Annotated in this window: 44 protein-coding genes (2 of these 44 only partly in view); 24 read left to right on the plus strand and 20 right to left on the minus strand. The window is 62.1% G+C overall.

What is annotated here, in order from left to right:
* From phoB to B9N88_RS15485, 3 genes are all read left to right on the plus strand, one after another.
* Positions 1 to 228, plus strand: the 3' portion of a protein-coding gene (phoB, locus tag B9N88_RS15475) for a phosphate regulon transcriptional regulator PhoB (protein ID WP_003176964.1). 462 nt of this gene lie to the left of the window's left edge; the window shows 228 of its 690 coding nt (coding positions 463-690); its start codon lies beyond the left edge, outside the window; its stop codon occupies positions 226 to 228.
* A gap of 82 nt (positions 229 to 310) precedes the next feature.
* Positions 311 to 1,597: a phosphate regulon sensor histidine kinase PhoR gene (phoR, locus tag B9N88_RS15480; protein WP_256221416.1), complete on the plus strand. Its 1,287-nt coding sequence runs from the start codon at positions 311 to 313 to the stop codon at positions 1,595 to 1,597.
* Positions 1,598 to 1,867: 270 nt separating this feature from the next.
* Positions 1,868 to 3,208, plus strand: coding sequence for a hemolysin family protein (locus B9N88_RS15485; protein WP_027608251.1), 1,341 nt, complete (start codon positions 1,868 to 1,870; stop codon positions 3,206 to 3,208).
* Between the two features lie 3 nt (positions 3,209 to 3,211).
* Here B9N88_RS15485 and B9N88_RS15490 read toward each other — a convergent pair whose 3' ends face one another.
* From B9N88_RS15490 to B9N88_RS15525, 8 genes are all read right to left on the minus strand, one after another.
* Positions 3,212 to 3,883 carry a peptidoglycan DD-metalloendopeptidase family protein gene (locus B9N88_RS15490; RefSeq protein ID WP_027608250.1) on the minus strand — a complete coding sequence of 224 codons (672 nt, stop codon included), beginning with the start codon at positions 3,881 to 3,883 and terminating at the stop codon, positions 3,212 to 3,214.
* An 82-nt stretch (positions 3,884 to 3,965) separates the two neighbouring features.
* Positions 3,966 to 4,877 carry a response regulator gene (locus B9N88_RS15495; protein ID WP_027608249.1) on the minus strand — a complete coding sequence of 304 codons (912 nt, stop codon included), beginning with the start codon at positions 4,875 to 4,877 and terminating at the stop codon, positions 3,966 to 3,968.
* A 168-nt stretch (positions 4,878 to 5,045) separates the two neighbouring features.
* A complete protein-coding gene (phoU, locus tag B9N88_RS15500) occupies positions 5,046 to 5,807 on the minus strand; it encodes a phosphate signaling complex protein PhoU (protein ID WP_027608248.1) in 762 nt (253 codons plus the stop codon).
* 70 nt (positions 5,808 to 5,877) lie between these two features.
* Positions 5,878 to 6,711, minus strand: coding sequence for a phosphate ABC transporter ATP-binding protein PstB (gene pstB / locus B9N88_RS15505; protein ID WP_027608247.1), 834 nt, complete (start codon positions 6,709 to 6,711; stop codon positions 5,878 to 5,880).
* A gap of 133 nt (positions 6,712 to 6,844) precedes the next feature.
* Positions 6,845 to 8,515, minus strand: coding sequence for a phosphate ABC transporter permease PstA (gene pstA / locus B9N88_RS15510; protein WP_027608246.1), 1,671 nt, complete (start codon positions 8,513 to 8,515; stop codon positions 6,845 to 6,847).
* 15 nt (positions 8,516 to 8,530) lie between these two features.
* Positions 8,531 to 10,564, minus strand: coding sequence for an ABC transporter permease subunit (locus tag B9N88_RS15515; protein ID WP_177327738.1), 2,034 nt, complete (start codon positions 10,562 to 10,564; stop codon positions 8,531 to 8,533).
* A 384-nt stretch (positions 10,565 to 10,948) separates the two neighbouring features.
* On the minus strand, positions 10,949 to 11,935 hold the full coding sequence (locus B9N88_RS15520) for a phosphate ABC transporter substrate-binding protein PstS (RefSeq protein ID WP_016978637.1): 987 nt from the start codon (positions 11,933 to 11,935) through the stop codon (positions 10,949 to 10,951).
* A gap of 267 nt (positions 11,936 to 12,202) precedes the next feature.
* The gene (locus B9N88_RS15525) at positions 12,203 to 13,492 is read right to left on the minus strand and encodes an MFS transporter (RefSeq protein WP_027608244.1); all 1,290 of its coding nucleotides are present in this window, start codon (positions 13,490 to 13,492) and stop codon (positions 12,203 to 12,205) included.
* 408 nt (positions 13,493 to 13,900) lie between these two features.
* Between B9N88_RS15525 and B9N88_RS15535 the strand changes: the two genes are divergently transcribed.
* Positions 13,901 to 14,305, plus strand: coding sequence for an acyl-CoA thioesterase (locus tag B9N88_RS15535; RefSeq protein ID WP_003176975.1), 405 nt, complete (start codon positions 13,901 to 13,903; stop codon positions 14,303 to 14,305).
* A 57-nt stretch (positions 14,306 to 14,362) separates the two neighbouring features.
* A complete protein-coding gene (locus B9N88_RS15540) occupies positions 14,363 to 15,262 on the plus strand; it encodes a D-hexose-6-phosphate mutarotase (RefSeq protein WP_027608242.1) in 900 nt (299 codons plus the stop codon).
* Between the two features lie 120 nt (positions 15,263 to 15,382).
* Here B9N88_RS15540 and B9N88_RS15545 read toward each other — a convergent pair whose 3' ends face one another.
* From B9N88_RS15545 to B9N88_RS15565, 5 genes are all read right to left on the minus strand, one after another.
* Positions 15,383 to 15,919, minus strand: a complete 537-nt coding sequence (locus B9N88_RS15545; protein WP_027608241.1) for a DUF3299 domain-containing protein — start codon at positions 15,917 to 15,919, stop codon at positions 15,383 to 15,385.
* 77 nt (positions 15,920 to 15,996) lie between these two features.
* Positions 15,997 to 16,242, minus strand: a complete 246-nt coding sequence (locus tag B9N88_RS15550) for a GlsB/YeaQ/YmgE family stress response membrane protein (protein WP_016978642.1) — start codon at positions 16,240 to 16,242, stop codon at positions 15,997 to 15,999.
* A 104-nt stretch (positions 16,243 to 16,346) separates the two neighbouring features.
* Positions 16,347 to 17,432: a 5-(carboxyamino)imidazole ribonucleotide synthase gene (locus tag B9N88_RS15555; protein ID WP_027608240.1), complete on the minus strand. Its 1,086-nt coding sequence runs from the start codon at positions 17,430 to 17,432 to the stop codon at positions 16,347 to 16,349.
* A gap of 11 nt (positions 17,433 to 17,443) precedes the next feature.
* Positions 17,444 to 17,935, minus strand: coding sequence for a 5-(carboxyamino)imidazole ribonucleotide mutase (gene purE, locus B9N88_RS15560; RefSeq protein WP_003176980.1), 492 nt, complete (start codon positions 17,933 to 17,935; stop codon positions 17,444 to 17,446).
* Positions 17,936 to 18,197: 262 nt separating this feature from the next.
* The gene (locus B9N88_RS15565) at positions 18,198 to 19,106 is read right to left on the minus strand and encodes a LysR substrate-binding domain-containing protein (RefSeq protein WP_027608239.1); all 909 of its coding nucleotides are present in this window, start codon (positions 19,104 to 19,106) and stop codon (positions 18,198 to 18,200) included.
* A 182-nt stretch (positions 19,107 to 19,288) separates the two neighbouring features.
* Between B9N88_RS15565 and aspA the strand changes: the two genes are divergently transcribed.
* The 8 genes from aspA to B9N88_RS15605 all read left to right on the plus strand — a co-directional run bounded on the left by aspA (position 19,289) and on the right by B9N88_RS15605 (position 36,317).
* A complete protein-coding gene (gene aspA / locus B9N88_RS15570) occupies positions 19,289 to 20,713 on the plus strand; it encodes an aspartate ammonia-lyase (protein ID WP_025854459.1) in 1,425 nt (474 codons plus the stop codon).
* Positions 20,714 to 21,104: 391 nt separating this feature from the next.
* Positions 21,105 to 22,550, plus strand: coding sequence for an alanine/glycine:cation symporter family protein (locus B9N88_RS15575; RefSeq protein WP_027608238.1), 1,446 nt, complete (start codon positions 21,105 to 21,107; stop codon positions 22,548 to 22,550).
* A 77-nt stretch (positions 22,551 to 22,627) separates the two neighbouring features.
* Entirely contained in the window at positions 22,628 to 23,605 is a 978-nt protein-coding gene (locus tag B9N88_RS15580; protein WP_027608237.1) for an asparaginase, read from the plus strand.
* Positions 23,606 to 23,721: 116 nt separating this feature from the next.
* Positions 23,722 to 28,284, plus strand: a complete 4,563-nt coding sequence (locus B9N88_RS15585; RefSeq protein WP_027608236.1) for a coiled-coil domain-containing protein — start codon at positions 23,722 to 23,724, stop codon at positions 28,282 to 28,284.
* A gap of 48 nt (positions 28,285 to 28,332) precedes the next feature.
* Positions 28,333 to 29,325 (plus strand): AraC family transcriptional regulator, encoded by a 993-nt coding sequence (locus B9N88_RS15590; RefSeq protein ID WP_027608235.1) that lies wholly within the window; start codon positions 28,333 to 28,335, stop codon positions 29,323 to 29,325.
* A 142-nt stretch (positions 29,326 to 29,467) separates the two neighbouring features.
* Positions 29,468 to 30,499 carry a histone deacetylase family protein gene (locus tag B9N88_RS15595; RefSeq protein ID WP_027608234.1) on the plus strand — a complete coding sequence of 344 codons (1,032 nt, stop codon included), beginning with the start codon at positions 29,468 to 29,470 and terminating at the stop codon, positions 30,497 to 30,499.
* Positions 30,499 to 31,590, plus strand: coding sequence for a polyamine ABC transporter substrate-binding protein (locus tag B9N88_RS15600; RefSeq protein WP_027608233.1), 1,092 nt, complete (start codon positions 30,499 to 30,501; stop codon positions 31,588 to 31,590). Before B9N88_RS15595 ends, B9N88_RS15600 begins: the two co-directional genes overlap by 1 nt.
* Before the next feature lie 17 nt (positions 31,591 to 31,607).
* Positions 31,608 to 36,317: a dermonecrotic toxin domain-containing protein gene (locus B9N88_RS15605; protein WP_256221400.1), complete on the plus strand. Its 4,710-nt coding sequence runs from the start codon at positions 31,608 to 31,610 to the stop codon at positions 36,315 to 36,317.
* A gap of 3 nt (positions 36,318 to 36,320) precedes the next feature.
* Here B9N88_RS15605 and B9N88_RS15610 read toward each other — a convergent pair whose 3' ends face one another.
* Positions 36,321 to 37,862 (minus strand): MocR-like pyridoxine biosynthesis transcription factor PdxR, encoded by a 1,542-nt coding sequence (locus tag B9N88_RS15610; protein WP_027608231.1) that lies wholly within the window; start codon positions 37,860 to 37,862, stop codon positions 36,321 to 36,323.
* Positions 37,863 to 37,952: 90 nt separating this feature from the next.
* On the opposite strand from B9N88_RS15610, the gene B9N88_RS15615 reads away from it, so the two are divergent.
* Genes B9N88_RS15615 through B9N88_RS15625 form a run of 3 tightly spaced genes read left to right on the plus strand, consistent with a single transcriptional unit; the run spans position 37,953 to position 39,725 of the window.
* Positions 37,953 to 38,591, plus strand: a complete 639-nt coding sequence (locus tag B9N88_RS15615; protein ID WP_027608230.1) for an FMN-binding negative transcriptional regulator — start codon at positions 37,953 to 37,955, stop codon at positions 38,589 to 38,591.
* The gene (locus B9N88_RS15620; protein WP_027608229.1) at positions 38,588 to 39,034 is read left to right on the plus strand and encodes a GNAT family N-acetyltransferase; all 447 of its coding nucleotides are present in this window, start codon (positions 38,588 to 38,590) and stop codon (positions 39,032 to 39,034) included. The genes B9N88_RS15615 and B9N88_RS15620 overlap by 4 nt, the downstream gene beginning before the upstream one ends.
* A gap of 10 nt (positions 39,035 to 39,044) precedes the next feature.
* Positions 39,045 to 39,725, plus strand: a complete 681-nt coding sequence (locus B9N88_RS15625) for a GNAT family N-acetyltransferase (RefSeq protein ID WP_027608228.1) — start codon at positions 39,045 to 39,047, stop codon at positions 39,723 to 39,725.
* Between the two features lie 3 nt (positions 39,726 to 39,728).
* Here the strand turns inward: B9N88_RS15625 and B9N88_RS15630 are convergent, their stop codons facing one another.
* Positions 39,729 to 40,628 (minus strand): homocysteine S-methyltransferase family protein, encoded by a 900-nt coding sequence (locus B9N88_RS15630; protein ID WP_027608227.1) that lies wholly within the window; start codon positions 40,626 to 40,628, stop codon positions 39,729 to 39,731.
* Between the two features lie 112 nt (positions 40,629 to 40,740).
* Here B9N88_RS15630 and B9N88_RS15635 point away from each other — a divergent pair, with 112 nt between their 5' ends.
* The 4 genes from B9N88_RS15635 to B9N88_RS15650 all read left to right on the plus strand — a co-directional run bounded on the left by B9N88_RS15635 (position 40,741) and on the right by B9N88_RS15650 (position 45,117).
* Positions 40,741 to 41,562, plus strand: coding sequence for an ABC transporter substrate-binding protein (locus tag B9N88_RS15635; protein ID WP_027608226.1), 822 nt, complete (start codon positions 40,741 to 40,743; stop codon positions 41,560 to 41,562).
* Positions 41,563 to 41,591: 29 nt separating this feature from the next.
* Positions 41,592 to 42,362 carry an amino acid ABC transporter permease gene (locus B9N88_RS15640; RefSeq protein WP_027608225.1) on the plus strand — a complete coding sequence of 257 codons (771 nt, stop codon included), beginning with the start codon at positions 41,592 to 41,594 and terminating at the stop codon, positions 42,360 to 42,362.
* A 166-nt stretch (positions 42,363 to 42,528) separates the two neighbouring features.
* Entirely contained in the window at positions 42,529 to 43,839 is a 1,311-nt protein-coding gene (locus B9N88_RS15645; RefSeq protein ID WP_027608224.1) for an autotransporter outer membrane beta-barrel domain-containing protein, read from the plus strand.
* A 108-nt stretch (positions 43,840 to 43,947) separates the two neighbouring features.
* Positions 43,948 to 45,117 (plus strand): hypothetical protein, encoded by a 1,170-nt coding sequence (locus B9N88_RS15650; protein ID WP_027608223.1) that lies wholly within the window; start codon positions 43,948 to 43,950, stop codon positions 45,115 to 45,117.
* A 66-nt stretch (positions 45,118 to 45,183) separates the two neighbouring features.
* Here B9N88_RS15650 and oadA read toward each other — a convergent pair whose 3' ends face one another.
* Positions 45,184 to 46,992 carry a sodium-extruding oxaloacetate decarboxylase subunit alpha gene (gene oadA, locus B9N88_RS15655; RefSeq protein WP_027608222.1) on the minus strand — a complete coding sequence of 603 codons (1,809 nt, stop codon included), beginning with the start codon at positions 46,990 to 46,992 and terminating at the stop codon, positions 45,184 to 45,186.
* Positions 46,993 to 47,003: 11 nt separating this feature from the next.
* Positions 47,004 to 48,419 carry an acetyl-CoA carboxylase biotin carboxylase subunit gene (locus tag B9N88_RS15660; RefSeq protein WP_027608221.1) on the minus strand — a complete coding sequence of 472 codons (1,416 nt, stop codon included), beginning with the start codon at positions 48,417 to 48,419 and terminating at the stop codon, positions 47,004 to 47,006.
* Positions 48,420 to 48,614: 195 nt separating this feature from the next.
* Between B9N88_RS15660 and B9N88_RS15665 the strand changes: the two genes are divergently transcribed.
* Positions 48,615 to 49,589, plus strand: coding sequence for a LysR family transcriptional regulator (locus B9N88_RS15665; RefSeq protein ID WP_027608220.1), 975 nt, complete (start codon positions 48,615 to 48,617; stop codon positions 49,587 to 49,589).
* Here the strand turns inward: B9N88_RS15665 and B9N88_RS32920 are convergent.
* From B9N88_RS32920 to B9N88_RS15680, 3 genes are all read right to left on the minus strand, one after another.
* Complete coding sequence (locus B9N88_RS32920; RefSeq protein ID WP_074848013.1) at positions 49,519 to 49,716, minus strand: PA3496 family putative envelope integrity protein; 198 nt, start codon at positions 49,714 to 49,716, stop codon at positions 49,519 to 49,521. The genes B9N88_RS15665 and B9N88_RS32920 overlap by 71 nt on opposite strands.
* Positions 49,717 to 49,940: 224 nt before the next feature.
* Positions 49,941 to 50,807 carry a transcriptional regulator HexR gene (hexR, locus tag B9N88_RS15675; RefSeq protein ID WP_010168370.1) on the minus strand — a complete coding sequence of 289 codons (867 nt, stop codon included), beginning with the start codon at positions 50,805 to 50,807 and terminating at the stop codon, positions 49,941 to 49,943.
* A gap of 161 nt (positions 50,808 to 50,968) precedes the next feature.
* Positions 50,969 to 53,842, minus strand: coding sequence for an EAL domain-containing protein (locus tag B9N88_RS15680; protein ID WP_027608219.1), 2,874 nt, complete (start codon positions 53,840 to 53,842; stop codon positions 50,969 to 50,971).
* 279 nt (positions 53,843 to 54,121) lie between these two features.
* Between B9N88_RS15680 and uvrD the strand changes: the two genes are divergently transcribed.
* The 3 genes from uvrD to B9N88_RS15695 all read left to right on the plus strand — a co-directional run.
* Entirely contained in the window at positions 54,122 to 56,305 is a 2,184-nt protein-coding gene (gene uvrD, locus B9N88_RS15685; RefSeq protein ID WP_027608218.1) for a DNA helicase II, read from the plus strand.
* A gap of 189 nt (positions 56,306 to 56,494) precedes the next feature.
* Entirely contained in the window at positions 56,495 to 57,364 is an 870-nt protein-coding gene (locus tag B9N88_RS15690; protein ID WP_027608217.1) for a Tim44 domain-containing protein, read from the plus strand.
* Between the two features lie 133 nt (positions 57,365 to 57,497).
* A protein-coding gene (locus B9N88_RS15695; RefSeq protein WP_017739032.1) for an SMI1/KNR4 family protein crosses the window boundary here: on the plus strand, positions 57,498 to 57,671 show its beginning. The gene runs 234 nt beyond the window's last position; 174 of the gene's 408 nt are visible here — the first part of the coding sequence; its start codon is at positions 57,498 to 57,500; its stop codon lies beyond the right edge, outside the window.

Genomic DNA, 57,671 nt, shown 5'->3' on the forward strand with positions numbered 1-57,671 from the left:
GAGATGGGCCCGACTGAATACCGCCTGCTGCAGTTCTTCATGACCCACCAGGAGCGTGCCTATACCCGTGGCCAGTTGCTGGACCAGGTGTGGGGCGGCAACGTGTATGTCGAGGAACGCACCGTCGATGTGCATATCCGTCGCCTGCGCAAAGCCTTGGGCGATGCCTACGAGAATCTGGTACAAACCGTGCGCGGCACCGGCTACCGGTTCTCCACCAAGGGCTGAGCCAGTCACTTTCCTTCCTTAACAGCTGACAAGGACGCATGTTTAAGTGAACCAGAACTGGCATGGCACCCTGATCCGCCACATGCTCCTGTTGATCACCGGCTGCCTGTTGGTGGGCCTGGTCAGCGGCTATTACGGCTGGAGCCTGGCCATCGGTATCGGCCTGTACCTGGGCTGGACCCTCAAGCAATTGCTGCGCCTGCATGAATGGCTGCGCCAGCACAAACCCGACGAAGCACCGCCCGATGGCTACGGCCTGTGGGGTGAGGTGTTCGACAGCATCTACCACCTGCAACGCCGCGACCAACGGGTACGCGGGCGCCTGCAAGCCGTGATCGACCGGGTGCAGGAGTCCACCGCTGCGCTCAAGGACGCGGTGATCATGCTCGACAGCGACGGCAACCTGGAGTGGTGGAACCGCGCCGCCGAGACCCTGCTGGGCCTCAAGACGCCCCAGGACAGCGGCCAGCCGGTAACCAACCTGGTGCGCCACCCGCGCTTCAAGGAATACTTCGAGCAGGACAACTACGAAGAAGCCCTGGAAATCCCCTCGCCCACCAACGACCGCGTGCGCATCCAGCTGTACCTGACCCGCTACGGCAACAACGAACACCTGATGCTGGTGCGCGACGTAACCCGCATCCATCAGCTGGAGCAGATGCGCAAAGACTTCGTTGCCAACGTCTCCCACGAACTGCGCACGCCCTTGACGGTGATCTGCGGCTACCTGGAGACGCTGCTGGACAACGTCGATGAGATCAACCCGCGCTGGAGCCGTGCCCTGCAACAGATGCAGCAGCAGGGTTCACGCATGCAGACCCTGCTCAACGACTTGCTGTTGCTGGCCAAGCTCGAGGCCACGGATTATCCGTCGGACAACCAACCGGTGGCCGTCCAGAGCCTGTTGCAGACCATCAAGAATGACGCCAAGGCCCTGTCGGGCGAGCGTGGGCAGCAGATCAGCCTGGATGCCGACCCGCAGGTGTTGCTCAAAGGCAGCGAGGGCGAATTGCGCAGCGCGTTCTCCAACCTGGTGTTCAACGCGGTGAAGTACACCCAGGACAAGGGCACTATCCGCATTCGCTGGTGGGCCGACGAGCAAGGCGCACACCTGAGCGTGCAGGACTCCGGCATCGGCATCGACGCCAAGCATCTGCCGCGCCTGACCGAGCGTTTCTACCGCGTCGATTCCAGCCGCAACTCCAACACCGGCGGCACCGGGCTGGGCCTGGCCATCGTCAAGCATGTGCTGCTGCGCCACCGCGCACGCCTGGAAATCAGCAGTGTGCTGGGGCATGGCAGTACATTCACCTGCCACTTTCCGCCAGGGCAGATGACCCGTTCGCGGCTCGTCGGAAATGACGAATAACTCAAACACAGCACAAAACCAAATGTGGGAGGGGGCTTGCTCCCGATGGCGGTGCATCAGTATCAGATATGCTGACTGACACACTGCTATCGGGAGCAAGCCCCCTCCCACAAGTGGAATTGTGCTGTTTCGAATAAGGCATTCCACACCCCACCCGGCGGCACCCACTAGGCAAGCGCCCCGTCAGCCGCTACATTGGCCGACTTGCGCCTGCCTTTCAGGCCCTTCTGTCACCCCTCATTGAACACACGGAACCTGCAAAACCCAATCATGGACCCTTCCCCTGGTATCACCCTCGCCACACTCTTCGCCGATTTCGGCATGATTCTTTTTGCTCTGATCCTGGTACTGCTCAACGGTTTTTTCGTTGCGGCGGAATTTGCCATGGTCAAGCTGCGCTCGACCCGGGTCGAGGCCATCGCCCACACCAACGGCTGGCGCGGGCAGATCCTGCGTACCGTGCACAGCCAGCTCGACGCCTACCTGTCGGCCTGCCAGCTGGGTATCACCCTGGCCTCCCTGGGCCTGGGCTGGGTCGGTGAGCCGGCGTTCGCGCACATCCTCGAACCGCTGCTGGGCGCCGCAGGCGTCGAATCGCCGGAAGTGATCAAGGGCGTGTCGTTCTTTGCCGCGTTCTTCGTGATTTCCTACCTGCACATCGTGGTCGGTGAACTGGCGCCCAAGTCCTGGGCCATTCGCAAGCCCGAACTGCTGTCACTGTGGACGGCGGTGCCGCTGTACCTGTTCTACTGGGCCATGTACCCGGCGATCTACCTGCTCAACGCCAGCGCCAACGCGATCCTGCGCATCGCCGGCCAAGGCGAACCCGGCCCGCACCACGAACACCATTACAGCCGCGAAGAGCTCAAGCTGATCCTGCACTCCAGCCGTGGCCAGGACCCGAGCGACCAAGGCATGCGTGTACTGGCCTCGGCCGTGGAAATGGGCGAGCTGGAAGTGGTGGACTGGGCCAACTCCCGTGAAGACCTGGTGACCCTGGACTTCAACGCCCCGCTCAAGGAAATCCTCGCGCTGTTCCGTCGCCATAAATTCAGCCGCTATCCGGTGTATGACGCGGTGCGCAACGAGTTTGTCGGGCTTTTGCACATCAAGGACCTGCTGCTGGAACTGGCGGCCCTGGACCACATCCCCGAATCGTTCAACCTGGCCGAGCTGACCCGCCCGCTGGAACGTGTGTCGCGGCACATGCCGTTGTCGCAGTTGCTGGAGCAGTTCCGCAAAGGCGGCGCGCACTTTGCCCTGGTGGAAGAAGCCGACGGCAAGATCATCGGCTACCTGACCATGGAAGACGTGCTGGAAGTGCTGGTGGGCGATATCCAGGACGAACACCGCAAGGCCGAGCGCGGCATCCTCGCCTACCAGCCTGGCAAACTGCTGGTACGGGGCGATACGCCGCTGTTCAAGGTGGAACGCCTGCTGGGCGTCGACCTGGACCACATCGAGGCCGAAACCCTCGCAGGGCTGATCTACGACACCCTCAAACGGGTGCCGGAAGAGGAAGAAGTGCTGGAGGTTGAAGGCTTGCGGATCATCATCAAGAAGATGAAAGGGCCGAAGATCGTGCTGGCCAAGGTCCTGCTGCTGGATTGACCCTCAATTGCCCAATGCAAAATTGGGCAATGTCCCGACCGGCTGGTTGAATTCGTAAGGAATCGACACCAGCCCGGCCGCGGTACTCTGTTGCACCACAAAGTGCAGGTGCGGCCCGCTGCTGTTGCCGGTATTGCCCGACAACCCCAGCGCGCTGCCCACCGCCACACGCTGCCCCGGCCTGACACTCACCGAGCCTTGCTTGAGGTGCAGGTACACACCCTGGGTGCCGTCATCGTGCTGCACGCGCACGAAATTGCCTGACGCATCGTTGCCGCGTCCGATCTGGCTATTCTCGATTTTCATCACCACACCGCTGCGTGCCGCGATGATCGGCGTGCCTTCGGGCATGGCGATGTCCATGGCGTAGCGGCTTTTGGCGTCGGTGTGGCTGAAGCTGCCGTTGGGGCCTTGGGTCAAGCGGAACGGGCCGCCACGCCAGGGCAAGGGGTAACGGTAGGCTTGTTGCGGGTAAACGGGTTTTGGCCTGTAGAGTATCGGCGGCTGTACGCGCTCGACCCTACGTTCCTGGATCACGAACGCCTGGGCGCCGGGGGTTTGCCGATCGCTGAAAAACACCATGCCGTTGGCATCGGTGGATTTGTACAGGGTCATGGCCTGGGTCGAATTGGCGACCAAGGCCAATATGCAGGACAGCAAAAGGCGAAGGAGCATGGCGCGAACCTGCCGGAGTGAATGAACAGCAAGCTAGCAAGGGATCATGACAATCCCGGGGCACGCCCCTTCGGACTGAAGGTCAGGCCCCCGGCACAAAATGCTTCTGCGCCGTACCGCGCGCAATCAGGCGAGAGATGTAGTCAAGCTTCTGCGCATCCTGGTCGATAAAGCGGAAGGTCAGTTGCAGCCAGTCACTGTCCGGCTTGGGTTCGAAGGCGACGATGGCGTGCAGGTAGCCGTTCAGACGCGCCACCTCGGCGTTGTCGCCCTGTTCCAGGTCGAGCACGGCACTTTCCAGTACCTGAGGCAGGACTTCACCGCGACGCACCACCAGCAGCGCTTCCTTGATGCTCAGTGCCTTGATCACGCATTGCTGGGTGCCGCTGGACAGGCGCAACTGGCCCTGGCCACGGCCGCCAGTGGGTGCAGCGCCTGGCGCTTGGACCGGCGGGGCGTTGTTAAGCAGGCCTTTGCTTGGCGCAGAGGCAGCCGCCGCAACGGGGGCTGCACGTACGGCTTCGGGCTTGCCACCGGTCAGGGCACTCAGGGAATCATTGCCGAAGGCCGAGTTCATCTTGGTCGGCGCGCTGGCGACCAGGGCGTCGAGGCGACCGACCTTGTGCAGGGCTTGCTTGACCTTGTTCAGCAGTTGCTCGTTGGTGAACGGCTTGCTGACGTAACCGGAAACCCCGGCCTGGATCGCCTGGACCACGTTCTCTTTGTCGCCACGGCTGGTCACCATCACAAACGGCATGGCCTTGAGGTGCGGTTGCTCGCGGCACCAGGTCAACAACTCCAGGCCGGACATCTCCGGCATTTCCCAGTCGCACAGCACCAGGTCGAAGCTCTCGCGCATCAGGATGGTCTGGGCCTTCTTGCCGTTTACCGCATCTTCAAGCTTGATCCCGGGGAAGTAGTTGCGCAGGCACTTCTTCACCAGGTCGCGGATAAACGAGGCGTCATCCACCACCAATACACTGACTTTACTCATCGACCCTTCATCCTATAAAAACTTCGGCACGCAAAACGCCTGACTAATGGCATTTTGCCAAAACTCTGTAGTCACGTTCGGACTTTCTTTTACCCGATTCGCAAAAAATTCAGGCGCCACAAACGAAAACGCCCGACCAGAGGCCGGGCGTTAATTTCTCGGGCAACCTTACTTATCGTCAGGTTCGCCCGGAACATTAGGGATTTGATCGGCTGAACCCTCAACTTCGGCCTTCATGCGCTTGAGGCCCATGTGCCGTACGTCGGTACCGCGCACCAGGTAGATCACCAGTTCCGAGATATTGCGCGCGTGATCACCGATCCGCTCCAGGGAGCGCAACACCCAGATGATGCTCAAGACCCGCGAGATAGAGCGCGGGTCTTCCATCATGTAGGTGGCCAGCTCACGCAGGGCGGTCTTGTATTCACGGTCGATGACCTTGTCGTACTGCGCTACCGACAATGCCAGCTCGGCGTCAAAGCGCGCGAAGGCATCCAGGGCATCCCGGACCATGTTGCGCACCTGGTCGCCGATATGACGCACTTCCACATAACCGCGCGGCGCTTCACCCTCTTCGCACAACTGGATGGCGCGGCGGGCAATCTTGGTGGCTTCATCGCCGATCCGCTCGAGGTCGATCACCGACTTGGAAATGCTGATGATCAGGCGCAGGTCGGATGCCGCCGGCTGGCGACGGGCGAGAATGCGCAGGCATTCTTCGTCGATGTTGCGTTCCATCTGGTTGATCTGGTCGTCGATCTCGCGCACTTGCTGGGCCAGGCCCGAGTCGGCCTCGATCAGCGCAGTGACGGCGTCGTTGACTTGCTTCTCCACCAGCCCGCCCATCGCCAGGAGGTGGCTGCGCACTTCCTCGAGCTCGGCGTTGAACTGCGCGGAGATATGGTGGGTAAGGCCTTCTTTGCTAATCATGTTGGCGTCCTTGGAGCGTCCGGTAAGGTGCGGAGAACCGCAGCGTCAGTGCAATCAGAACCACAGCTTCCTAGCCGTAGCGACCGGTGATGTAGTCTTCGGTCTGCTTCTTCGCCGGATTGGTGAACAGGGTGTCGGTATCGCCGAACTCCACCAGCTTGCCCATGTACATGAACGCGGTGTAGTCGGAAACCCGCGCCGCCTGTTGCATGTTGTGGGTCACGATAACGATGGTGAACTTGGACTTGAGCTCGTAGATCAGTTCTTCGACTTTCAGCGTCGAGATCGGGTCGAGTGCCGAGCACGGTTCGTCGAGCAGCAGCACTTCCGGCTCCACGGCGATGGTGCGCGCGATCACCAGACGCTGCTGCTGGCCGCCGGACAGGCCGAGTGCCGACTCATGCAGGCGGTCCTTGACCTCGTCCCACAGCGCCGCGCCTTTAAGGGCCCACTCAACCGCTTCGTCGAGGATGCGCTTCTTGTTGATGCCCTGGATGCGCAGGCCGTAGACCACGTTTTCGTAGATGGTCTTGGGGAACGGGTTAGGCTTCTGGAACACCATGCCCACACGGCGACGCAGTTCGGCCACGTCTTCGCCCTTGCGGTAGATGTTGGTGCCGTAGAGGTTGATGGCGCCGTCCACACGGCAACCGTCCACCAGGTCGTTCATGCGGTTGAAGGTACGCAGCAGCGTGGACTTGCCGCAGCCCGACGGGCCGATGAAGGCGGTCACGCGCTGCTTGGGGATGTTCATGCTGACGTCGAACAGCGCCTGCTTGTCACCGTAATACAGGCTCAGGCCCGGTACTTCGATGGCCACGGTTTCCTGGGCCAGGCTCAGGCTCTGTTTGTCGCGACCCAGGGCAGACATGTTGATGCCGTGGGAATGGGTGTCGTGTTGCATGGGATGCTCCCTGTGCTGTTGTGTGGGAGGGGGCTTGCCCCCGATAGCGGTGCATCAGGAACATGTGTGCTGGCTGGCACACCGCAATCGGGAGCAAGCCCCCTCCCACAAATAAGTCCGCGTTCAATTCAGATCAGCTGTCCAGCGCCTTGTACTTCTCACGCAGGTGGTTACGAATCCACACTGCCGACAGGTTGAGCGTGGCGATCACCAGCACCAGCAACAAGGCGGTGGCGTATACCAGCGGCCGTGCGGCCTCGACGTTAGGGCTCTGGAAACCGACGTCATAAATATGGAACCCCAGGTGCATGATCTTCTGGTCCAGGTGCAGGTACGGGTAGTTGCCGTCCAGCGGCAGCGACGGGGCGAGTTTCACCACGCCGACCAGCATCAGCGGCGCCACTTCACCGGCGGCGCGGGCCACGGCGAGGATCATGCCGGTCATCATCGCCGGGCTGGCCATCGGCAGCACGATCTTCCACAGCGTTTCCGCCTTGGTCGCGCCCAGCGCCAGGGAGCCTTCACGCACCGTACGCGGAATCCGCGCCAGGCCTTCTTCGGTGGCCACGATCACCACCGGTACCGCCAGCAGCGCCAGGGTCAGCGAGGCCCAGAGCAGGCCCGGTGTACCGAAGGTCGGTGCCGGCAGCGCTTCGGCGAAGAACAGACGGTCGACCGAGCCACCCAATACATACACGAAGAAACCCAGGCCGAACACGCCGTAGACGATGGCCGGTACACCCGCCAGGTTGTTCACGGCGATGCGGATGATACGGGTCAGGGTGTTCTGCTTGGCGTATTCACGCAGGTACACCGCTGCCAGCACGCCGAACGGGGTCACGATCATCGCCATGATCAGGGTCATCATCACGGTGCCGAAGATCGCCGGGAAGATCCCGCCTTCGGTGTTGGCTTCCCGAGGGTCATCACTGAGGAATTCCCACACCTTGCTGACATAGAAACCGATCTTGGTCACGGTCCCCATGGCGTTCGGCTGGTAGGCGTGCACCACCTTGCCGATGCCGATTTCAATTTCCTTGCCGTTGCCATCGCGAGCGGTCAAGGCGTCGCGGTTGAACTGGGCGTGCAGGTCGGCCAGGCGCGCTTCGATGTCCTGGTAACGCGCGTTCAGCTCGGCGCGGTCGGCCTCCATGTCGGCCTGGGCGGCCGCGTCGAGCTTGCCTTCCAGTTCCAGTTTGCGGCCATGCAGGCGGATGCGCTCGAGGCCGGCGTTGATCGCGCCGATGTCGGACTTCTCCAGGGTCTTGAGCTGGGCCGCCAGCTTGTTCACGCGGTCCACGCGGGCTTGCAGCTCCGGCCACGCGGCCTCGCCTTCAGCGATGACCTTGCCATCCTGCTTGACGTTGACCAGGGTGCCGTAGAAGTTGCCCCACTCACGACGTTCGATGGTCATCAGGTTCTTCGGCGTGCTCTGGTCCTTCAACCATTCGCCGACGATCCAGGTGAAGTCGTTGCCGTTCAGGTCGCGGTTGCCGACCTTGATCAGCTCGCGGGTCATGAATTCAGGGCCCGCATCGGGCACCGGCAGGCCCGCGCTTTTCAGGCGCTCGCGCGGCACTTCTTCTTTCTGCACCACTTCGCCGATGACGATATGGTTTTCCTGGCCCGGCACGTTGTAGTTGGCCTGGATCAGGTCGGCCGGCCAGAAGTGGCCCAGGCCCCGCACGGCAATCACGGCCAGCAAACCAATGGTCATGATGACCGCGATGGACACCGCGCCACCGCTGATCCAGACGCCCGGAGCGCCGCTCTTGAACCATCCATTCAGGGAGTTCTGTTTCACAGACTTCTACCTTTCTTAAAGCGACGAGTATTTCTTGCGCAGACGCTGACGAATCAGCTCGGCGAGGGTGTTCATGATGAAGGTGAACAGCAGCAGCACCAGCGCCGAGAGGAACAGCACGCGGTAGTGACTGCCGCCGACTTCCGACTCGGGCATTTCCACCGCGACGTTGGCCGCCAGGGTGCGCAGGCCTTCGAACAGGTTCATCTCCATCACCGGCGTGTTCCCGGTGGCCATCAGCACGATCATGGTCTCGCCCACGGCGCGGCCCATGCCGATCATCAGCGCCGAGAAGATGCCCGGGCTGGCGGTCAGGATCACCACGCGGGTCATGGTCTGCCACGGTGTGGCGCCCAGGGCCAGGGAACCCAGGGTCAGGCCGCGCGGTACGCTGAACACGGCGTCTTCGGCGATGGAATAGATGTTCGGGATCACCGCAAAGCCCATGGCCAGGCCGACCACCAGGGCGTTGCGCTGGTCGTAGGTAATGCCCAGGTCGTGGGAGATCCACATGCGCATGTCGCCGCCGAAGAACCAGGTTTCCAGGTACGGGCTCGTGTACAGCGAGAGCCAGCCCACGAACAGGATCACCGGGATCAGGATCGCGCTTTCCCAACCATCGGGAACCCGCAGGCGAATGGATTCAGGCAGGCGGCTGAAGACAAACCCGGCCACCAGGATGCCAATCGGCAACAGCATCAGCAGGCTGAAGATCCCCGGCAGATGCCCTTCGACATACGGCGCCAGGAACAGGCCGGCGAAGAAGCCGAGGATCACCGTCGGCATGGCTTCCATCAGTTCGATCACCGGCTTGACCTTGCGGCGCAGGCTCGGGGCCATGAAGTAAGCGGTGTAGATCGCCGCGGCAACAGCCAGTGGCGCCGCCAGCAGCATGGCGTAGAACGCCGCCTTCAGGGTACCGAAGGTCAATGGCGCCAGGCTCATCTTGGGTTCGAAGTCGGTGTTGGCGGCGGTCGATTGCCAGACGTACTTAGGTTCGTCGTAGTTTTCGTACCAGACCTTGCTCCACAACGCGCTCCAGGACACTTCCGGGTGCGGGTTGTCCAGCAGCAGCGGCTGCAGCTTGCCGCCGGCTTCGACGATCACCCGGTTGGCGCGCGGCGACATACCAAACACGCCCTGGCCGTCGACCACCGGATCCACCAGCAGGGTGCGGTGGGCGGTGCTGTGGAACACGCCGAATTTGCCGGAGGCGTCGAGGGCGGTGAAGCCTTTGCGCCGCTCTTCGGCGGTGATTTCCACGATGGGCGCGGTGCCCATCTGAAAGGTACGAATCTGCTTGAAGCGCTGCTCGCCATCCGGGTCGCGGGCCATGAACCACTGGGCCAGGCCGCCTTTGGAGTTACCGACGATCAGCGAGATGCCGCCCACCAACTGGGTGCTGGCGGTGACTTCGGCAGCGCCATCTTCCAGTAATTTGTAGCGACCGTTGAGGCTCCTGTCGCGCAGGCTGAACACATCCGCCAGGGCACGTCCGTTGATCACGTACAGCCATTGCTGGCGCGGATCGATGAAGATCGCCTTCACCGGCTCGGTCATTTGCGGCAGCTCGACACGCTTCTGCTCGCTGGTGACTTCACCGGTCATCATGTTTTCTTCGCGGCTCAGGGTCAGCACGTTCAAGTGCGAACCGGCCGAGCCTGCCACCACCAGCGACGTATCGGTGGCGTTGAGGGCAACATGCTCCAACGGGCGGCCGGCATCGTCGAGCACGATCGGCGTTTCACCGTAGGGGTATTCAATCGCAGGCGTGATGGTTTTCTTGCCGTCCGGGTACGACACCTTATAGGTGTGACGGAACACCAGGGACTGGCCATTGGACAAACCGAGGATCACCAGCGGGCTGCCCGGCTGGTCTTCACCGATGGAAGCCACGCTCACGCCGGGCGCAAGCGGCAGGTCGACACGCTTGAGTTCGGCACCGCTCGTGACGTCAAAGAACAGCGCCTGGCCCTTGTCGGAAACCCGCATGGCGACCTGGTTCTGCTCTTCCAGGGAGATCAACAACGGCTTGCCGGCGTCCTGCATCCAGGCGGGCGTCAGTGCGTCTTCCTTGGTCAGCGAGGCGCCTTGGAACAGTGGCGCGACCACGTAGGCGAGGAAAAAGAAGATCAGGGTGATCGCACCCAGAACGGCGAGGCCGCCCACCAGCACGTACCAACGGGTCAGGCGATCCTTGAGCGCGCGAATACGGCGCTTGCGTTGCAGCTCAGGCGTATTGAAATCAATGCGCTTGGGGGGAGAAGTTGTCGTCATGGTGGAATTGGCCAGATCATTCATGCGCACACCCTAGCGATCCTGTATGACAGAAAGATGACAGTGCAGTGACGCAACAAATCCGCCGCGAAGCAGGGCTGGCAGCGGACTAGAAAATTTGGATGCGGGGCCGGTATCCCGGCCCCGCAGAGGCAATCAGTTGCCTTCTTTCAGACCCAGGTCAGCCAGGGCCTTGGCGGCAACCTTGGCTGGCAGTGGGATGTAGCCGTCCTTGACGACCACTTCCTGGCCCTGTTTGGACAGAACCAGTTTCACGAACTCGGCTTCCAGCGGGGCCAGAGGCTTGTTCGGGGCTTTGTTGACGTAAACGTAGAGGAAACGCGACAGCGGGTATTTGCCGTTCAGGGCGTTTTCTTCGCTGTCTTCGATGAAGTCAGTGCTGCCTTTCTTGGCCAGGGCCACGGTCTTCACACTGGCGGTCTTGTAGCCGATGCCCGAATAACCGATGCCGTTCAGCGAGGAGCTGATCGACTGCACGACGGAAGCCGAGCCGGGTTGTTCGTTCACGTTAGGCTTGTAGTCGCCTTTGCACAGGGCTTCTTCCTTGAAGTAGCCGTAGGTGCCGGATACCGAGTTACGGCCGAACAGTTGCACTGGCTTGTTGGCCAGGTCGCCGGTCACACCCAGGTCACCCCAGGTTTTCACATCGGCTTTGCCACCGCACAGGCGAGTCGAGGAGAAGATCGCGTCGACTTGTTCCATGGTCAGGTGCTGGATCGGGTTGTCCTTGTGCACGAACACGGCCAGGGCGTCCACGGCAACCGGGATAGCGGTTGGCTTGTAGCCGTACTTCTGCTCGAAGGCCGCCAGTTCGGTGTCCTTCATCTTGCGGCTCATCGGGCCCAGGTTGGAGGTGCCTTCAGTCAGCGCAGGTGGCGCGGTGGCGGAGCCGGCAGCTTGAATCTGGATGTTGACGTTCGGGTATTCCTTTTTGTAACCCTCGGCCCACAGGGTCATCAGGTTGGCCAGGGTATCGGAACCGACGCTGGACAAGTTGCCCGACACACCAGTGGTCTTGACGTAAGCCGGGATTGCCGGATCAACACCTGCAGCCACCGCGTTGGCGGTCGCAACGCCAGCAGCGACAAAAGTCATTGCCGCCATCAAACGTTTCAGTTTCATGCCTTGCTCCTAGCAGATAGGGATAGTTGGATCGGGGCCAAGTATCGAGAGGCCGTGTGAACACTCTATGTCTGAAATATGACAATTGGATGAAAGGCCAGCATTGGAGATCACACAACAAAAGGAGAGAAGGTCGGGACGTACGAGGAGGTTAGGGCGACTAAGCGACTTCTTGGAAACAAGCGGTAATTGTTATAAAACGCAAGGCATGTGGCGAGGGAGCAAGCTCCCTCGCCACATGGTTACCGGTAAAAGCGCTAAACGGGGTTACCGCCCGCGCTTCCACAGATACCCACCCACCACCATCCCCATCACGCACAGGACAGCCACGTAGTAGGCCGGCCCCATCGGGCTTTCCTTCATCAGCAGCGACACCGCCAGGGGCGTCAGCCCGCCGAATACGGCGTAGGCCACGTTGTAGGAAAACGACAGGCCACTGAAGCGCACCACGGGCGGGAAGGCTTTCACCATCACGTAAGGCACCACGCCAATGGTGCCGACGAACAGGCCGGTCAAGGCGTACAGCGGGAACAGCCAGTCCGGGTGGGTCATGAGGCTGTGGTACAGCGTCCAGGAGGTCGCCAGCAGCAAGGCGCAACCGCTTACCAGTACACGCCCGGCACCAAAACGGTCAGCCAGGGCGCCGGAGGCAATGCAGCCAAGGCTCAACGTCACGATGGCCAGGCTATTGGCCTGCAGCGCAACAGTCGGGCTGAAGTGGTAGATGGTCTGCAGCACGGTCGGGGTCATCAGGATGACCACCACGACGCCAGCTGACAGCAGCCAGGTCAGCAGCATCGACAACACGATGGCACCGCGGTGGTCACGTAATACGGCACGCAATGGCAGCTCGGCGGCCAGGGTCTTGCGTTGCTGCATCTCGGCGAAGATCGGCGTTTCATGCAACCAGCGGCGCAGGTACACCGACAGCAGGCCGAACACGCCACCGAGCAGGAACGGAATGCGCCAAGCGTAATCCGAGACCTGCTCAGGGCTGTAAATAGTGTTGATCGCGGTAGCGACCAGCGAGCCCAGCAGGATCCCGGCGGTCAGGCCGCTGGTCAGGGTGCCGCAGGCGTAGCCGATATGGCGCGGCGGTACGTGTTCGGAGACGAACACCCAGGCGCCGGGGACTTCACCGCCAATCGCTGCGCCCTGGATGATGCGCATCAACAGCAACAGGACCGGTGCCCACAGGCCGATCTGCGCGTAGGTTGGCAGCAGGCCCATGATCAGGGTCGGCACGGCCATCATGAAGATGCTCAGGGTGAACATTTTCTTGCGGCCCAGCAGGTCACCGAAGTGCGCCATGATGATGCCGCCCAGCGGGCGTGCCAGGTAACCGGCGGCGAAGATGCCGAAGGTCTGCATCATGCGCAGCCATTCGGGCATATCGACAGGGAAGAACAGTTTTCCGACCACGGTGGCGAAAAATACGAAAATGATGAAGTCATAAAACTCCAGCGCCCCGCCCAAGGCAGACAGCGACAGGGTTTTGTAGTCGTTGCGGGTCAGCGGGCGCGACGGTTGCGCACTGCTTGCAGGCACGGAGGACATGGCAAGGCTTCTCTTATAGTAGTCAGCTTGATAAGGACGACACGCCCGGGACCGGCGGCGGTCTGGCAAGATAGCAAATCGCTTGTAAAAGCACAGCGCCAGGAGAACAGTTGCGCGCAAAAGCCGCGATACAGCGGCTATTTACCGACCAAATGAGCGCCGGGAGGTCGTCGTGGCGCCAGGGTCTCGATATACTCGGCCCTTGCAAGCGCAAGAACCCCAGGCTTGAGGGGCTGCTGCGCCAAAACGTCGTTGGGTGCCATCCAGCCGATTTGGCAGAGTTTCCCTTTAGTACGCCTTACGAGAAACGTATCGAACGGAGTATGTTTGTGCTGAAACGTTTTTCTAACAGTCGGCTATCCACCTTGCTCCACCTATAAAAGCGTCACGGGTCAGAGGCCCCCCGGCATGATCGAACTCGAACAAGAAGATCCTATCCCGCAAGGCGATCTCGCCCTGCAAATCACCGCGCTCCCGCGTGAAACCAACGGTTTTGGCGATATCTTCGGCGGCTGGCTGGTCGCGCAGATGGACCTCGCCGGTACCGCCATGGCCAGCAAGGTCGCAGGCGGGCGTGTGGCCACCGTGGCCATTGACCGCATGGCGTTCCTGGTGCCGGTGGCAGTGGGCGCGCAACTGTCCTTCTATACCCAGGCCCTGGAAATCGGCCGCAGCTCGATCCAGATGATGGTCGAAGTGTGGAGCGACGACCCGCTGTCCAGCGAATGGCGCAAGGTCACCGAGGCGGTGTTTGTATTTGTCGCTATCGATGGCAGCGGCCGCACACGCTCGGTGCCATCGCGCGCGCGTTAAACCTCGCGGGGTTTTGACGGTCAATTGCCCCATTGCCTGCCATTGAGAGTGCCTGTTATGCCTACGCCCCACGTTGAGACCGTAAAAATCGACGAGCTGGACTGCTGGCGCATCCGCCATAACGGCGCCGAGCTGATGATTGCCCAGCAGGGCGCGCATATCTTCAGTTACGGCCGCGAAGGCGAGCAGCCGCTGATCTGGCCGAACCCTGAGGCGGTGTTCAAGAAGGGCAAGGGCATTCGTACCGGCGTCCCGGTGTGCTGGCCCTGGTTTGGGGTGTTCGACCGCAACCCGTCCAGCGTAAAGGCGATGCGCCAAAGTGATCAGCCTGCGGGCGCTCACGGTTTCGTGCGTACCGCGACCTGGGCATTGGCCGGGACCACCCTTGAAGGTGAAGCGCTGCGGGTGGACCTGAAGCTACCGGTTCCTGCAGGCGGCTTCCCCGGCTGGCCCCATCAGGTCGACCTGAGCCTGAGCCTGCTGCTGGACGATCAACTGCACATCCGCCTGACCAGCCACAACCGTGGCGACGGCACTGTCACGCTCAGCCAGGCGCTGCACACCTACTTCGCCGTGAGCGACGTACGCAACGTGCAGGTCGAAGGCCTGGACGGCTCGGCGTACATCGATACCGCCGATGGCTGGAGCGAGAAAACCCAGTCCGGCCTGCTGCACTTCACTGCCGAGACCGACCGCATCTACCTCGATACGCCCCCGTCGCTGAGCATCCTCGATCAGGACTGGCAGCGTCGCATCCAGCTCACCAGCCAAGGCTCGAAATCCACCGTGATCTGGAACCCCTGGACCGAACGCGCCAAGGCCTTCGACGACATGGCCGATGATGGCTGGCAGGGCATGCTGTGCATCGAGACGGCGAATGTGCTGGATGATGTGGTGACGCTGGCGCCGGGTGAAAGCCACACGCTGGGTGTGAGCATCACCGGTGTTACCCGGTAGATGGAGTTCCAAATGTGGGAGGGGGCTTGCCCCCGATAGCGGTGAATCAGTCACCAAAGACAGTGACTGGCACCCTGCTATCGGGGGCAAGCCCCCTCCCACATTGGGTTCAGCGGAAGCTTATAGATCGGATTCCTTTACGACCCGCACCTTGCCCGCATCCAGCGCATAGGCGGCGTCGGCCAAATCGTTGTTCACCGTCTCCACCTTCAACGTGCCGGTCACCCACAGCGGCGTGTAGATATCATCCAGCTTCAAACCCTTGGGATAACGCACCAGCACCAACTGGTTAGGCGGCGGTGGCGGCACGTGGATGCAGGCGCCCGGGTATGGCACCAGGAAGAACAGCGTGCTGCGGCCTTTGGCGTCGGTTTCCAACGGCACCGGGTAGCCGCCGATCCGGATGTTCCTGCCGTTCATGGCGGCCACGGTCTTGGTCGAGTACATCACCGCCGGCAAGCCTTTGCTCTGCTTCAGGCCACCTTTGTCGGTGAACGTGCCTTGGGCTTCGGGGGAGTTGTGATCGATCTCGGGCATGGCTTCGAGGGCCTTCTGGTCCGACAGCGGCATCAGGTCGAGCCAGTCGGTTTCCGGCAATTCACCGGCATGGGCCAGGCCAGAGCCCAGCAGAAGAAGAGTCAACAGGAGACGGCGCATGGAGAGGCTCGGCAAGTACAAGTGGCGAGCATTCTAGCCCTCTGCGCCTGCGCAGCGCAGAGGACTTTGTCGGCTGATTACTTCTTTTTGATCAGGCCGTAGATCACCAGCAGGATGATTGCGCCGACCAGTGCGCCGATAAAGCCTGCGCCTTGACCCGCCTGGTAGATGCCCAGCGCCTGGCCACCGTAGGTCGCGGCCAGGGAACCGGCGATACCCAGCAGGATGGTCATGATCCAGCCCATGCTGTCGTCGCCGGGCTTGAGGAAACGCGCCAACAGGCCGACGATCAAGCCGATAAAGATGGTTCCGATGATACCCATGGCATTTCCCTCTGAATGAAGTGAGCTATGCCAAAGCCTAGACAGGCTTTGGCATCCTGCAATCAGAGGACGGCGATAACCAATGGTTCCCGCCGACCCCCGGGTTATTGCTCGGCGATCAGCGCTTCGACCTTGAGGATCTGCGCTTGCAGCGTTGCGCGGTCCTTGCAGCGCAGGTTGGCGTGGCCGACCTTGCGCCCGGCCTTGAAGGCCTTGCCGTAGTGATGCAGATGGCAGTCTTCGATGGCGATCACGCGCTCCACCGGCGGTACCACGCCGATAAAGTTGAGCATCGCGCTCTCACCGACCTTGGCCGTGGAGCCCAATGGCAAGCCCGCGACAGCGCGCAGGTGGTTTTCGAACTGGCTGCACTCGGCGCCTTCGGTGGTCCAGTGCCCGGAGTTATGCACACGCGGGGCGATTTCGTTGGCCTTGAGGCCGCCGTCGACTTCAAAGAACTCGAACGCCATCACACCGACGTAATCCAGCTGCTTGAGCACGCGGCTGGAATAGTCTTCGGCCAGGGCCTGCAACGGGTGATCGGTGCTGGCCACGGACAGCTTGAGGATGCCGCTGTCATGGGTGTTGTGCACCAACGGATAGAAGCGGGTCTCACCATCCCGGGCACGCACGGCGATCAACGAGACTTCGCCGGTGAACGGCACGAAGCCTTCAAGCAAGCAGGCCACGCTGCCCAGTTCGGCGAAAGTGCCGACCACATCGGCGGCGGTGCGCAGGACTTTCTGGCCCTTGCCGTCGTAGCCCAGGGTGCGGGTTTTCAGCACGGCCGGCAGGCCGATGCTGGCGACGGCAGCGTCCAGGTCCGCCTGGGACTGGATATCGGCGAAGGCTGGGGTCGGAATGCCCAGGTCCTTGAACATGCTTTTCTCGAACCAGCGGTCACGGGCAATGCGCAAGGCTTCGGCGCTCGGGTACACCGGTACGAACTGCGACAGGAAGGCCACGGTTTCGGCCGGTACGCTTTCAAACTCGAACGTCACCAAATCGACTTCGTCGGCCAGTTGGCGCAGGTGGTCCGGGTCGCTGTAGTCAGCGCGCAGGTGTTCACCCAAGGCTGCCGCACAGGCGTCCGGCGCCGGGTCCAGGAAAGCGAAGTTCATCCCCAGCGGGGTACCCGCCAGGGCCAGCATGCGGCCCAGTTGGCCGCCACCGATTACACCGATTTTCATCGTCAACACCCTCAGGCGATACGTGGGTCTGGATTGTCCAGCACGCTGTCTGTCTGCTCGGCACGGAATTTCTTCAGCACCGCGTGGAACTGCGGGTGCTTGGCGCCCAGGATACTGGCGGACAGCAGGGCTGCGTTGATGGCACCGGCCTTGCCGATCGCCAGGGTGGCCACCGGGATACCGGCCGGCATCTGCACGATGGACAACAGCGAATCCACGCCCGAGAGCATTGCCGACTGCACCGGTACGCCAAGCACCGGCAGGTGGGTCTTGGCCGCACACATGCCCGGCAGGTGTGCGGCACCGCCGGCACCGGCGATGATCACCTCGATGCCACGGGATTCTGCTTCATCGGCATACTGGAACAGCAAATCCGGGGTGCGGTGGGCAGAGACCACTTTCACTTCATACGGAATGCCGAGTTTTTCCAGCATATCGGCGGTGTGGCTAAGGGTGGACCAATCGGACTTGGAGCCCATGATCACGCCAACCAATGCACTCATCGTCGTGCCTCTTCTCTCTGGGCGCCCGCAGGCGCGTCAAAAAACAACAAGCCACGCGGGAAATCCGGCGTGGCTTGTTGTACGAAATGTGGCCGGTTGGACCGGCCGAAGGCCGCGCAGTATACCGTAATAATCCAGATAAACAGCCCCTGGGATGACCATCTGTCTAGCGGGGCAAAGTGGCGGTTTTATTGACTTTCAAGTCAGCCAAATCACCACAAGCCCCCTCCCCCATTTGCCCTGCATTCGGCCCGAGATTGGCTCAGGCATTCTGCGCCGCGCCACCTTCCAACTTGCGCCACAACAACCGCACATTCGCCTTGCGCACCAGCGCGCAGCGATACAGACGAATTTCCAGCGGCACATGCCATTGCGGCCCGCCGCAGACCACCAACTCACCGCGGGCCAGTTCGGCCCGCACGCTCAGTTGCGGCACCCAGGCGATGCCCAGGCCTTCCAGGGCCATGCTTTTGAGGCTGTCGGCCATGGCGGTTTCGTACACCGTGGTAAAGCGCAGCGCGCGCTGGCGCAGCAACAGGTGCACGGAACGGCCGAGGAACGCCCCGGCGCTGTAGGCCAGCAGCGGCACACTGCCCTCTCCTTCGAGGTCGAACAGCGGCTTGCCGTCGGCGTCGGCCGCGCATACCGGGAGCATTTCGGTGTTGCCCAGGTGCAGTGAGGGGAAGATTTCGGCGTCCATTTGCATCGCCGCATCCGGGTCGTAGAACGCCAGCATCAGGTCGCAGCCGCCTTCGCGCAGGGCATGCACCGCATCGCCGACGTTGGTGGCCACCAGCCGCGTGGCGATGTTCAGGCCGTCGTTGCGCAGTTGCGCGATCCAGCGCGGGAAGAAACCCAACGCCAGGGAGTGGGCCGCGGCCACTTGCATGACTTCGCCCTGCCCGCCTTCCAGGTGATGCAAATGGCGCAGCACTTCGCCGAGCTGCTCGACCACGGTACGCGCGGTGACCAGGAACAGCTGCCCCGCCGCCGTCAACTCAACCGGCGTGCGCGAGCGATTGACCAGGGTCAGGCCCAATGCGGCCTCAAGGCTGCGGATACGTCGGCTGAACGCCGGCTGGGTGACAAAGCGCCGCTCCGCCGCCTGGGAAAAGCTGCGAGTCGCCGCCAGGGCGCTGAAGTCTTCCAGCCATTTGCTCTCAAGGTTCATCACTGCCTCCCACGGATACGCACCATTTTGGCACACACGCCCGCCATGATAGCCGGGTCACACTCACATTATGCCGTTTATGCATAGGCCAGTGTTTAACAGCATTGGCCCAAAATTTCCTACAGGCCTAGCATTCGCAGCGTTCCGGCCTGTTCCGGGTCCATATCGAGATGATTTCCGTCATGTCCTCCGCTGCATCATTCCGCACAGAAAAAGACCTGCTTGGCGTACTCGAAGTACCTGCCCAAGCGTATTACGGCATCCAGACCCTGCGAGCGGTGAATAACTTCCGCCTCTCGGGCGTTCCGATTTCGCATTACCCGAAATTGGTGGTCGGCCTGGCAATGGTCAAGCAAGCGGCGGCTGATGCCAACCGCGAGTTGGGCCAGCTCAGCGAAGCCAAGCACGCGGCCATCAGCGAAGCCTGTGCCCGCCTGATCCGCGGCGATTTCCACGAAGAATTCGTGGTGGACATGATTCAAGGCGGCGCCGGCACTTCAACCAACATGAATGCCAACGAAGTCATCGCCAACATCGCGTTGGAGGCCATGGGCCACAACAAGGGCGAATACCAGTACCTGCACCCCAACAACGACGTGAACATGGCGCAGTCGACCAACGACGCCTACCCGACCGCGATCCGCCTGGGCCTGCTGTTGGGCCACGACGCGCTGCTGGCCAGCCTCGACAGCCTGATCCAGGCGTTCGCCGCCAAGGGCGTCGAGTTCAGCCACGTGCTGAAAATGGGCCGCACCCAATTGCAGGACGCCGTGCCGATGACCCTCGGCCAGGAATTCCGTGCGTTCGCCACTACCCTCGGTGAAGACCTGGCCCGCCTGAAAACCCTGGCGCCAGAGCTGCTCACCGAAGTGAACCTGGGCGGTACCGCCATCGGCACCGGCATCAACGCCGACCCACGCTACCAGGCCCTGGCCGTACAACGCCTGGCCGTTATCAGCGGCCAGCCAGTGGTCCCGGCTGCCGACCTGATCGAAGCCACCTCCGACATGGGCGCCTTCGTGCTGTTCTCCGGCATGCTCAAGCGTACCGCCGTGAAACTGTCGAAGATCTGCAACGACCTGCGCCTGCTATCCAGCGGCCCACGCACCGGCATCAACGAGATCAACCTGCCGGCGCGCCAGCCAGGCAGCTCGATCATGCCCGGCAAGGTCAACCCGGTGATCCCGGAAGCCGTGAACCAGGTTGCGTTCCAAGTCATCGGCAACGACCTGGCCCTGACCATGGCGGCCGAAGGCGGCCAGCTGCAACTGAACGTGATGGAGCCGCTGATCGCCTTCAAGATCTTCGACTCGATCCGCCTGCTGCAACGCGCCATGGACATGCTGCGCGAGCACTGCATCGTCGGCATCACCGCCAACGAAGCCCGCTGCCGCGAACTGGTGGAGCACTCCATCGGCCTGGTCACCGCGCTGAACCCGTACATCGGCTATGAAAACGCCACCCGCATTGCGCGTATCGCCCTCGAAAGCGGCCGCGGCGTGCTGGAACTGGTGCGCGAAGAAGGCTTGCTCGACGACGCCATGCTCGACGACATCCTGCGCCCCGAAAACATGATTGCCCCACGCCTGGTCCCGTTGAAGGCCTAAGCGTTTGTTGCACCGCTCACCAGGTTGAGGGACTAGACACCTCTCACCTTTTGAGGGCCTGAAGGCTCGTTCTTCAGGCCCTTTTTTTTGCCTCAAGGTTGTGAAATGACGCCCATAAAAAATCCAATATCGCCCTGCAAACCCTCCTTGCCTGTAACAGCTTGGCTGAAACCTTTAATCAGCCCGAGCAGACGGATCACGTTCGCCTAGGTATAGTGCCGCCCCTCTTCGCGTCTGCGGCCGTCGGTAACGAGCCCGGATACACGCGATAGCGCATGAATAACAACACCCGCAAAAGGATTGGGGTCGAACCGTCGCGCACTGCCTGGTGCTATGCGAGGGGTAGGACCGTCCTGCGTTTGCCATTAGAAAAATCAGCGAGGAACACTCCATGCTCGAAGTCATCAACGACTTCCTCTCAGGGAAAGTACTGATCGTGCTCATTGTCGGGCTCGGCGGTTATTTCACGATCCGCTCGCGTTTCGTTCAATTGCGTCACTTTTTCCACATGTTTTCGGTGTTTCGCGACAGCCTGAAAAACAGCTCCGACCAACTCAGCTCGTTCCAGGCGCTGATGCTCAGCCTGGCCGGGCGTGTCGGTGCCGGCAACATCGCGGGTGTCGGCATTGCCGTGACCCTGGGCGGCCCGGGTGCCGTGTTCTGGATGTGGGTCACCGCGCTGGTGGGCATGTCTTCGAGCTTTATCGAGTGCTCCCTCGGCCAGTTGTACAAGCGCACTGACGCGGAAGGCACCTACCGTGGCGGCCCGGCCTATTACATCCAGCACGGCCTGCACAAGCGCTGGCTGGGGATGGTCATGGCGTTCCTGCTGCTGGTGACCTTCGGCTTTGCCTTCAACGGCCTGCAAGCCCACGCCGTGACCCACTCGCTGAACAACGCGTTTGGCCTGGACACCACCTACACCGGCCTGGCCCTGGCGGTATTGCTGGGCCTGGTGTTCATCGGCGGGATCAAGCGCATCGCCTCGATCGCCGACCTGCTGGTACCGGTCAAGACCCTGGTCTACATCGCCGTGACCCTGTATGTGATCGTGCTGCAATTCGACCACGTACCGGCCATGCTCGCGACCATCGTCAAAAGCGCCTTCGGCCTCGACCAAGCCTTCGGCGGCCTGGTGGGCAGCGCAATCATCATGGGTGTGAAACGCGGCGTGTTCGCCAACGAAGCCGGCCTGGGCAGTGCGCCCAACGTAGCGGCCGTCGCTTCGGTAGAACACCCGATCGCCCAAGGCGTGGTCCAGGCGTTCAGCGTGTTCCTCGACACCTTCGTGATCTGCACCTGCACCGCGCTGCTGATCCTGCTCTCCGGTTTCTACACCCCAGGCTTCGAAGGCGACGGCATTGCCCTGACCCAGAACTCCCTGGCCGCTGTGGTGGGTGACTGGGGCCGCATGTTTATCTCGGTGGCCCTGGCGTTGTTCGTGTTTACCTCGATCATGTACAACTACTACCTGGGCGAGAGCAACCTGCGCTTCCTGGTGGGCAACAACCGCAAGGTGCTGATGGGCTATCGCGCGCTGGTGCTGGTGCTGATTTTCTGGGGTTCGATCGAGAACCTGAGCACCGTGTTCGCCTTCGCCGACATCACCATGACCATGCTGGCGTTCGTCAACCTGTTCGCCCTGGCATTCCTGTTCAAGATTGCCATGCGCATCCTGAACGACTACGACAACCAGCGCGCGGCAGGCATCAAGACCCCGGTGTTCGACTCCAGCCAGTTCCCAGACCTGGACCTGGATCGCAAGGCCTGGCCGGCTAATCCGGTAAAACCGCAAGCGACCCCAGCGGCGGAACTGAACGCTCAAGTGCAACGCTGAGCGTAGACAGATGACACGCCGCCCGGCCTTGGGCATGCTCTGGGCCCGGCGGCGTTTTTCGTTCAGGAGAATCTTCGATGTCCCCAGCCAATAATCTCATGGTGCTCTACACCGGTGGCACCATCGGCATGCAGGCCAGCGCCAATGGCCTGGCCCCCGCGTCCGGTTTTGAAGCGCGCATGCGCGAACAGCTCGCCAACGTGTCAGTACCCGCCTGGCGCTTCCGGGAAATGTCCCCGCTGATCGACAGCGCCAACATGACCCCCGCCTACTGGCAGCGCCTGCGCACCGCCGTGGTCGAGGCCGTGGATGACGGTTGCGATGCCGTGCTGATCCTGCACGGCACCGACACCCTCGCCTACAGCGCAGCAGCGATGAGCTTCCAGCTGTTGGGCTTGCCGGCGCCGGTGGTGTTCACCGGTTCGATGTTGCCTGCCGGCGTCCCCGACAGCGATGCCTGGGAAAACGTCAGCGGAGCCCTGCTGGCGTTGGGCAAGGGCCTGGCACCCGGCGTGCACCTGTACTTCCACGGCGCGCTGATGGCCCCGACCCGCTGCGCGAAGATCCGCAGCTTTGGTCGCCATCCGTTCGCCGCGCTGCAGCGCAACGGCGGTGTGGCCAAGGCCGAAGCGCTGCCCGCCGCGCTGGATTACCGCCAACCGAAGGCCCTGGCCAATGTCGGTGTATTGCCGCTGGTACCGGGCATCGCCGCAGCACCATTGGACGCATTGCTCGGCAGCGGCATCCAGGCACTGGTGTTGGAATGCTTCGGCAGCGGCACCGGGCCCAGCGACAACCCTGAGTTTCTTGCCAGCCTCCAGCGCGCCGAAGAAAACGGCATCGTGGTCGTGGCAATCACCCAATGCCATGAAGGCGGCGTGGAACTGGATGTGTATGAAGCCGGCAGCCGCCTGCGTGGCGTGGGCGTGTTGTCAGGTGGCGGCATGACCCGTGAAGCGGTATTCGGCAAGCTCAACGCGTTGCTCGGGGCCGGGCTGTCCATCGCCGAAGTCCGGCGACTGGTAGAGCTGGACCTGTGCGGCGAACTGAGCTGACCCCACCGCCGCACTGTAGATAGTCACCCCCTTCCCTGGCTGGCCGGCCCCTAGCATGGAACACCCGAGCGAACACCTCGGGCCGTTCCCATCAACCGGCAAGACAGGGATGCCCCATGACCACGCCCATCTCAATCGCTTCACAACAGCCACTGGAATTGCTCACCCAACTGTTAACAGGCCCGTCGTTCAGGGAAGTGGCGGCGGTGTTGTTGCGCCAGGCACTGCAGGCCCGCTACCCCACACTGGCAATCGACCCCGATATCTGCCTGATCGGCACCCCTGGTTGGGAGATCATCGACGAACAGGCCTGCGCCACTACCACCGCTTACCGCACACTGAGCGACAGCCTGACCGATCAGGCCGTGCTCGGCGAACCGACCCTGTACATCGAAGGCGAACACTTCCTGACCCAACAACCGCTCACCGAGCCGCCAACCCATTTGCCGGTGCGCATCGGTGACATCGCCCATCTGCTCAATACCCTGGCCCCCGTCATGCTGGCGGCCTGGCAGGAGCAACAGCTGGCGTTCTGGAACAAAAGCAACGGCAGCGGCCCCCATTGGCATCAGCTGTCCAACTCATTGCGCGCGGTGTGGAATGTCCAGCGGGCACCGGGCTGGAACGAAAGCGACTGCGCCATGGCGCGCCAGTTGTTTCACGCGCCCACCTACGATGTGCGACGGCTCGACGACCCATACACCAGCCACGCCTACCTGCTCGACATCGATCAGGTCGACGGCGCGCAGGTGACCCACCTCAACCGGCTCGCGCTGTCGGTCCTGATCGGCAAGCAGGCCGGGCGAGACGTTATCCTCACCCACTCGCTGCTCAAGGGCTATGAGAAGTTCACGTCCCTGGCACAGCTGGGCCGAAGCCTGCCCGCTCGCCTGGACACCTCGGCGACCCGCACACAGTTGCAATGGCGCCTGTTCGAACCTGACGGCAATTTTTTCGATCACCAGGCCTGCAGCCTGATTGCCTTGCAGGTCGAGGCTATCGGCAGCCTGGACTTCTCCGACGTGCGCCACCCGGACACGGCTCCGCCACCCGGTGCCACCGAGTTGACCACCGGTCCCGGCCCCGGCCGCGAGTGGTACCAGCAGGCGCTGCCGGGCTGGCTGCAGGAGGCGTCGACGTCCGACCTGAACTTCTATGCGCGGCATCTCAAGGACCTCGCGTCCCTGAACAGCAGCACCGGCGGCAAGTTGTATCAGGACGATATCCCGCCCATCGAGCAGTACGCGCTCAATCACCTCAAGGCGGAAATCCTCAAGGACCATCCGCAAGCCGGTGCCCTGGCCTTGGATACGCTCACCCTGAAAGTCCAGCAGCCGGTGGTGTGGGGGACTTTCACGGTGCCCGGCATGACCGAGACCACCACCTTCAACCTCGCCGAACTGGCGCTGCACAACCTGATCGCCATCCCGGTCGGCAACAAGACCTTGCAGCTGCATAACGGCCAAAATCTGCCGGACTGGCTGACCGTCGAGTACTTCGAGAGCCTCATTTCCCGGGTGGACATCGGCCGGAACTACCCGGCGCTGATCAAAAGCAAGCTGCTGGAAATCCCTCGCGAGGCCTCATCGCGAAAGAACCTCTACATCCAGCACCTGCGCATCCAGCTGCCGTTGCTGGCCCTGCAGGGCAAGATTCAGCAACAGGATGGCATCGATGACCGCGGCTATCGATACGTCGCCGCCCTGATGCAAGCCGAGGCCTCGGATCACACGATAGACGGGCAGACCATCGTCATGCGGCCTCTGGCGTTCATCCCGCAACGGCGGGACGACGCCACTGCCGATGAGGTCGAAAACATGTACGTCATCGGCCCGCAAGATCCCGCCGCCGGTCCCTGCCTGCTCTATCGACCGCTGTTCACGCCGGCCCTGGTGCAATACCCGTCCCCGGCCAACCTGATGTACGCCATTGCACAGTCCCCCGACCTGCGCCGTTCGGTGCTGGCCTGGTTGCCGGACAGCGCGCGCGATGCTTACGCCAACTATGTGTTCCCGGGAGAATTGCCTTCCCCCTGGGCCGTCGCCGATTTTCTGGTGGACGCCTCGACACTGGAAACCATGAGCGGCCCCATCGGCCTGGGCAAAGACCCACTCAAGGGTGACCTGCTCGCCGGCCTGTTTGAAGCCAACGCCCAGGCCCTGGTCAAGCTGGCCGACCGCCAGTCGACCTCCAATACCGAGAACCGCTGGGCGACCCTCAAGCAAACAGGCTGGACGCTCCTCAATGCCGCGCTGCCCTTTACCAGCCCCAGCGTGGCGACAGGCCTGTGGATCTGGCAGATCGTCGATCAGTTGCAACAGTTTGTCGGGGCCACGGAGCAGGATGACACCGCGGTCCAATGGACCACTTTCACCGACGTGCTGCTGAACCTGTCGATGGCGATTACCCTGCATATCAGCACGCGCCTGCGTCCCCGCGGCGCTCGGCCCGAGCGGGAATCCAGGCCGACCGAGCCCTCGGCAGGGCAGCGGGTCGAGATCAAACAGCTGGACGCCATCGACGGTAATGAAAGCCCACCGGGTCACACTCCACTGCTGCATACCAGCGGCGCGCTCAATCGGTCGCCCGCCACCCTGGGGCGGGTGCTGGACCGTTTCAAAGTCAGCCAGCCTGGCGCAGCGAGCAGCGTCGACACCCGCCCGGGGCCGACCCGCCACCTGACCCGCGTCGCCGAGCGTTTCTACGCACAGGTCGGCGAGCGCTGGTTTGAAGTGAGCGCGGACGACGAGGGCAACGTGGTCATCATCGACCCTCGGCAGCCGGATCGAACCGGACCGCCGCTGATTCACAACGCCGCCGGCCAATGGTTCGTCGACACCCGCCTGCGCCTGCGCGGCGGCGGCCCCAAGCGCATGCTCAACAAAGCCGAAGCGGAAGCGACCCTCAAGGCCGCCGAAGTACGGGCCAAGCTCGAGGCCTTCGAAAACGCCAAGAAGACCGCACAAAGAGCGCTGCAACAGGCCCGCCAGGCCATGACCGACGTCTCCGGTAACGCTGCCGAAGTCAAACGCCAGCACTACATGGACACCCTCGACCAGCAAAGCGCGGATTACGAAGCGGCACTGCAACACCTCAAGACCCTGAGTGTGTTCACCCCGGTCCCCGACTACCAGCAAAAAGCCCTGGGTTATATAAGAGCGCAACTGGAGCTTACCGAAGCCGCGATCAGGGAGGCCCAGACCACCTTCACCCCCCAGCTCAGGGTCGTGCTTGACCAGCTCGAACACCCCGACACCCGGCACCCGACGCGGTACGTCGAAGACGCGCGACAAATGACCGAGATGAGTGAAGACATGATCACGCGCCTGGACTACACCCATGCGCGCTTCACTCAACTCAAGGCCCTGGCCAAGGAGGGCGTGCAGTTGATCCAGAGCGCCAGGAAAAAACTGCCGGCCTACACCAGCATCGACCTCAAGGCCCTGCAGATAACCCTGGCGCGCAGGTTGTGCCTGCCGGAGGACAGCGCGACCCGTGCACCCCAGGCCTGGGCCAACCTCAATGAGATTGTCGACAACGCCGATCTGTCGGTCCAGGCCCTGCGCGACACCCTCAACGAACGCAGCGAGGCGCGGCTGGACGAACGCATCGAATCCCTGAGCAGCCTGATCGAACAATTCAAGGTCCTTGACGAGCGCCTGGAGGACTTCTCCCAGGAGTTTTCCAGCCTGACCCACCTCTCCCCGCTGGAACGCCTGCGCAAACAGGTCAAGGATTTCTCCAGGCAGGCCTTGACCCATCTGTCCCAGCTGCACGCCGAGCGGGACATACTGCGCAACCGACCCACCCCTCCACCGACGCCCCCCAAGCCCTTGAAGAAATTCATCCATACCCGTTACAACGGCGTGATGATCGGCGAGCCCCGCCTGACGGCGGTCGGCCTTGAAACCGACCTGGTGGATATCAAGTCACCGCTGACCCAACAGGTCATTGCCACCTTCCATGAGAAAAGCCCCAACGTCTGGGTGCAACGGCTGAGCCCTGCACACACCGAGCAGGCGGTGCCCGAGCTTCAGTCCAGCCTCGGACAGGGCCGCACGCTGCTGGACGGTTTGCCCGCGTTCAAGCAACGGGCCATCGAGCAAACACGCCAAGCCGGGCGCACCGCCGTCGGCATCGAATACCTGTACCACCGTCACGCGTTGCTGCTGGAAGAAACCAGCCGGCACATCGAGCAGGCCCTGGCCGACAGCACCATCACAGCGGATCAAACCCAATCGGCAACCGCCCTTGGCAAGCAGCTCAACGACGCGGCACAGGACCTGTACCTGCGCGCGTCCGAGAGCATGACGCGCATGATCAAACAGCACCCCCCAACCACCAAAGGCGTCGAATGGCTGAGTGAGCGCGACGAGATCGTCATCAAGAAATCCGTGAGGCGTCGCCGGCTCAAAAGCAGCACACCGGACTACCTGGACGAATACATCATCACCGAGCGCGCGACCCATCAAGTGCTCTGGTACGCGCACTTTCATTATTCGACCGACTGGACGCCTGCCAGGGCCTACCTGAGCGCACGATTGAAGACCACCCATGAATATCGACAAGGCTCGGCGGCCGACTCGGTCAAAGGCCTGAACGAGCAGCAGCAAATCGACTATTACCGCAGCGAGATCAGCCTGGAGGCGGCCAAACGGCTATTTTTTGACCACAAGTAAGCGGCACACTCCTTGCTGCCTCTGGGCAAACCCTGGCAGGACTCCCCCATGCTGCACTCGCACCTGACTACGCTCAACGCCGTCTCCCTGGTACTCGACACCTTCAGGGACGAAGGCGTGAGCCGCGACGTGCTGCTGGCCGGCAGCGGTATCTGCGGCGTCGACCTGAACCGCGCCGACACGCGCATCACCACCAACCAGGAGATGCGCGTATGTGCCAATGCCGTGGCCCTGCGCCGCGATATCGGCCTGGAGTTGGGCCGGCGCATGCACGTGTCATCCTACGGCATGCTCGGCTACGCGCTGCTGACCAGTGCCACCTTCGGTGACGCTTTGCGCCTGGCCCTGCGCTATCCGGCGCTGTTGGGAACACTTTTCGAGCTGAGCCTGGAAGACGACGGCCAGCGCATCTGGTTCACCGCCGACGGGTATCGGGAAAACCCGGCGCTGGCCACCTTCAATGTCGAGTTCTGCCTGGTGTCGTTGAAGGTCATCTGTGACGATCTGCTGGGCCATGCCCTGCCGTTGCTCGGTGCGCGTTTCGAACACCGCGCCCCCGACTATTGCGCACGTTATGCCGAGCACTTCGATTGCCCTCTTGCCTTTGCCGCCAGTGCCAATGCCTTCGCTTTCGACCGGCACTGGCTCGACCAGCCGTTGCCGCTGGCCGACCCCATCACCCACCGCGCCATGGGCGAGCGCTGCCGCAAACAGAACACCGAATTCACCGGGCGCCAGGCCTGGCTCGGCCGGGTACGTCAATTGCTGGCCGCCCAATTGAACGCCGCCCCCGGCATCGATGGCCTGGCCGGGCAGATGAACTGTTCGCCGCGCACCTTGCGCCGGCATCTGCATGACCTGGGTTGCAGCTATCAGGAACTGCTGGACGAGTTACGCTTCGAGCGGGCCAAGCAGTTGCTGGGCGAGGACCAACTGCCGATCTATCGCATCGCCGAGCAGTTGGGCTTCAGTGAAACCGCAAGTTTCAGGCACGCCTTCGTACGCTGGAGCGGCGTGGCACCGAGTCAGTTCCGCGCTTGAGTCGCGCGCACCGACATGGGGCGAATAACGGACACAGGCTTTGGCCATATTTATCCCCTTTTGGCCGCTCCTGCCGTTCTCCAAACCTGCCCACGCCGCAACACTGCAAGGCATCCCAAGCAGCCTGCGGAGAACAACAACAATGCTGACGATCTACTCGGACGATCATCATCTGCACCACGGCCGTTGTGAATTGATGGACGGGCAATTGATGCCCTGCTTCGAAATGCCCGCCCGCGCCGACCATGTGCTGCAGCGGGTCAAGGACCGCCAGCTCGGCCCGGTGCAAGCGCCGCAGGACTTTGGCCTGGCCCCCTTGCAACGCATCCACAGCCGCGAGTACCTGGATTTTTTCAAAGGTGCCTGGGCCCGTTGGGTCGAGTTCGGCCAGGACGGCGACCTGCTGCCCTATACCTGGCCCGCCCGCACCCTGCGAGCCGTCTTGCCCACCAGCCTGCACGGCCAGTTGGGTTACTACAGCTTCGACGGCGGCGCGCCGATTACCGCCGGCACCTGGCAGGCGGCCTACAGTGCGGCGCAGGTGGCGCTGACCGCGCAACAGGCGATCCAGCAAGGCGCCCACAGTGCCTTCGCGCTGTGCCGGCCACCGGGACACCACGCCGCCGGCGACTTGATGGGCGGTTATTGCTACCTCAATAACGCCGCCATCGCCGCCCAGGCATTTCTCGACCAGGGCCACAGGAAGGTTGCGATCCTCGACGTGGATTACCACCACGGTAACGGCACCCAATCGATTTTCTATGGGCGTAGCGATGTGCTGTTCACCTCGATCCACGGGCATCCGGAAGCCGAGTTTCCGTTTTTCCTCGGCTATGCCGATGAGCTGGGCGACGGGGCCGGAGAGGGTTTCAACTTCAACTATCCGTTGCCGGCCGGTTCGGGCTGGGACACCTGGTGCGCCGCACTGGAACAGGCTTGCCAGGCGATTGAGGGCTACGGCGCCGACGTCATTGTGGTGTCCCTGGGCGTCGATACGTTCAAGGACGACCCCATCTCGCAGTTCAAGCTCGACAGCCCCGACTACCTGGCCATGGGCAGGCGTATCGCCCGCCTGGGCAAGCCGACGCTGTTCGTGATGGAAGGCGGCTACGCGGTAGAAGAAATCGGCATCAATGCCGTCAACGTGCTCGAAGGTTTTGAGGGGACTGCCTGATGAATATGCTCAAGTCGCTTGTGCTCTGCGCCGCCGTATTAAGCACCGCCGCCCACGCTGAAGAGAAAACCCTGCGGGTCTACAACTGGTTCGACTACATCACCCCCAAGGCCCTGGAAGACTTCAAGGCCCAAAACCCGTCGATCAAACTGGTCTACGACATCTTCGACACCAACGAAGCCCTGGAAGCCAAGCTGCTCACCGGCAATTCCGGCTATGACGTGGTGGTGCCATCCAATGTGTTCCTGGCCAAACAGATCGAGGCCGGTGTGTTCCAGGCCCTGGACCGCAGCCAGTTGCCGAACTGGAACCACCTCGATCCCAAGTTGATGAAGCTGATCGAGGCCAACGACCCGGGCAACAAATTCGCCGTGCCCTACATGTACGGCACCATCCTGATCGGCTTCAACCCCGACAAGGTCAAGGCCGCACTGGGCGCCAATGCACCGGTGGACAGCTGGGACCTGATCTTCAAGGAGGAGAACATCAGCAAGCTCAAGCAGTGCGGCGTGGCGCTGCTGGATTCACCCTCGGAGATCCTGCCCCTGGCCTTGCAGCACCTGGGCCTGGACCCCAACAGCAACAACCCCAAGGACTATGAAAAAGCCGAAGCCTTGCTGCTGAAGATCCGCCCGTACATCACCTACTTCCACTCCTCCAAGTACATGGCCGATATCGCCAACGGCGACATCTGCGTCGCCGTCGGCTACTCCGGCAGCTTCTCCCAGGCCGCCAACCGCGCCAAGGAGGCCAGGAACGGCGTGATCGTCGACATGCGCCTGCCCAAGGAAGGCGCGCCGATCTGGTTCGACATGCTCGCCATTCCCAAGGGCGCGAAGAACCCCCAGGACGCCTATACCTTCATCAACTACCTGCTGCAACCGCACGTCATTGCGCCGATCAGTGATTTTGTCGGCTACCCCAACCCGAACAAAGACGCTACCGGGCAGGTGGACCCGGCGATCCGCAACAACCCCAACCTGTACCCCACCGAAGCCGCGATGGCCACGCTCTATACCTTGAAACCCCTGGGACGCGACGCCGAACGCGCCAGGACCCGCGCCTGGTCCAGGATCAAGTCCGGGACCTGAGCAAACGTGACCGGGAAGTGCTTCCCGGCCACGATGACTTATCTACCGACCGCCCGGCCGCAGCGCCAATTACCTTGCAGCTCTTCATGCCGACCCAGGCCAAGGAGCTGCAGATGCCCAACGATTCACCCCCTAGCAACAATCGCCCGCCCAGCAGCTATGAGCTGCTGACGCAACTGAGCGTCGGCCCGTCGATCCGCGACGTTGCCGCCAACCTGTTGCGTTCGTCCCTCATGGAGCAATACCCGACACTCGCTATCGACCCTGACCTGGCCATGGTCATCACGCCGCGCTGGCGCATCGTTGGCGATGTCATCCAATCCGCACCCGCCACCGCGCAATCGCTGACCTCGGTGCTGGCCAACCAGGCCCTGGCGCCCGAGCCGGTGATCTATATCGACGGCGAACACTTCCTCACCCTGGAACCCGAGACCAAGCCCGCCGTGCACCTGCCGGTGCAGATCGATGCCATTGCGCGGCTGATCAATGAGCTGGCGGCGCTGATCTTTACCGCCTTCCAGGAGCAGCAACTTGATTACTGGAACGCTTCCAACGGCCTGGCGGGCCCACGCTGGCAAACGCTCTCCCATTCCCTGCGCAAAGTCTGGAACGTCACGGCGCAGGACGGCTGGGATGAACACGATTGCGCCATGGCCAGGACGTTGTTCCACTTTCCGGACCGGGCCAAGCGTCGGAACTTCGACACATTCCAGACACACGCTTACCTGATCGATATAGATGGCCTTAAAAACAACCGCTCCACTCACGTCGGCCTGTCGGATATCGCGGTGCTGATCGGGGTACATGAGCAACGCCAGCGGGTCCTGACGTATTCGCTGATCAACGGCTACGAGAAATTCGAGTCACTGCAAAAGCTCGGCGAAGCCTTGCCCGCGGCACTGACTCAAGCTGATGGGGAGGTAACCGTGCAATGGCGATTGTACGAACCCGCCGGGGATTTTTTCGACAGCCTGGCGTGCAACCTGATCGCCCTGCAATTGCAGGCCATCGGGTCAATTGGCTCCGCCGACCTTGAAGCCCCCGCCACGGCTGCCGTCACTGGCCAGGCCGTCGCGCGCATCCTGCCGGTGATTGAAGACTTGAGCGATCACTCATTGTCGAGCATCCACCAGATCCACGAGCAACTTCCCGACTGGCTTGCCAATGCCTCGGACCTGGACGTATCGACCTACAGCCGTTACGTGATCGAGCTGGCCGAACTGCATACCCACAACCACGGCCAGTCTTTCCAGGACGGTATCCCGCCGATCCGCGACTACGCCCGGCAGCAACTGCAAAACCGGATCAAGGCCCATGCAAATGGCGCGAGCCTGAACCTGGACAAGATAGAGATCAGCATCGAAAGCCCGGTGGTCTGGGGCACCTTCGTGCTGCCCGGAACCAGTGACATCACCCGGCGCAACCTGATCGACCTGGCCCTGGAAAACCTCACCGGGCTGCCCACCGGTACGCCCAGCGTGCACTACAACGGCGGCGAGGGGCCGCAATGGCTGACGTACAACTACCTCAAGGACGTGATCGAAACCCTCGACATCGGTGAGCGTTACCCGACGCTGATCAAACACACCCTGCTCGACGACCCCGTTCAATCGAGGCTTCGGCAAACCCTCTACACTTCGCACTTGCGGGTGCAACTGCCACTGCTGGCCTTGCAGTGGAAAATCCAGGGCCTGCACGGCATCGATGATCGCGGTTATCGCTATATCGCTGCCGCGGTGCAGGCACACGCCCATGAACGGCAGGTCGAGGGGCAAGAGATCGTCATCCGGCGCCTGGCGTTCATTCCCACCCTGCGCACCAGCCAGGCGCAGGACGGGGTGGCGAATATGTTTGTGATCGGCCCCCGCGACCACACCCAAGGCCCTTGCCTGTTGTACCGCCCACTGCTGGAGCCGGTGCTGATCCAGTACCCGTCACGGCAAAACCTGTTGTATGCCATCAAGCATCACCGCACCCTGCGCGACTCGGTGCTGGCCTGGCTGGCCGAAGATGTACGCTTCAACTACGAGCAGTATGTCTTCCCTGCCGCATTACCTTCGCCGTGGACCGTGGTGCGCGGGTTGGTGGAGCCGCAAGTGGTGGTGCAAATGAGCGGCCCCCTGGCCTTGAGCGACGAAGTGGTGGGCAACGACAGCCTGGCGACGCTGTTCAGGGACAACGCCAACGCGATGGTTGAATTGGCGACGCGGCAATCGGTGTCCAACGCTCAGAAACGTTGGGCAAGCTATCGAGAAGCCGGCTGGCTGATTTTCAGCGCGGCGTTGCCATTCATGGGCCGCACCGTGGGCATCGCGGCCTGGATCTGGCAAATCATGGACGACCTGCAGGCGACCGCCCAGGCGGAGCCGGAGCCTGACGGGCAGGTGTCCTGGACAGCCCAGGTGGATCTGCTGCTCAACCTGGGCATGGCCCTGGTGCTGCACGTCGCCCTGCGCCATCCGCCGGTACGAAAGACGCCCAAGGCCACGTTGCCGAAACAGGAAGCCACCCCGACCCAGGCGCCTGAAACCAGACTGCCGCCGGAGCACCGGATCCCCGTGATGCGCCGCCCCGACTTGCCCGACGCCGAACCGCCCGCTCGCCATCAAGGCCCGCTGTACAACAGCGGCGCACTCCAACGTTCTCCGACAAGCCTGGGGGCCACACTGGACCGCCTCAAAGTGGCCAGGCCCGACGGGCTGGGGGAAGCCGTCAAGGAAACAGGGCCGCACCTGCATCTCTATGCGCTTGCCGATAAATGGTACGCGCCGGTGGGCGCACGCTGGTTCGAGGTGGCGGTGGATGAGCACGACAATGTCATGATCGTCGATCCGGGCCGCCCCACTCACATCGGCCCGCTGCTGGTGAGCAACCTGGCCGGGCAATGGTTTGTCGACACTCGCCTGCGCCTGCGCGGTGCCGGTTTCAGGAATCGCCGGCAATCGGCTCGCGGCAAAGTACCTTCGCGGATCACCGACCTCCGGCAGAAACTCAACCAATTCGATGCTGACGAACGGCGCGGGCAAGCTGAAGTCGCCCAGGCCCACGCCGCGATAGACCCGGTGCCCGGGCCCTCCTCCGATCGCCAGCGCCAGGCGTTCCTCGACAAGGTCGACAGCCGCCTGGCCGACTATGACGTGCCCATTCGCCAGTTACGTTCGCTGAATGTCATCGATTCGGTACCCAACTACCAGAGTTCGATGATCGACTACCTGAACAAACAACTGCTGCTGACCCGCTCGGCCATCGCGGAACGCTTGCCGGTCTTTCGCGACAAGTTGCTGGTGTCGGTGGAAGACATGGAAGCCCTCACCTCCCTGGACATCAAACAGCGTAACGAGATCGCACAGACGATGGCGAAGCTGAACCTGGATATGATCAACCGCATGGAGTATGCGCAGTCGCGCTATCGCCAGTTGGAAAGCCTGGGCATAGAGGGTGCCAAGGTCATCCAGACCAGCGTGCAGGCCCTGCCCGACTTCAAGCTGCACGACCTCAAGGCCATGCAACTCACCCTCAGCCGCTACCTGTGTATTGGCGAAGGCAGCGGGGAGGCCTTCACCGACGCCCGTGCGCAACTCAATGACATCGTGGATAACGCCGATCTCACGGTGCAAACGTGGATCGAGACCCTGGTGGAAACCAGCATCAGCGACCTGCACGAGCGTATTGAAGTGCTCAACAGCCTGGTCGACCAGTTCGCGATTGTCGACCAACGCCTGCTGGACCTGCACGCCGAACACCCGGAACAGGTGCAGCGAGAACCCCTGGAAAACCTGCGCCAACGCATCGATGAATTCAACCAACAGGCGGTGCATGAGCTGGCGCTGTTGATCAGGCAACGAAAAGCCCTGGAGCCCAAGCCTGGCCCATCAAAAGCCCCCCCGACACCCAAGCGCAAAGTCATCAAGACACGCTTCAACGGGGTGGTGGTGGGCGAGCCCCGTGAAGCCGAAAGCGGCCTGGTGGACGTCAAGGCCCCGGTGACGGGCAAGCTCATCGCGACCTTTCACGAAAAAACCCCTGGGGTCTGGGTCGAACGCCAGAACACGCCCTCAAGCCCCCGAGAGCCCCAGGTGATCGACCTGGGCACCAGCATCGACACCGCCCAGAGCCTGCTGAATGAAGAGCCCGCCGCCACCCTGCGCACCCTGGACCACGCGAAGAAAGCCGGGCGTATTCCGGTGGAAATCGAAGAGATGTTCCACCAGTACGCCGCACGCCTGGAACACGCAATGGCCACGATCGAAGAGGCGCTCACCCGGCTCAACCTCACGGAAAGCGACCGCCCGCCCGCCGCCGCCCTCAACCGTCGCCTCAATGACGCCGCACAACGGCTATACGAAATGGGCACAAACACTCGCATCAGCATGACCAAACAACAACCACCCACGGCGGCACGGGTGGAGTGGCTGCACAGCCAAGGCCTGGTGAAAATCGCCAAAGTGGTCACGCGGCGGCGGCTCAAGGGCCCCGGCAAAAACTACCTGGACGAATACGAGGTGCGTGATCACCAGACCCATGCGGTGCTCTGGTATGCGCACTTTCACTATGAGTCTCCCCAGGCGGCGCTGGAGCACTACACCGCCGGCCACCTCAAGACCCGCGACCAGCAGAAACTGGGGGGCGCTGTGCACCGCACGGGCTTGAGCGACCGTGACCAGATCGCGATTTATCGCAGTGAAATCAGCCCGATCCTGGCCCGCTCGTTGTTTTTCCAGACCTGACCGTCAATCGTGCTGCCAGGCTCTGCGCAAAGCGGTCAGGGCCTCGGCAACGGCCGCCTCGGGTACGGCGGCAAACCCCAGCACCAGGCCGGCGCGCTGGTCTGCCGGAATGGTGGAGTGCGCCAGCCAGTAACTGCTTAAACCATTGACTTCGACGCCCACGGCACGGGCCTGCTCAAGCAGCTGTTGTTCGCGGGCCAGGCTGTCCACGCGCACGGTCATGTGCAGCCCTGCGGCGATAACGGGCAACTCGCCCACCCCCGGCAGACCGCGCGGCCACCCGGCGAGCAAGGCATTGCGCCGGCTCAATGCCGCGCGCCGCATCCGGCGGATATGCCGCTGGAAGTGCCCGGCCGCCATAAACTCGGCCATCACCGCCTGGGTACTGACTTCCGAGTGGCGCATATCCACCGCACGGCGCCGTGAGAAAGCATCAACCAGGCCTGGCGGCAACACCAGATAGCCCAGGCGCAAGGCCGGGAATGCGACTTTGCCGAAGGTACCGACGTACAGCACGCGGCCGCTGCGGTCCAAAGCCGCCAGCGGCGCCAGGGGGGCGCCGCTGTAGCGGTATTCGCCGTCATAGTCGTCCTCCACGATCCAGCCGCCGGTGCGCTCGGCCCAAACCAGCAACTCCAGGCGCCGCGCCAGGCTCATCACCACGCCCAGCGGATATTGGTGGGAGGGCGTGACATAGGCCAGGCGGCAATCACCCAAGGTATTCAGGACCTGGCAATCGATGCCGTCGCTGTCCACCGGCACGCCCTGCAGGTTGGCACCGGCCAGGGCGAACGCGTGACCGGCGGCCCGATAGCCCGGGTTTTCAACCGCCACCCCGTCACCAGGCTCTACCAGCAACTGTGCACAAAGGCTGATTGCCTGTTGTGCACCGCTGGTGATCACTATTTGCTCAGCCGTACATTGCATGCCCCGTGAGCTGCGCAGGTAAGCGGCGATCAAGCCGCGCAGGCGGCTGTCACCCGCCGGGTCGCCATAGCACAGCTGCGCCAGGTCCGGCTTGCGCCAGAACGCCCCGTTGAGCTTGGCCCAGACCTCGAAAGGGAATAGATCGAAGGCTGGCACGCCCACGCGAAATGCCTTGGGCGGACCCGCCGGCGGCTGTGGCAAATGGTTATTTTGCACCCGCCCCAAGGCCGGCCTGTGGATAACTTCGCCATCGAGGTTTTGCGGCAATTCCGTCCATTTTGTGGATAAGTCTGGGGATAAGCTTGTTGATAAGCCTGTGGATACTTTTGTGGATAGTTTTTTTGCCGTGGGCAATTGGGCGACATAGGTGCCGTCACCCACACGGCCTTCGATAAACCCCTCCGCGTACAACTGATCGTAGGCGCGCACCACGCTGTTGCGGGAAATCAACAGCGCAGCGGCCAGGTCACGGCTGGCGGGCAGGCGCGTACCGCTGGCCAGGCGCCCATCCAACACGCGCTGACGCAGGGCTTCATAAAGCTGGCGCGTCAGGCCTTGGCGTCGATCCAGCTCGATACCGGCAGGGTTGAAGGACAGCGGCGGCGAAATGGGCGACATCATATTGGACCTATGAAATTGGCCGAAGATGGCTCTTACAACGAACCATTAGCCTGCCTAGGATGCAGGCATTCGCCAAGGAAAATATTCATGTACACACCCCGCGCCTTTGCCCTCGACGACTTGCCCGAAATACAGCAACTGATCCAGCACACACGCCTGGCGCAGTTGGTCACCTTTGGCGAGCAAGGCCTGCAGGCCAGCCACTTGCCGCTGCTGCTCAACCCGGATGAAGGCCCCAACGGCACGCTGTACGGGCACCTGGCCAAGGCCAATCGGCAGTGGCAAGACCTGCAAGACGGCAGCGAAGCTCTGGTGATCTTCGCCGGCGCCGAGGCCTACATCAGCCCGGGGTTTTACCCGGCCAAGGCTGAGCACGGCAAAGTGGTGCCCACCTGGAATTACATCGCGGTGCATGCCTATGGCAAGGCCGAGGTGTTTACCGATGCCGAGCGCCTGCTCGGCGTGGTCAGCGCCCTCACTGACCGCCACGAGGACAATCGCGCCCAGCCATGGAAGGTCAGCGACGCCCCGGCTGATTACATTGACGGCATGCTCAAGGCCATTGTCGGCTTCAGCCTGCCGATCGAGCGCCTGATCGGCAAACGCAAACTCAGCCAGAACCGCAGCGCGGCGGACATCGCCGGCGTGCGCGACGGCCTGGCCGCCAGCGCCGATATACGCGACCAGACCCTCGCGCGCTTTATTCCCCAAGGAGTTTCAGAATGAGCCAGATCGAGATCCGCCAGGTCACCGCAACCGACCACGCCGCCTGGCTGCCGCTGTGGCAGGCGTACTTGACGTTCTACAACACCGAACTGCCGGACGCCGTCAGCCAAAGCACCTGGCAGCGCTTGATCGATGCCCATGAGCCGACCCACTCTGCGCTGGCCTGGCAGGACGGCAAGGCGGTGGGCATGGTCAACTTCATCTACCATCGCTCCAACTGGAGCATCGAAAACTCCTGCTACCTGCAGGATCTGCTGGTGGACCCGGCCCAGCGCGGCACCGGTGTCGGCCGTAAACTGATCGAGTTCGTCTACGCCACTGCCAAGGCCGACGGCTGCTGCAAGGTGCACTGGCTGACCCACGAGACCAACGCCACCGCGATCCAGCTCTACGAGCGCATCGCCGAACGCCCTGGCTTCATTCAATTTCGCAAAGGTCTTTAAGGAGCGCAGCATGTCCACTTCCCTCGCCGACTGGAAAGGCGCCCCGGCGCCCACCGCGCAACTGCTCGAAGGGCGCTTTATCCGCCTGGAAAAACTCGACCCGGCCCGCCACGCCGACCAACTGTGGCAAGCCCTCGAAGGCCCCGGCGCCGACCCCAAGTTGTGGGATTACCTGCCTTACGGCCCGTTTGCCGAGCGCGCCGCGTTTGATGCGTGGTTGAACAACCATGCGGCGAACAGCGACCCGTATTTCTTCAGCGTGGTCGACCGTGCGTCCGGCCAGGTGCAGGGCATCCTCAGCCTGATGTCCATCGTCCCGGCCCAGGGCCGTATCGAAATCGGGCATGTCACCTTCGGCGCGCCGATGCAGCGCTCACCCAAAAGCACCGAGGCGGTGTACCTCCTGGCCAAATACGCGTTCGAACAGGGTTACCGCCGCCTGGAGTGGAAGTGCAACAACGGCAATGCCCGCTCCAAATATGCGGCGGAGCGGTTGGGGTTCAGCTTTGAAGGGGTGTTCCGCCAGCATATGGTGGTGAAGGGGCAGAACCGCGATACGGCGTGGTATTCGATTTTGGATTCGGAATGGCCGACGGTGGGCGCGGGGTTTGAGGCGTGGTTGTCGGAGGCGAACCAGGCAGGTTCCGGGCAGTTGAAGGGCCTGGCGGAGTGTCGCCGCCAGGCGCTTTAAGGCTTACCCCAGCTTCTGGGCCAGCACCGCAATATGCTCCGGCCCGATCCCGCAGCACCCGCCCAAGTGGCTGGCACCGCGCTTTTTCCAGTCCGCGGCCCACTGCAGGTAGCCCGGTGGGTCGAGATCCTCGCGCAAGGGGTCCAGGCCGTCGTTGGCCGTGGCTTCCTTGGGCTGGGGCGGGAAGGCGTTGGCGTAGGCGCCGATCTGAATCGCCACACCCAGCCGCTCGAAGGTTTGGCGTGCGGCATCGATCGCCGCGCCGATCACTTCCGGCTGGCTGCAATTGAACAGCAACACTTGCACGCCCAACTGCGCGGCGGCTTCGGCCGCGTCCGCCACCGGTTCGCCGGAGCGCAGGCGCGGTACTTCGTCGGTGTCTTCGTCTTTCAAGGTGAAAGACAGCCAGAACGGCTTGCCATCCTTCGGCAGGCCCGCATGAATCGCCCGCGCTTCGACGATTGAGCTCTGGGTCTCCGCCAGCCACAGATCGACATGGGGTGCCAGGCCCTGCACCAGTGGCGTCAGCAACTCAGACACGCGCTGCGGCTCGAACAGATCAGGCCGATACGAACCAAACAGCGGCGGCAACGAGCCGGCCACACGCACGGCCTTGCCCGAAGCCTGCACCGCCCGTCTGGCCAATTCACCCGCCAGCGCCGCCAGGGCCTGGCCTTCGGCAGCAAAGCGCGCCTCGCCGATATGGAACGGCACCACCGCATAGCTGTTGCTGGTAATCACGTTGGCGCCACTGTCGATATAGGCCGCATGCACCGCCTCCACCGCCTGCGGTGCTTCGCTCAATGCCAGCGCGGACCACTCCGGCTGCCTGAAGGGCGCACCGCGGCGTTGCAGTTCACGGCCCATGCCGCCGTCCAGAATTACTGTGCTTACTGCGCCCATATGCTTTTTACTCATAAGCTTATGAAAATAACTCACTATGAGAGTCGTTCTTATAACTATTTAATACGTTCCGTTCGGTTCATAACAACCTCTTTTTTATTCAGGTGCCTCCTTGAAACTTAAACCGCTATTGGCCTTGGGCCTGACGATACTGGCTGCCTCCACCCAAGCCTTTGGCGGCGCGACCCTGGACCGGGTTGAGAAGAAAAAAGAACTGGTGGGCGTGCTGATGGAAAGCTACCCGCCGTTCTCGTTCCTCAACGAGCAAAACCAGCTCGACGGCTTCGATGTCGATGTGGCCAAGGCTGTCGCGCAAAAGCTCGGTGTGAAACTGCGCCTGGAAACGCCGTCGTGGGACGTGATCGCCGCCGGCCGCTGGAGCGGTCGCTATGACATCTGCATCTGCTCGATGACCCCGAGCAAGGCCCGCGCCGAGGTCTTCGACTTCCCGGTGGAGTATTACGCCTCCCCTGCCGTGATCGTGGTCAATGCCAAGGATGACAGCATCCACGGCGCCAAGGACCTGAGCGGCAAGAAAGTCGGCCTCACCAGCGCCTCCAGCTACGAGAGCTACCTGAACAAGAACCTGGTGATCGAAGGCGCCGAGGACACCCAGTTGCAGTACCCGTTCGAGAACGTGCAGATCGCCCCGTACGACACCGATAACGTCGCCTTCCAGGACCTTGGCCTGGGCGCCGGTGTACGCCTGGATGCAATCCTCACCAACCTGGTCACCGCCCAGCCGCGCCTGAACGAAGACAAACGCTTCAAGCTCGCCGGCACGCCGCTGTACGCCGAACCCAATTCGGTCGCCATCGAAAAAGGCGACGCCCAGTGGGACGCCAAGGTGCGTGAGGTATTTGCCCAGTTGAAACAGGACGGCACCCTGAGCAAACTGTCGCAAAAATGGATCGGTGCCGATATCAGCCAATGAGTGTTCCCCCAAAACCTGCGCGCGCCCTGCTGGGCTTTCGCACGCGGCTTTACCTGACCTGGGCGGCGCTGTTCGCCCTGTTTGCCAGTTTCTTCCTGAGCTTTGACCTGAAGTTCTCGATCATTCTCGACAAGCTGCCCAACCTGGTCGGCCTGCACCTGGCACCCAATGGCTTCCTGCAAGGCGCAGCGCTGACGCTGTTCCTGTGCCTGTGTGCGATTGCCGCCTCGTCGGTGCTGGGCTTTATCACCGCGCTCGGGCGCCTGTCCAAAAGTGCCGTGGCCTTTGGTATCGCCAGCTTCTACGCGTCGTTTTTCCGTGGCACGCCGTTGCTGATCCAGATCCTGCTGATCTATCTGGGCCTGCCGCAGCTGGGCCTGGTGCCGGGCGCCATCGTCGCGGGGATCATCGCGCTGTCGCTGAACTACGGCGCGTACCTGAGCGAGATCTTCCGCGCCGGCATCCTGGGCGTCCCTCATGGACAACGGGAAGCCGCATTGGCCCTGGGCATGCGCGACAGTGCGATCTTCTGGCACGTCACCCTGCCCCAGGCCATGCGCACCATCGTCCCGCCGGCGACCAACCAGTTCATCTCCATGCTCAAGGACTCGTCGCTGATCTCGGTGATGGGCGTGTGGGAAGTGATGTTCCTGGCGCAATCCTACGGGCGCTCCAGCTACCGTTATATCGAGATGCTCACCACCGCTGCGATCATTTACTGGGTGATGTCCCTCGGCCTGGAACTGATCCAGGCACGCATGGAGCGGCACTATGGCAAGGGGTATGCGAGGCGAGAGTGAGGTCATTGAAGTCACTATCGCCCTCAGGCTTACTGCGCCAATCGAGCTGAATTTTTATCGCATCGGACTAGAGACATCTCCCGCAAACACGCGGTGCTTGGCCTGACAGTTATCCCCCGGGTGCCCCGCTAAATTCCCCGCCTCATACATCAGGAGGTGGGTTTACATGCCACTCATTCAGAAACAACTCGTACTCGCCATCACGCTCGCGCTGGGGGCCACCTGTGCTCAGTACGCACAGGCCCGTGAAGACATGCAACCCGACAGCGAGTGGTTCAAACAGATTGCCAAACATCACCAGAAAACTCATTTCGACCCGGCCACTCCCACCCCCGAAGACTTCTATTTCATCGACCGAGCCAACAGTCGTAACGGCCTGAGCGTTGCCCGCGTGCTGGACTCGGCAGTGGATGCCGCGCTGGCATCGGAGGAGTTGAGTGACTGGGAAAAGTACCAGCGTGAAAACTACGGGCGGTACTTGAGCAGCCTGGAGCCAGGTCGCTTGGGTACGCTGCTGGAGCAATTGGCCGGCAGCCAGAACGCCAACCTGGGCACGGCCACTCAAAACAGCATGAAACGCTGGCACGCCAGCCTGCTGACAGCCATACGCCAATTGGATAACCACACCGGTGAGGACGGGCGTGTCTGGGTCCAAGGCCTGGCCAGCAGCGGTGCCCTCGATGCCCAACACGGCAGCGCCGGCTTGAAACAAAGCAGCCAGGGCCTGTTGCTGGGTGCAGATGGAGCAATCGATGACGCCTGGCGGGTCGGCGTGGTGGGCGGCAAGTCTGGCAGCGACCTGAGCGCCCGGCATTTCAACGGTGAAGTGGACAGCTGGCACCTGGGCGCCTATGCGGTGCGCCAGGACGGTCCATGGGCTTTACGCCTGGGCGCGCTGTACAGCAGCCATTCCGGGCAGAACACGCGCAGTGTGGACTTCGACTTCATCGATTACCGCGAACGCCTCACGGGCAAGTACAAGGCCCAGAGCCAGAACGCATTCGCCGAACTGGGCCATCGGTTCGTCACCGACGGCTTGCATGCCGAACCGTTTGCCGGAATCGGCTTCCAGCGGTATCACCGTGACCGCTTCTCCGAGAAAGGTGGCCATAGCGCGTTGAACGTGGGCACCCAGACCCAGCAAAACCTCAGCAGCACCTTCGGCCTGCGCTTGAGCCGCGACATCGCAGTGGCCGACCGGATCACCCTCAAGCCGCACCTGAGCGTCCATTGGAAACACTTGTATGGCGACACCAACAGCCGCGTACGCCAATCCTTTGCCAGGGAAACCCGCGAGGACTTCAACAGCGCGTTCAGCATCGGCGGTACCTCGCTGGACCGAGATAACCTGGCCTTGCGCACGGGGCTGGACATGCGTCTTTCGGAGCACCAGACCCTGAGCATCGCGTACACCGCCGAAGTGGGCGACAACAGCCGCAACCATGGACTAATGGGCCAATGGCAAAGCGCGTTTTAAGACAGAAACTGAAGAACCTTCACACTCACACAGGTCTTGAAGGCTGACATTAAGCACCACTTTTTGCTGGCTACACTCCGGTCTCCTATACAAAAGAGGCCGGAAATCATGATATCGACACTTTCGTTTTTCCCTCCCCTTGGTGCACTTTTCGCACAAAGCGCCAACGCCTTCGCCGAGGCTGCCACTCCGCCCGCCGCAGCACCCGAGCCACACACCGCGCCTCCAACCACTCCGCGCTCGTTCGGGCACGCCGCCCGCCAGGCCTCAAATGGCCAGCTCGACACCAATATTGTCAAAGTCATCACCACGCCTAACTCCCCGCGCCGCGACGGGATGAATATCGACGAGATCGCCGGCCTCACCCAAACCCCGTCCAACCTTGAGAAGTCACACATCATCAAAGCCGTCGACATCGTCAACAGCCCGGACGTGCACATCAATTCACCGGGTCATGGCCTGAGCAGCTCCGGGCTTACCTCTGTCTGGCTGGAGAATCGAGGAAGCATCACGGCCCAATCCGGCACAGGTGTGGCCCTGAAGGGAGAAAAGGCCGATGAGGTGATCAACCATGGCCTGATTGCAGGTGGCAATGGAGTCGCCCTGGACATGGGCGGCGGTGACGACCTGTTGGTTGTCAAAAATGGCAGCCGCTTCAAAGGCGAAGTCGATGGCGGCAGCGGTACCAACCAGGTGGTTCTCGAAGACACCAAAGGCGGCACGTTCGAAGGTGCGACCCGAATGCAACACCTGTGGGTCGGCAAGGGCGCCTGGGAACTGACCGGTGCACTGCACGACAATCGGCACGGCAAGGTGTACGGCGATGCTGCCTTGACCAACCGCAGCGTTATCAAGGGGACCCTGGATATTGATGCGGGCGGCAGCTATTCCGGCGGCACCGTCGACTCCCTTAATGTCGCGGGTACCCTGCTGCTCGATCCTGAAAATACACCACGGACCCGGATCAGGAAGGATCTGCACCTCAAACCAGGATCGACCATGGCGTTCAAAGTGGGCGCGGACCAAGCCCACTCCACGCTGAAAGTCGGCAATACGTTAACGCTGGATAACGCCACCCTGAAACTTGATGTACAGCCGGAAAGTGAAGCACTGCTCACGCGCCAGCTACGTATCGCGGATGCGGCATCCATCAAGGGAACATTCAGCGCCGTTACCAGCAACCTGACCACCCTGGAACCTGAACTGCTCTACAAACCTGAAGGTATTTTTGTCGGCTTCAAGCGCAAGCAGAGCGCCGCACCCTCCGTTGACCATTAAAAAATCGGCAAAAAAAAGGGGGGCACCTGCCCCCCCGAGGATTAAACGGTCGTGTCGAAGGCTGGATCAGCCTTCGATTTCAATCAGGATTTCGCCAGGGTTCACCCGGTCGCCCTTGGCCACGTGAACGGCGGTCACCTTGCCGGCAATCGCAGCCTGCACTTCGGTTTCCATCTTCATCGCTTCGGTGATCAGCACGGCCTGGCCGGCCTTGACCACGTCGCCTTCCTTGACCAGCACATCGACGATATTGCCCGGCATCGCCGTGCTGACATGCCCCGGCTCACTGGCCTGCTTGCGCTTGCTGCTGCCGCCGCCGACGAATTCGTTGAGCGGTTCGAACACCACTTCTTCCGGCATGCCGTCGATGGACAGGTAGAAATGGCGCTTGCCTTCGGCTTTCACACCGACACCGGTGATGTCCACGCGGTAGCTTTCGCCGTGCACGTCGATGACGAACTCGGTCGGCACGCCTTCGCCACCGGCACGGGCCACGCCGCCGGCTTCAGGGATAGGCAGCAGCACCTCAGGCGTCAGGGTGCCGGCGTCGCGTTCCTCGAGGAACTTGCGCCCGATGTCCGGGAACATGGCGTAGGTCAGCACGTCTTCTTCGGACTTGGCCAGTGCGCCGATTTCGCCGCGCAGCTTGGTCATCTCCGGCTTGAGCAGGTCGGCCGGGCGCACGTCGATCACTTCTTCGCTGCCGATGGCCTGGCGACGCAACTTCTCGTTCACCGTGCCCGGCGCCTTGCCATAGCCGCCTTGCAGGTACAGCTTCACTTCGTTGGTGATGGTCTTGTAGCGCTCACCGGCCAGCACGTTGAAGAACGCCTGGGTGCCGACGATCTGCGAAGTCGGGGTCACCAGCGGCGGGAAGCCGAGGTCTTCACGCACCCGTGGAATTTCAGCCAGCACTTCGCTCATGCGGTTCAGAGCGCCCTGCTCTTTCAACTGGTTGGCCAGGTTGGAAATCATCCCGCCCGGCACCTGGTTGACTTGCACACGGGTGTCGACGGCGGTGAATTCGCTTTCGAACTGGTGGTACTTCTTGCGCACGGCATAGAAGTACAGGCCGATCTCTTGCAGCAGCTCCAGGTCGAGACCGGTATCGAATTCGCTGCCTTTAAGGGCGGCGACCATAGACTCGGTGCCCGGGTGGCTGGTACCCCAGGCGAAGCTGGAGATCGCGGTGTCGATATGATCGGCACCGTTTTCGATCGCCTTGAGTTGGCACATCGCGGCCAAACCGGCGGTGTCGTGGGAGTGGATAAAGATCGGCAGGCTCTGCTCGGCTTTCAGCGCCTTGACCAGTTCACCGGTGGCGTACGGGGTCAGCAGGCCGGCCATGTCCTTGATCGCGATCGAGTCGCACCCCATGGATTCCAGCTGCTTGGCCTGGGCCACGAAGGCCTCGACGGTGTGCACCGGGCTGGTGGTGTAGGCGATGGTGCCCTGGGCATGTTTGCCGGCGGCTTTGACCGCTTCGATGGCCACACGCAGGTTACGCACGTCGTTCATGGCGTCGAAGATGCGGAATACGTCGATACCGTTGACGGCAGCCTTGGCCACGAAGGCCTTGACCACATCGTCGCTGTAATGGCGGTAGCCCAGCAGGTTCTGGCCGCGCAGGAGCATTTGCAGGCGCGTGTTAGGCAACGCGGCACGCAGTTTGCGCAGGCGCTCCCACGGGTCTTCCTTGAGGAAGCGTACGCAGGCGTCGAAGGTGGCGCCGCCCCAGACTTCCAGGGACCAGTAGCCGACTTTGTCGAGCTTGTCGCAGATCGGCAGCATGTCGTCGGTGCGCATGCGGGTCGCCAGCAACGATTGGTGGGCGTCGCGCAGGATGGTGTCGGTTACGAAGATTTTTTTAGTCATTGGAATGTTCCTCACAGGCCTGCGTGGGCGGCGATGGCGGCGGCGATGGCCAGGGCCAGCTCTTCGGGTTTGCGCTTGATCGAGTAGTTGGTCAGCTCAGGGTGGCTTTCCACAAAACTTGTGTTGAACTGGCCGCTGCGGAATTCCGGGTTACGCAGGATTTCCTGGTAATAGGCGGCCGTGGTCTTCACGCCTTGCAGGCGCATGTCGTCCAGGGCACGCAGGCCGCGGTCCATGGCTTCTTCCCAGGTCAACGCCCAGACCACCAGCTTCAGGCACATGGAGTCGTAGAACGGCGGGATGGTGTAGCCGGTGTAGATCGCCGTGTCGGTACGCACGCCGGGGCCGCCGGGCGCGTAGTAACGGGTGATCTTGCCGAAGCTTGGGAGGAAGTTGTTCTTCGGGTCTTCGGCGTTGATGCGGAACTGCAACGCAAAACCACGGTGCTGGATGTCTTCCTGTTTCACCGACAACGGCAGGCCCGAGGCGATGCGGATCTGCTCGCGGACAATGTCGATCCCGGTGATTTCTTCGGTGATGGTGTGCTCCACCTGCACCCGGGTGTTCATCTCCATGAAGTACACCTCGCCCTCGGCGAGCAGGAACTCCACGGTGCCGGCGTTCTCGTAGCCCACGGCCTTGGCCGCACGCACCGAAAGGTCGCCGATGTAGGCGCGCTGTTCCGGGGTGAGCTGCGGGCTCGGGGCGATTTCGATGAGCTTCTGGTTACGGCGCTGGATCGAACAATCGCGCTCGAACAGATGCACCACGTTGCCGAAGCTGTCACCGAGGATCTGCGCCTCGATATGCTTGGGATTGACAATGCATTTTTCCAGGAACACTTCCGCCGAACCGAACGCCTTGGTGGCTTCGGAGATCACGCGGGGGAAGGCTTGCTCGAGTTCTTCGCGGCTGTTGCAACGGCGGATACCGCGACCGCCACCACCAGAGGTGGCCTTGAGCATCACCGGGTAACCAATGCGGTCGCCTTCGGTGAGGGCCTCGGTGATGTCGGCGACGTTGCCTTCGGTGCCGGGCGTGACCGGCACACCGGCCTTGATCATGCTGCGGCGGGCTTCGGTCTTGTCGCCCATGCGGCGAATCACTTCAGCCGAAGGGCCGATGAATTTGATTCCACGTTCGGCGCAGATGTCTGCCAGCTCGGCGTTTTCCGACAGGAAGCCGTAGCCGGGGTGCAGCGCATCGCAACCGGTTTCCACCGCCAGGTTCACCAGCTTGCGCGGGTTCAGGTAGCCGGCCAGCGGCTCGGCACCAATGCTGTGGGCTTCGTCGGCACGCTTGACGTGCAACGCATGGCGGTCGGCGTCCGAGTAAACCGCGACCGAGCGAATGCCCATCTCGGCGCAGGCACGCACGATTCGTACGGCAATTTCACCACGGTTGGCGATCAGGATCTTTTTTATCACTTGGAAATTCCCTTGAGCCGATTGCTGCGTTCTTCGACCCGCTGGAGCCGGGTCGGCGCGTGACTAAATGTTTCAAGCCAGTCGCAGCCACACACTAAGCCCGTGGAGGGATTAACAAAAATCAATAATTATTGGGTCGCTCATAAGTAAAGACTTATAGTTGGCCGGTCGACCTGGGGCGAGAGGATTTGATTAATGCGTAAGTCACTGATGCGTATGACATTGCGTCAATTGCAGATCTTCAATGAAGTGTGCGATTTGCGCTCTTACAGCCGCGCGGCCGAGGAAATGTCTCTCACCCAACCGGCCGTGAGCCTGCAAATTCGCCAACTCGAAGAGCTGGTCGGCCAGCCGCTGTTCGATTATGTCGGCAAAAAGCTCTACATGACCGAGGCGGCCGAAGCCCTGCAACGGGCCAGCCGGGATATTTTCGGGCGCCTGGAAAACCTCGATATGCAGCTGTCGGACATGCAAGGCTCGTTGCAGGGCCAGTTGAAGCTCGCGATTGAATCCAGCGCCAAGTACTTCGTGCCGCACCTGTTTGCGGCGTTCAAACGCCAGCATCCCGAGGTGCAACTGCACTTGACGGTGGTCAACCGCGCCCAGGTGATCCGCCGCCTCTCCGACAACCGCGACGACCTGGTGATCATGTCCATGGTGCCCCAGGACATGGGCCTGGAATTCCTGCCATTCCTCAACAACCCGATCGTGGCCGTGGCGCCCCCCGATCATCCTTTGAGCCTGCAAGGGCCGCTGCGTTTGCAGGACCTGGAACCCTACACGCTGTTGCTGCGCGAACCAGGCTCCGGCACGCGACTGGCCTGCGAGGAGTATTTCAAGGAGAAACGCGTGCACTTCACCCAAACGGTGGAAGTGGCCTCCGCCGAGGCGCAACGTGAATGCGTGTGTGCCGGGCTGGGCGTGGCCTTGCTGACGCGCCATGCGGTCAATATGGAACTGGCCACCGGCGGGCTCAAGGAGCTGCCGGTGGAAGAACTGCCGCTGTACCGCAGCTGGTGCCTGGTGCAGGCCAAGGCCAAGCGCCTGTCACCGGTGGCCCATGCGTTCCTGGGCTTTATCCGCAGCGAACGGGTGCAGATCAGCGCGTTGGCTGAACGTTTCGCTGGGCAGCCGCGGGTGCCTGCCAGTGGAGTTCCGGGTAGTCACTGATGCTCTGCTGCAGCTGGCGCTGGTCGCAGCGGTCTTCGATTGCGCGACGGAACGCCATGCGGCGCTGGTCTTCCTGTTGACGACGGGTCTTGACGGAGCTGTTGCTGTCTTCGTAGGGCCGGGCCATTTGGAGTCTCCCAATGCGAGTACGGGGAGTACAGGATGGGTTGTCGCGATGACGGTTTAACGGCGCCGGGGTTACAGGACGATGAATCTTCCGGATAGGTAGACAAACCAAATGTGGGAGGGGGCTTGCTCCCGATTACGGTACATCAGCCGATTTCTCTTTGACTGACCCACTGCTATCGGGAGCAAGCCCCCTCCCACATTTTGAGCGTGTATGGCCCTGGATCAGTCGTCGAGGGCTTTGACGGACTTGGGCGACAACCGCAGGCTGCGCAAGCTGCGCTTCACGCTCTTGAGGTGGTTGACCAGGCTCGGGCCCCGCGCCATGGCAACGCCCATGGCCAGCACGTCGATCACCACCAGGTGCGCGATACGCGACGTCAGCGGGGTGTAGATCTCGGTGTCTTCGTGCACATCGATCGCCAGGTTGACCGTGGACAGCTCCGCCAACGGCGTCTGGCTCGGGCACAAGGTAATCAATGTCGCGCCGCTTTCACGCACCAGGTTGGCGGTGATCAGCAGGTCTTTGGAGCGGCCCGACTGGGAAATGCAGATCGCCACGTCGGTCGGCTTCAAGGTCACCGCCGACATCGCCTGCATGTGCGGGTCGCTGTAGGCCGCGGCGGTGAGCAGCAGGCGGAAGAACTTGTGCTGGGCATCGGCAGCCACGGCACCGGAAGCACCGAACCCGTAGAACTCGACGCGCTGGGCCTGGGACATGGCGGTCACGGCCTTTTGCAGCTCTACCGGGTCAAGCTTCTCGCGCACCTCCATGAGCGTGTGCAAGGTGGTGTCGAAGATTTTCAGGCTGTAATCGGCGACGGAATCGTCTTCGTGAATCGCAAACTGGCCGAAGCTCGCGCCGGCGGCCAGGCTCTGGGCCAGCTTGAGCTTCAAGTCCTGGAACCCGGAGCAACCGATGGCGCGGCAGAAGCGCACGATGGTCGGCTCGCTGATGCCCACGCTGTGGGCCAGGTCGGCCATGGAACTGTGCATCACGGCCGCAGGGTCAAGCAGCACGTGATCGGCAACCTTGAGTTCCGATTTGCGTAACAGGTGGCGCGACTGGGCGATATGTTGCAACAGGTTCAAAGGGCAGGACTCTTGTTATTGGCAGGGCCAGGGATGTAGCAAGCTTGTAGTTATACTACAAGAATTGCCGTTTTGCCCGCCCGATGCATCACTAAATCGCCCTGATGCCCTTTGAATCAGCGGGCAGCTGCCTTGTAGCCATATGGGCGTGCGGACTGTCTTCAGGGAAAATCTGCATTGTTGCGTAACAAATCTGCCAGCCCTTCGGCCTCCATCGGCCGACTGATCAGGTAGCCCTGCACCTCATCGCATCGTTCTGTACGCAGGAAATCCAGCTGCTGCTGATCTTCCACGCCTTCGGCCACCACCTTGAGCGCCAGACCGTGAGCCATCGCAATGATCGCTCGGGTAATGGCGGCGTCTTCCCGTCCCTGGCCGAGGCCGCGAATAAAGGTCTGGTCGATCTTTACGTAATCCACAGGGATACGCTTGAGGTAACTGAGGGATGAATAGCCGGTGCCAAAGTCGTCGATCGCCAGCTTCACGCCCAGGTCGCGCAGTTGCTGGAAGGTCGCAATGATGTGTTCAACACTGTCGAGCAACTGGCTCTCGGTCAGTTCCAGTTCGAGGTATTGCGGGTCCAGGCCGGTCTCTTCCAATACCTGGCGCACCAGGCTGACCAGCTTGCCCTGGCGCAACTGGTGCACCGAGAGATTCACCGACACGCGGATCGGTGGCAGCCCCTGGCGCTGCCACTCACAGGCCTGCCAGCACGCCTGGCGCAGCACGAATTCGCCCAGCGGTACGATCAGGCCCGTTTCTTCGGCCAGGCCGATAAAATCGCCTGGCGGCACCATGCCCCACTGCGGATGCTCCCAGCGGATCAGCGCTTCGGCAGCGTCAAGCTTGCCGGTGGCCAGGCACAGTTTCGGCTGGTAGAACACCGTGAGCTGACGCTCATCGATGGCTTTGCGCAGATGGTTTTCCAGCTGCAAACGCTCCAGGGTGCTGGCTTGCAGGCTGTCGGTGTAGAACTGGAAGTTATTGCCGCCCAGGTGCTTGGCGTGCTGCATGGCCATGTTCGATTGACTGACCAGCGCGGAAATTTCCCGCGCGTTATCCGGCAACAGGCTGATCCCCATCGACGCACTCACCACCAACTCATGCCCTTCTACCGTCACCGGTACCCGCAGCTTGGCCAGCAGCCGCGTGGCCACCCGTGCCAGGCTCGACAGGTTGCCGTAGGCGTCGAACAGCACGGCGAACTCATCGCCGGACAAACGCGCGATGGTATCGGCCTCGGGCAAGGCATTGATCAACCGACGGGCCATCTTTTGCAGCAACTGGTCGGCCACTTCATGGCCCAGGCTGTCATTGAGCAACTTGAAGCGGTCGAGGTTGATATGCAGCAACGCCAGGCTGCGCCCGCCTTGGCGTACACGCTGATGGGCCTCGCGCAGCCGTTCGCGGAACAGCGAGCGGTTGGCCAGGCCGGTCAACTCATCGTAGTGGGTGAGGTAGCGCATGCGCTCCTCGGATTCGCGCCGCGCTGACAGATCGGCGAAGAAGCCCACGATATGGCTGACCTTTCCCCGAACATCACGCACTACATTCAGTTGCAGCCACTGCGGGTACAACTCGCCGTTCTTGCGTGTTTCCACCAGCTCACCCTGCCAGGTGCCATGGCTGAGCAAGGCTTGGCGGATGACCGGGAAGTGGCGCCGGGCATCACGGCTGCTGGGCAGCTCCACGACGTTGCGGCCGAGCATATCGTCGATTTCAAACCCGGTGACACGGCTGAAAGCCTGGTTGACCGCGATCAGCGCGTAATCCGGGTCAAGGATCACGATGCCTTCGCTGGCTGCCTCGAATACGGTCGAGGCCAACCGCTGCTGCTCTTCCAGGGCCTTGCCGGCGCTGATGTCGCGGCGGGTGCCGAGCATTCGAATCACTCGCCCGCTGGGTGCACGCTCCACGGCGCGCCCGCGGTCTTCGATCCACACCCAGTGGCCATCGCCATGGCGCACGCGGTATTCCACCTGGTAATCCTCAGTGCGCCCCTTGAGGTGCTCCACCAGTGCCCGCTTGAGCAGCGGCAGGTCGTCGGGGTGCAGGCGCGGCTTGAGGTGGCCGAGCATGGCCGTGACGTACTCGGGCTCGAGGCCGAACAGCTCTTTGAGCTGGGTGTGGTGAACCTCATCGGTTTGCAGGTTCCAGTCCCACAGGCCCAGCTCACTGGCTTGCAGGGCCATGGCCAGGCGCGCCTCGCTTTTATTCAGGGCCAGGCTGGCGGCGTCCAGTTCCTGGCTGCGTTGCGCCACGCGGTCCTGCAGGCCGATTTGCGCATCCCGCAGCTCCTGCTCGACCTGACGCCGCTGCTCGACTTCGCGCACCAGATCCTGATTCAGTTGCTCGCTGCGTTGCTGCGCCTGCTGCAGATGCTCGATCAATGCCTGGTTCTGGAAGCGCCGCAACAGCCCACGCTGGATCAGGCGGTTGACCTGCCACGCTACCACGCTCAGGGAGGCCAGCAGGATCAGGCCGAGCACACCCCAGCCCTGTTGCTGCGGGGCGCCATTCCAGAACAGATAGGCAATGGCCGGCACCAGGCACGGCAAGGCAAAGGACAGGAACGCCGGAAAGCTCACGGCGTAGGCGACACTGGCTGACAGCGTCGCCGCCCCGATCAGGCCGAACACCCAGGCCTGTTGGATAAAGCTGTCCACCGGCACCAGGGCAATGGCCGCGGTGGCCAGGGTCAGGCCACTGACCGCCGAGCCGAGCATGAACATGCGCCGCCAGATCGGTTGGGCCTGGCGGCTGGGCATGGCCGAATCAAAGGCCGCCACCTGGATCACGCGCATGGCCACCAGGGCCAGCAGCCACACCAGCCAGATGCTGTCGAGCAGGTATTGCCTGGGGTTCCACAGCAGCCAGGCGCAGACCAGGCCGTTGACCAGCATTAATAAGGTGGGCAGCAACGAGCCCTGATAGAGCAGGCGTGTGCGCTCGACCGCCATCTCGGTAGCGTAATGTTTGCGGATAACCTGCGCGGGCGCCGCCGAGGGGCCGAGCAGGTCGGTGCTGAGAGTCATAGGCAGTGTTCTTATAATGGTGAGCCCGAAACGTCGACGGAGCATACACAAGCAAGCGCTTGGGCCAAACTGCTCCAGATCATAAAAGTCACCCTGTGAACAGCCGCAAACCTTGGGGCCAGACCCCTTGAGCGAGGCCCGGCGCGGGCTGTGGCCCATGACTTACCGGTCATCAGCCCTGCCAGAATGTTTGCCCGGCCGGGACCACGCGAGACGTTTTGCGTCGACCACCCGGCATTGGGATTTGCCCGAGCCCCCTTAGGCCCATAGAATGCGTCGATGCGCGATGATCTCTCTCTTTTGCTGAACTCCCTCAACGATGCCCAACGCCAGGCCGTAGCGGCCCCCGTTGGCCGTCAGTTGGTCCTGGCCGGTGCCGGCTCCGGTAAAACCCGAGTGCTGGTGCACCGTATCGCCTGGTTGATCCAGGTCGAGAACGCGTCCCCGCATTCGATCCTGTCGGTGACTTTCACCAACAAGGCCGCTGCCGAGATGCGCCACCGCATCGAGCAGTTGATGGGCATCAGCCCGGCCGGCATGTGGGTGGGCACCTTCCACGGCCTGGCGCACCGCCTGTTGCGGGCACACTGGCAGGAAGCGGGCCTGGCCCAGACCTTCCAGATCCTCGACAGCGATGACCAGCAACGCCTGGTCAAGCGCGTGATCCGCGAGCTGGGTCTCGACGAGCAGCGCTGGCCGGCGCGCCAGGCCCAGTGGTTTATCAACGGCCAGAAAGACGAAGGCCTGCGCCCGCAGCACATCCAGGCCAGCGGCGATTTGTTCCTGGCTACCATGCGCAGCATTTATGAAGCCTACGAGGCGGCCTGCGCACGCGCCGGCGTCATCGACTTCTCCGAGCTGCTGCTGCGCGCCCTCGACCTGTGGCGCGACAATCCGGGTTTACTGGCCCATTACCAGAAACGCTTCCGTCACATTCTGGTGGACGAGTTCCAGGACACCAACGCCGTGCAGTACGCCTGGTTGCGCCTGCTGGCCAAGGGCGGCGACAGCCTGATGGTGGTGGGCGACGACGACCAGTCGATCTACGGCTGGCGTGGCGCGAAAATCGAGAACATCTACCAGTATTCCGAGGACTTCCCGGACGCGGTCACCATCCGCCTGGAGCAGAACTACCGCTCCACCGCCGGCATCCTCAAGGCCGCCAACGCCTTGATCGCCAACAACACCGGGCGCCTGGGCAAAGAGCTGTGGACCGACGGCGGCGAAGGCGAGGCGATCAACCTGTATGCCGCGTTCAACGAGCACGATGAAGCGCGCTACGTGGTGGAAACCATCGAAAGCGCGCTGAAAACCGGCCTTGCCCGTAGCGATATTGCGATTCTGTACCGTTCCAACGCCCAATCGCGGGTGCTGGAAGAAGCCTTGCTGCGCGAGCGCATCCCGTACCGCATTTATGGCGGCCAACGCTTCTTCGAGCGTGCGGAAATCAAGAACGCCATGGCTTACCTGCGTTTGCTCGAAGGCCGTGGCAACGACGCGGCACTGGAGCGGGTGATCAATATCCCGGCCCGTGGCATCGGCGAGAAAACCGTCGAGGCGATTCGCGACCACGCGCGCCATGCCGATGTGTCGATGTGGGAGTCCATGCGCCTGCTCATCGCCAATAAAGGCCTGACCGGCCGTGCTGCCGGGGCGCTGGGGGTGTTTGTCGAATTGATCGAGAACCTCGCGGCCAAGTGTTCGGAAATGCCCCTGCACCTGATGACCCAGACGGTGATCGAGCAATCCGGGCTGATTGCCTATCACGAAGCGGAAAAAGGCGAGAAAGGCCAGGCCCGGGTAGAAAACCTCGAGGAACTGGTCAGCGCCGCCCGCGCGTTCGAAAACACCGAGGAAGACGAAGAGCTGACCCCGCTCGCCGCCTTCCTCGGCCACGCATCCCTGGAAGCCGGCGACACCCAGGCCGATGAGCATGAAGACAGCATCCAGTTGATGACCTTGCACAGCGCCAAGGGCCTGGAGTTTCCGTATGTGTTCCTGGTGGGCATGGAAGAAGGCCTGTTCCCCCACAAGATGAGCCTGGAAGAGCCCGGCCGTCTTGAAGAGGAACGCCGCCTGGCCTATGTGGGCATCACCCGCGCAATGCAGAACCTGGTGATGACCTACGCCGAGACCCGACGCCTGTACGGTAGCGAGACCTACAACAAGGTGTCGCGCTTCGTACGTGAAGTGCCGAAGGGACTGATCCAGGAAGTGCGCCTGTCCAACAGCGTCAGCCGTCCGTTCGGCGGGGGCCAGCAGCAGAACTCCAGCAGCATGTTCGCCGGTTCCGAGATTCCGGAAACCCCATTCAGCCTGGGCCAGCAGGTCAGGCATGCGATCTTCGGCGAAGGCGTGATCCTCAACTTCGAAGGCGCCGGTGCCCAGGCTCGGGTACAGGTGAACTTCGCCGAAGGCAGCAAATGGCTGATGATGGGCTACGCGAAGCTCGAAGCGGTCTGAAACATTTGCCTACATGAAGGTTATTGGCCCGCCCTTGTTTTTAATGAGCGCGGGCCAATATCTGTAATACGTCCTACAGACCATTCTGTTTCGGTCTTACGCAAAAGCCCGAAACATTATGTCGCTAGCCACTGTCACTACACCTGTGCAACATGGCGCGCGTGCAATCCACAAATGGGAATTCCCTTTATGAAACGTTTTCTTAGCATCGCCATGGCGTTGTGCATCGGCCTGACGATGAGCCTCGACGCCAACGCCAAACGCTTCGGTGGCGGCAAAAGCTCGGGCGCGGCTCCGACTCACCAGACCAGCCAAATGGCTCCATCCGCCGGTGCCGGCGGTGCTGCCGCTACCGCAGGCGCAGCCGGTGCTGCCGGCGCCGCTGCCAAGGCCGGCGGTGCTTCGCGCTGGTTGGGCCCGCTGGCCGGTATCGCGGCCGGTGGCCTGCTCGCTTCCATGTTCATGGGCGGCGGCTTCCAGGGCATGCAGATCTTCGACATCCTGATCATGGCGGTCATCGCCTTCCTGGTCTTCCGTTTCATCGCCGCCCGTCGCCGCAAGCAGCAGGAGCACATGGCTCCGGCCGGCGCGCCGATGCAGCGTGAAGTGTTCGAGCAGAAGCCAGCCATGGGTTCGATCTTCGGTGGTTCGGCAGCGCCTGCCGCAGCCCGCCCGGTGATCAACGCACCGGCGTGGTTCAACGAAGAGCGTTTCGTCGAAGCGGCCCGCAGCCACTTCCAGTCCCTGCAGCAGCACTGGGACGCCAACGAAATGGACAAGATCTCCGAGTTCGTGACCCCGCAACTGCTGGAGTTCCTCAAGCGCGAACGCGCCGACCTGGGCGACGGCTTCCAGTCGACCTATATCGACGACCTGCACGTGCAACTGGAAGGTGTGGATGATCGCGCCGACAAGACCATCGCAACATTGACCTTCAGTGGCGTGTCGAAGACTTCGCGTTTCGACCAGGGTGAAGCGTTCAGCGAAAGCTGGAACATGGAACGTGCCCAAGGCGACAACCAGCCATGGCTGGTCGCCGGTATCCGCCAGAACGGCTGATACCCACGCGCTTGAGCAAGCCGTAACAAAACCCCGGACCTGTCCGGGGTTTTCTATTTCACGGTTGCACTTATGGCGAGCTACTGTATAAAACGCCCCTATAAACCGCGCCATCAGCAAGAGGATCCCGGCCGTGGAAGAAATCATCGAACAATTGCGTGAAGCCAATGAACCGGTCCCGGTTCCTCTGGAGTTGCCTGACGAAGATCAACTGGTGGAAATCGAGGAACAGCTGTTCATCGACATCCCGTTTGTCTTTCGTGAATTCCTGCTGACCGTCAGCGATGTGGTGTACGGCAGCCTGGAG

This window comes from Pseudomonas sp. LAMO17WK12:I1 (genome assembly GCF_900177315.1).
In the GTDB taxonomy this organism is placed as follows: domain Bacteria; phylum Pseudomonadota; class Gammaproteobacteria; order Pseudomonadales; family Pseudomonadaceae; genus Aquipseudomonas; species Aquipseudomonas marginalis.

Coding starts and splice junctions, on each gene's coding strand:
- phoR (WP_256221416.1), top strand. CDS start 311: ATGCTCCTGTTGATCACCGGCTGCCTGTTGGTGGGCCTGGTCAGCGGC.
- B9N88_RS15485 (WP_027608251.1), top strand. CDS start 1,868: ATGGACCCTTCCCCTGGTATCACCCTCGCCACACTCTTCGCCGATTTC.
- B9N88_RS15490 (WP_027608250.1), bottom strand. CDS start 3,883: ATGCTCCTTCGCCTTTTGCTGTCCTGCATATTGGCCTTGGTCGCCAAT.
- B9N88_RS15495 (WP_027608249.1), bottom strand. CDS start 4,877: ATGAGTAAAGTCAGTGTATTGGTGGTGGATGACGCCTCGTTTATCCGC.
- phoU (WP_027608248.1), bottom strand. CDS start 5,807: ATGATTAGCAAAGAAGGCCTTACCCACCATATCTCCGCGCAGTTCAAC.
- pstB (WP_027608247.1), bottom strand. CDS start 6,711: ATGCAACACGACACCCATTCCCACGGCATCAACATGTCTGCCCTGGGT.
- B9N88_RS15515 (WP_177327738.1), bottom strand. CDS start 10,564: ATGCAGGACGCCGGCAAGCCGTTGTTGATCTCCCTGGAAGAGCAGAAC.
- B9N88_RS15520 (WP_016978637.1), bottom strand. CDS start 11,935: ATGAAACTGAAACGTTTGATGGCGGCAATGACTTTTGTCGCTGCTGGC.
- B9N88_RS15525 (WP_027608244.1), bottom strand. CDS start 13,492: ATGTCCTCCGTGCCTGCAAGCAGTGCGCAACCGTCGCGCCCGCTGACC.
- B9N88_RS15535 (WP_003176975.1), top strand. CDS start 13,901: ATGATCGAACTCGAACAAGAAGATCCTATCCCGCAAGGCGATCTCGCC.
- B9N88_RS15540 (WP_027608242.1), top strand. CDS start 14,363: ATGCCTACGCCCCACGTTGAGACCGTAAAAATCGACGAGCTGGACTGC.
- B9N88_RS15545 (WP_027608241.1), bottom strand. CDS start 15,919: ATGCGCCGTCTCCTGTTGACTCTTCTTCTGCTGGGCTCTGGCCTGGCC.
- B9N88_RS15550 (WP_016978642.1), bottom strand. CDS start 16,242: ATGGGTATCATCGGAACCATCTTTATCGGCTTGATCGTCGGCCTGTTG.
- B9N88_RS15555 (WP_027608240.1), bottom strand. CDS start 17,432: ATGAAAATCGGTGTAATCGGTGGCGGCCAACTGGGCCGCATGCTGGCC.
- purE (WP_003176980.1), bottom strand. CDS start 17,935: ATGAGTGCATTGGTTGGCGTGATCATGGGCTCCAAGTCCGATTGGTCC.
- B9N88_RS15565 (WP_027608239.1), bottom strand. CDS start 19,106: ATGAACCTTGAGAGCAAATGGCTGGAAGACTTCAGCGCCCTGGCGGCG.
- aspA (WP_025854459.1), top strand. CDS start 19,289: ATGTCCTCCGCTGCATCATTCCGCACAGAAAAAGACCTGCTTGGCGTA.
- B9N88_RS15575 (WP_027608238.1), top strand. CDS start 21,105: ATGCTCGAAGTCATCAACGACTTCCTCTCAGGGAAAGTACTGATCGTG.
- B9N88_RS15580 (WP_027608237.1), top strand. CDS start 22,628: ATGTCCCCAGCCAATAATCTCATGGTGCTCTACACCGGTGGCACCATC.
- B9N88_RS15585 (WP_027608236.1), top strand. CDS start 23,722: ATGACCACGCCCATCTCAATCGCTTCACAACAGCCACTGGAATTGCTC.
- B9N88_RS15590 (WP_027608235.1), top strand. CDS start 28,333: ATGCTGCACTCGCACCTGACTACGCTCAACGCCGTCTCCCTGGTACTC.
- B9N88_RS15595 (WP_027608234.1), top strand. CDS start 29,468: ATGCTGACGATCTACTCGGACGATCATCATCTGCACCACGGCCGTTGT.
- B9N88_RS15600 (WP_027608233.1), top strand. CDS start 30,499: ATGAATATGCTCAAGTCGCTTGTGCTCTGCGCCGCCGTATTAAGCACC.
- B9N88_RS15610 (WP_027608231.1), bottom strand. CDS start 37,862: ATGTCGCCCATTTCGCCGCCGCTGTCCTTCAACCCTGCCGGTATCGAG.
- B9N88_RS15615 (WP_027608230.1), top strand. CDS start 37,953: ATGTACACACCCCGCGCCTTTGCCCTCGACGACTTGCCCGAAATACAG.
- B9N88_RS15620 (WP_027608229.1), top strand. CDS start 38,588: ATGAGCCAGATCGAGATCCGCCAGGTCACCGCAACCGACCACGCCGCC.
- B9N88_RS15625 (WP_027608228.1), top strand. CDS start 39,045: ATGTCCACTTCCCTCGCCGACTGGAAAGGCGCCCCGGCGCCCACCGCG.
- B9N88_RS15630 (WP_027608227.1), bottom strand. CDS start 40,628: ATGGGCGCAGTAAGCACAGTAATTCTGGACGGCGGCATGGGCCGTGAA.
- B9N88_RS15645 (WP_027608224.1), top strand. CDS start 42,529: ATGCCACTCATTCAGAAACAACTCGTACTCGCCATCACGCTCGCGCTG.
- B9N88_RS15650 (WP_027608223.1), top strand. CDS start 43,948: ATGATATCGACACTTTCGTTTTTCCCTCCCCTTGGTGCACTTTTCGCA.
- oadA (WP_027608222.1), bottom strand. CDS start 46,992: ATGACTAAAAAAATCTTCGTAACCGACACCATCCTGCGCGACGCCCAC.
- B9N88_RS15665 (WP_027608220.1), top strand. CDS start 48,615: ATGCGTAAGTCACTGATGCGTATGACATTGCGTCAATTGCAGATCTTC.
- B9N88_RS32920 (WP_074848013.1), bottom strand. CDS start 49,716: ATGGCCCGGCCCTACGAAGACAGCAACAGCTCCGTCAAGACCCGTCGT.
- B9N88_RS15680 (WP_027608219.1), bottom strand. CDS start 53,842: ATGACTCTCAGCACCGACCTGCTCGGCCCCTCGGCGGCGCCCGCGCAG.
- uvrD (WP_027608218.1), top strand. CDS start 54,122: ATGCGCGATGATCTCTCTCTTTTGCTGAACTCCCTCAACGATGCCCAA.
- B9N88_RS15690 (WP_027608217.1), top strand. CDS start 56,495: ATGAAACGTTTTCTTAGCATCGCCATGGCGTTGTGCATCGGCCTGACG.